We start from the raw sequence: 55,010 nt of genomic DNA, 5'->3' as shown, positions 1-55,010 counted from the left end.
CCTGGTTCGACGCCGAGCCGGTCTTCGTCGACGTGGACGAGAACACCTACAACATGGACCCGGCCGCGCTGGAGCGGGCCATCGCGGGGATCAAGGCCGAGGGGCGCCTGACCCCGCGCGTGGTCATCGCCGTGGACCTGTTCGGCCAGCCGGCCGACTATCCGGCCATCAAGGCCATCTGCGACAGGCACGGGCTGAAGCTGATCTCGGATTCGGCCCAAGGCTTCGGCTGCACGGTCGGCGGCGACCATCCGCTGAAATGGGCCGACGTCACCACCACCAGCTTCTTCCCGGCCAAGCCGCTGGGCTGCTACGGCGACGGCGGGGCGGTGCTGACCGACGACGACGAACTGGCGCAACTGATGGATTCCGTGCGGGTGCACGGCAAGGCGGTGGCGGTGGACCTGAAGGACCGCACCTTCGACCACGACCCCAAATACCTGAACATGCGGATCGGCCTGAACAGCCGTCTGGACACCATCCAGGCCGCCGTCCTGATCGAGAAGCTGAAGGTCTTCGGCCAGGAGATCGAATGGCGCAACCGCATCGCCGGCCGCTACAACGAGGCCCTGCGGCCCCACGTCGCCAAGGTCCCGGACGTGCCGGCCGGAAACATTTCCAACTGGGCGCAGTACACGATCGAGCATGCCGACCGCGACGGCCTGGCCGCGCATCTGAAGGCCGAGGGCGTGCCCACCGCCGTCTATTATCCGATCCCGCTGCATCTGCAGCCGGCCTATGAACACTATCCGCGCGGCGAAGGCGGCCTGCCCGTCACCGAACGGCTGAAGGACGTGGTCGTCAGCCTGCCCATGCACGCGGACCTGGACGAGACGACCCAGGACAAGGTCATCGCCGCCGTCGCTTCCTACAAGGGTTGATCCCATGCCGAGCTCCCTCCCCTTGAAGACTGGCCCCCTCAAGCTCGGCGTCGCCGGCGTCGGCGTCATGGGCCGCAACCATGCGCGGGTCGCCGCCGACATGCGCGAGTTCGACCTGACGACCCTGTTCGATCCCGACGCCGTGACGGCCGAGGGCGTGGCCGCCGCCTATGGGGCCGCGCCGGTCACGACGGCCCAGGCCTTCGTCGACGCCGGACTGGACGCGGCCGTGGTCGCCACACCCAACCGCTTCCACGCCGACATCGGCGTCGCCCTGCTGGAAAAGGGCGTCCACGTCCTGGTCGAAAAGCCCATCGCCGCGACCGTGGCAGACGCCCAGCGCATGATCGACGCGGCCAGGGCCAATGGCCGCGTCCTGATGGTCGGCCAGGTCGAACGGTTCAATCCGGCGGTCGAGACGGTCAAGCGCGCCGTTCAGGACGACGACATCATCTCCATCCAGATCACCCGCGTCGGCCCCTTCCCGCCGCGCATGGGCGAGGTCGGGGTGGTCATCGACCTGGCCGTGCACGACATCGACATCATCCGCCACCTGACGGCCTCCGAGATCGTCGAGGTCCAGCCGCAGCTGGCCCGCACCCGCGCCGAGCGCGAGGACACCGCCCTGCTGCAGTTCCGGCTGGACAACGGCGTGATCGCCCACATCACCACCAACTGGGTCACGCCCTACAAGACCCGCACCCTGCAGGTGGCGACCAAGTCCAAGTTCGTGGTCGCCGACCTGATCACCCGCCAGGTCACCGAATATTTCGGCCAGCAGCCCGACGGCTCCTATTCGACGCGGATGCTGAACAGCTGGCCGGCCGAGCCGCTGAGGAAGGAGCTGGAAGCCTTCGCCAGCGCGATCAACACCGGCGAGCCCCCGGCCGTCACCGGAGAGGACGGCCTGCGGAACCTGCAGGTCGCCCTGCGCTGCCTGGGCGAGGCCTGACCCAGGCGCTGCGACGCCGCGATCCTGACGCAAAGGTCCGGAAAAGACACACCATGCGCATCCCGACCGTCGTCTTGTCCGCCACGCTGGTTGTCGCCGCAGCCGCGCCCGCACGGGCGGATACGCGGTTTCTGGCCTACGACGCGGCGGACCGCGTCACCCAGGCGATGACGCGCGGCCTGACGCTGGAGGTCGAGCGCGGTCTGTTCGGGGCGGTGCGGCTGAACGGCCTGTATTCCACCACGAGCCGCGGCTCGGCGCGGCTGGAGCGCGGCGGGCCGGACGGGGTGCGGCGCGCCCTGGAGCCGGGCGCGTCCGAAAGCGACGTCTATGCGATCGCTCAGGAGGGCGACGGGCGGGGCCTGTCGCGCGCCCTGTGTCCCGGCGCCGATGCGGCCTGGCTGGTCGCGGGGCGGGTGCGCGCGGCGCGGCCGCTGACGATGCACGCCGTGGGCCGCTGGGCCGACGGGACCTTCCGTCACTGCGTGACGCTGAGCTACGCCTGGCGGGGCGAATGGGCCACGGCGCCGGCCCCGTCGCCGGTCGAATAGGCGCTCTCGCTTCTCTCGCCGCCGCGTTATGCTGGGGCGATGAGCACGGCTGTCCTCTCGTCCCGCGCGGCCCGACCCGGCCCGACCGCTCTGGCGGCGGCGGTCGTCTGCGCCCTGCTGTTCGCGGCCCTGGGAGCGCTTGTGGTGGAGCCGGCGCTGCATCGCCTGATGACCCTGACGTCCGCGCCGCGCCCCACGCCCGCGGCGTCGCGACGGCCGGCCCCGCCGCCCGTCAACGACCTGATCCTGTCCGGCGACTATGTCGGCGCGGACGGACTGGCGCTTCGCGTCGAGGGCGCGACCTTGGCGTTCGGGCAGGCGCGGATCGTCACCGCGCCGCACCGGCTGGCGGCCGCCTCCGAGCCGGTCGCCCAGGGGGTGTCCTACGCCACCGCCCTGAACACGCCGTCCAACGTCCAGATCGAGGTGCGGCGGGTGGCGTCGGGGGCGGCGCCGCTGTGCGCCGAGGGCGCGCCCGGCTGGCTGGCCCTGGCGGTGCGGGCCGACGGCGTCGACATCCTGCCGCTGCGGGCGGGCGACCCGCCGGGCGCGAACCGCTCGCCGACCGCCCTGTGCCCCGTGCGCGCGCTGGGCCGCCGCTGACCATGGGGGGCAAGGCCGGCCTGCTCGGCGCCCTGGCCGGCGCGGCGGCGGCCCTGCTGACCTGGCGGACGCCCGTGGCGGCCGATCTCGCGCCCCGCGGCGCGGAGGCGGGGATCGCGGTCCGCCTCCTGGACAACGGCTTTCACACCGACGTGGCCCTGCCGCGCCGGGCGCTGGAGGCGCGGGGCGGGCCCCTGGCCCAGGCCGTGCGGTCCCTGGGGCCGGGCGACTGGGTCCGCGTGGGCTGGGGCGACGCGAAATTCTATGTCGACCAGAGCCCGATCCGGGGCCGGCTGCCGGACGGCGCGCGCGCCTTCCTCAGGCCGGGCAATCCGTCGGTGGTGATGCTGGATCCCGAGACCGGCGATCCCGGACGCAGCGCGGAACCCGCGCGGGTCGCCGCCCTGACGGTCTCGCCGGCCGCCTTCTCGCGCATGGCCGGACGGATCGAGGCGTCGCTGGCTCTTTCGGACGGGGCGCCGCGCCTGGCGGCGGCGCGGCCGGGCGACGACGCGCGCTTCTTCGCCAGCCGCGAGACCTTCTCGCTGGTCCATCTGTGCAACCACTGGACGGCCCAGGTGCTGGCCGCCGGGGGCGTGGGCGTCCGGCCTGTGCGGTCGGCTCTTTCGGCCGAGGTGATGGACGCCGCGCGCGCCGCCGCGCTGGACACCGGCGGCCGCGGGGACTAGACCGCCCGCCTTTCGCTTTTCCAGCCGGGTCCGAGCCCCGGCGGGCGATGAACAGGAGTGAGGCCGATGGCCCGCAAGCAGCACACCCGCAACGCCTCGGGTCCGATGGGCCCCAGCCAGCGCCAGCTTCGCGCCGGCGAACTGATCCGCCACGCCCTGGTGGACATCCTGCGCGAGGAGGAAATCCACGACGAGGCGCTGGCCGGCGTGTCGATCACCGTGACCGAGGTGCGGATGAGCCCGGACCTGCGCCACGCCACCTGTTTCGTCGAGCCCCTGGGCGCCGGCGTGGACGCGGCCGAGACGACCGGCCACGAGAGCGAGATCATCAAGGCCCTGAACGCTCACGCCAAATTCCTGCGCGGGCGCCTGGGACCCAAGCTGGACATGAAGTTCACGCCGGACCTGAAGTTCCGCCACGACGAGAGCTTCGACACGGCCAGCCACATGGACCGCCTGTTCGCCGACCCCCGCGTCCGCGCCGACCTGGAGCGCGACGGGGACGACGATCAATGATCCTCCACCGCGCAGCGGGGGAGGGGGACCACGAAGTGGTGGAGGGGGCGACCGCCGCTCCGCAGTCGGTCCAACTCGCACGAATCCAATCGTCGAACGCCCGTGCGGCGTCCGCCCCCTCCACCACGCTGCGCGCGGTCCCCCTCCCCCGTGAAGCACGGGGGAGGATCTAGATGGCTCGGAAAAAGAAGGGCGACGTCGTCGACGGCTGGGTCTGCCTGGACAAGCCGTTCGAGATGGGATCGACCGAGGCGGTCAGCCGCATCCGCCGCCTGTTCAACGCCCAAAAGGCGGGGCACGCGGGCACCCTCGACCCCCTGGCCAGCGGCGTCCTGCCCATCGCGCTGGGCGAGGCGACCAAGACCGTGCCCTTCATGATGGAGGCGCGGAAGGTCTATCGCTTCACGATCAACTGGGGCGTCTCGACCGACAGCGTGGATCGCGAGGGCGAGATCGTCGCCCGCTCCGACGTGCGCCCGACGCCGGAGCAGGTGAGGGCGGCGCTGCCGGCCTTCGTCGGCGAGATCGACCAGGTTCCGCCGCGCTTCTCGGCCATCAAGGTGGACGGCCAGCGGGCCTACGACCTGGCCCGCGACGGGGAAGCCTTCGAACTGGCGGCCCGCCGGGTGACCATCCATTCGGCCGAGGTCAGCGCCGCGCCCGACGCCGACCATGTCGAACTGACCATCCTGACCGGCAAGGGCGTCTATGTCCGGTCCCTGGCGCGCGACCTGGCCCAGGCCCTGGGCGCGGAAGGCCATGTGTCGGACCTTCGTCGCGAGCGGGTGGGGCCTTTCAGCACGGAAAATGCGGTCACTCTGGATTCTCTGGAGGAAATGGTGCATAGGGGCGCCGCCTCGGAAGGCTTGCTTCCCGTCGCGACCGCCCTGGACGACATCCCGGAGCAGGCCGTGACGCCAGAAGACGCCTTCTCGCTTCGGCAGGGACGGCCGATCGTTCTGCTCCCCCGTCAGGTCGAAACCCTCAAGAGCCGCCTTTCGGGCGGGTCGCGAACGGTTTCCGCCTTTCAGGGCCAGACGCTGGTCGCCCTCTGTCAGTTGCGGGCCGGTCGCCTAGAACCCGACCGCGTTTTCAACCTCCAATGATGGAGCCTTACGATGTCGATTACTGCTGAACGCAAGCAGGAACTGATCGCCGACAACGCCCGCGGCACGGGCGACACCGGTTCGGCCGAAGTGCAGGTCGCGATCCTGTCGGAACGCATCGCCAACCTGACCGAGCACTTCAAGACCCACAAGAAGGACAACCACTCGCGCCGCGGCCTGCTCAAGATGGTCTCGCAGCGTCGTCGCCTTCTGGATCACCTGAACAAGGTCGACAGCGACCGCTATCAGGCGATCATCGCCAAGCTGGGCCTGCGCCGCTAAGACGGGGCGCGGGACGAGCGAAAGAACGCTTTCGAGGCGCGGGCGGTCACGTCCGCGCCTCGTTCCGTAACTAAAGCCTGCCCGCGCGCCGCGGGACTGACACGGCGCAGACGCGAGGGCCATGCCGGTCCTCATCGGGTCTTCCGCGATGGCGCGGCGGCCCATGGATCGAAGGACTGAACGCCCGACGCATCCGCCCCAATGATGGGACCCCGCGCGGAATACGCCGCCCGGGAGACGAAAGACGAGACATGTTCGACATCAAACGCAAGACGATCGAGTGGGCCGGACGCCCGCTGACCCTGGAGACGGGCCGCATCGCCCGCCAGGCCGACGGCGCCGTGCTGGCGACCTACGGCGAGACCGTGGTCCTGGCCACCGTCGTCTATGGCCGCGCGCCCAAGCCGGGCCTGGATTTCTTCCCCCTGACGGTCAACTACCAGGAAAAGACCTTCGCCGCCGGCAAGATCCCGGGCGGCTACTTCAAGCGTGAAGGCCGTCCGACCGAGAAGGAGACCCTGGTCTCCCGCCTGATCGACCGCCCGATCCGCCCGCTGTTCGTCAAGGGCTTCAAGAACGAGACCCAGGTCGTCGTCACCGTGCTGCAGCACGACCTGGAGAACGATCCGGACGTCGTCGGCATGGTCGCCGCCTCGGCCGCCCTGACCATCTCGGGCGTGCCCTTCATGGGCCCGATCGGCGCCGCGCGCGTCGGCGTGATCGACGGCGAGCTGGTGCTGAACCCGACCATCGACCAGATGCCGACCTCGGACCTGGACCTGGTGGTCGCCGGCACACAGGACGCCCTGATGATGGTCGAATCCGAAGCCAAGGAGCTGTCGGAAGACCTGATGCTGAAGGCGCTGATGTTCGCCCACGCCGGCATGCAGCCGGTGATCGACGCCATCGTCGACCTGGCCGAACACGCCGCCAAGGAGCCGTTCGACTTCCAGGCCGAGGATCACTCGGACGTGGTCGCCTCGATCAAGTCGCTGGTCGGCGAAGAGATCAAGACGGCCTACACCCACCCCGGCAAGTACGATCGTCGCTCGGGCGTCGACGCGGCCAAGAAGACCGCCGCCGCCGCCCTGGTGAAGACCGACGAGAACCCCGACGGCGTCGACGCCTCCAAGTTCTCGGCCGCCTTCAAGGAATGCGAGGCCGAGGTCCTGCGTCGCGACATCATCGAGAACAGCCACCGCGTCGACGGCCGCGCCCTGGACAAGGTCCGCGCCATCGTCTCGGAAGTCGGCGTCCTGCCGCGCACCCACGGTTCGGCCCTGTTCACCCGCGGCGAGACCCAGGCCCTGGTGGTCGCCACCCTGGGCACAGGCGAGGACGAGCAGTACATCGACAGCCTGACCGGCACCTACAAGGAATCCTTCCTGCTGCACTACAACTTCCCCCCCTATTCGGTGGGTGAAGCGGGCCGCATGGGTTCGCCCGGCCGTCGCGAGATCGGCCACGGCAAGCTGGCCTGGCGCGCGATCCGCCCGATGCTGCCGTCCAAGGAAGACTTCCCCTACACCATCCGCCTGGTGTCGGAGATCACCGAGTCGAACGGCTCGTCCTCGATGGCCACGGTGTGCGGATCGTCGCTGGCCCTGATGGACGCCGGCGTGCCGCTGGCCCGTCCGGTCTCGGGCATCGCCATGGGCCTGATCCTGGAGCCGTCGGGCGAGTTCGCCATCCTGTCGGACATCCTGGGCGACGAGGATCACCTGGGCGACATGGACTTCAAGGTCGCGGGCACCCGCGAAGGCATCACCTCGCTGCAGATGGACATCAAGGTCCCCGGCATCACCGAGGAGATCATGAAGCAGGCCATCGCCCAGGCCTCGGCCGGCCGCCTGCACATCCTGGACGAGATGGACAAGGCCATGGAGGCGCCGCGCGCCGAACTGGGCGAGTTCGCGCCCAAGATCGAATCCATCAAGATCGCGGTCGACAAGATCCGCGAAGTGATCGGTTCGGGCGGCAAGGTCATCCGCGAGATCGTGGAGAAGACCGGCGCCAAGATCGACATCGGCGACGACGGCACCATCAAGATCGCCGCCAACGAGCAGGAGAAGATCGAGGCCGCCAAGGCCTGGATCCAGTCCATCGCCTCGGAACCGGAAGTCGGGACCATCTACACCGGCAAGGTGGTGAAGGTCGTGGACTTCGGCGCCTTCGTGAACTTCTTCGGCGCCAAGGACGGCCTGGTCCACGTGTCCCAGATCGCCCTGGAACGCGTCGCCAATCCGGCCGACGTCCTGTCCGAAGGCCAGGAAGTGAAGGTCAAGTTCCTGGGCTTCGACGATCGCGGCAAGACCAAGCTGTCGATGAAGGTCGTCGATCAGGAAACCGGCGAGGACATCACCGACAAGATCAACGCCGAGCGCGCCGAGCGCGGCGAGGCCCCGCTGTCGGAAGACACCGGCGGTCGTCCGAAGCGTGAAGGCGGCGACCGGGGCGGCGATCGCGGCCGTCGCCGTCGCGACTGATCCGATCGGTTGATCTAGACTTGAGGGGCCCCGGCGGCGACGCCGGGGCCCTTCTCGTTTCCGGAGCGCCCGCATGGCCCGCCTGCCCGTCCGTCTCCAGCCCGGCGCCGCGCGCGAGGGGATCGACGGCTGGGATGTCGACGCCGACGGCCGGCCGGTGCTGAAGGTGCGGGTGCGCGCCCGCCCGGTGGAGGGCGAGGCCAACGCCGCCCTGGTCGCCCTGATCGCCCGGGTCCTGGGCGTGCCGCGTCGCGCCGTCGACCTGTCGCGGGGCGGCCAGTCGCGCCTGAAGATGCTGGAGATCGACGGGCTGGACGAGGCCCAGGTCCGCGCCCGGCTGGGCGGCGGCTGACGGCGCGCCGAAACCTTTTGACGGCCTCGGCCCCAGCGGCTTCTATGACCGCGTTCAGCGCGCCGCCTGTTCCGGCGCGTCAACGGGAAAAGGGGTATCGATGATCGGACATCGTCTGCGGGGCGCCAGCCTCGCGGTTCTCGCCTGCGCCGTGCTTGCGGCGTGTGCGACGACGGAGGGCGCGGACGGCGCCGATGCGGCGAACGCCAAGCCGCAGCGTGACCGGGCCCTGGCCCCGGGACTGGATTTCGCGGCCAATCCCGATCCCTTCCCCTCGACCTACCAGGGCCTGCCGCGCGAGAATTTCGCCATCGTCGGCGCCACGGTCCTGACCGGCACGGATCGCAGGATCGACAACGGCGTCGTCGTCGTGACCGACGGCAAGATCGCCGCCGTGGGCGACGCCTCCACCCCCGTTCCGGGCGGCTACAGGGTGATCGACGCGCGCGGCCGCTACGTCACCCCCGGCGTCATCGACGTGCACAGCCACCTGGGCGTCTATCCGTCCCCCGGCGTCATGGGCATGAGCGACGGCAACGAGGCGACCAGCCCGAACACCGCCCAGGTCTGGGCCGAACATTCGATCTGGCCCCAGGATCCCGGCTTCAACACCGCCCGCGCGGGCGGCGTGACGACGCTGCACATCCTGCCCGGCTCGGCCAACCTGTTCGGCGGGCGCGGCGTGACGGTCAGGAACGTGCCCTCCATCACCATGCAGGGCATGAAGATGCCGGGCGCTCCCTATTCGGTGAAGATGGCCTGCGGCGAGAATCCCTCGCGCGTCTATGGGTCGCGCAACCAGAGCCCGGCGACGGGCATGGGCAACGTCGCCGGCTACCGCGCCGCCTTCATCGCCGCGCGCGAATACAAGGCTAAGTGGGACAAGTGGCGCGAGGACGGCGAGGGCTCGCCCCCCACCCGCAACCTTCAAAACGAGACCCTGGCCGGCGTTCTGGACGGCTCCATCCTGGTCCAGAACCACTGCTACCGCGCCGACGAGATGGCCGTGATGATGGATATCGCCAAGGAGTTCGGCTACCGCATCACCACCTTCCACCACGCCACCGAGGCCTACAAGCTGGCGCCGCAACTGGCCCAGGCGGGCGTCTGCGCGGCCATGTGGACCGGCTGGTGGGGCTTCAAGATGGAGGCGCTGGACGCCATCGAGGAAAACGCCGCCCTGGTCGACGCGCAACAGGGCTCGTGCGCCGTCATCCACTCCGACGATCCGATCCTGACCCAGCGCCTGAACCAGGAGGCCGCCGCCGCCCTGTCGGCCGGTCGCCGCGCGGGGCTGAACATCTCGGAGGAACACGCCATCGGCTGGATCACCTCCAACGCCGCCAGGGCCATCGGCATCGCCGACCAGACCGGCTCGCTGGAGACCGGCAAGCGCGCCGACGTGGTGATCTGGAGCGCCGATCCGTTCTCCATTTACGCCCGCGCCGACCAGGTGTTCGTCGACGGCGCGCTCAGCTTCGACCGCATGGACCCCGCCTACCAGCCGACCAGCGATTTCGAGCTGGGCCAGCCGGGCTACGCCCTGACCGCCGCCAACGTCGCCGAAGGAGCCCGCTGATGCGCCTCTCGCACCTGATCGCCGGCGCCGTGGCGGCGCTGGCTGTTTCCGCTCCCGCCTTGGCGCAGGAGACGGTGGCCATCGTCGGCGGCCGCGTCCTGACCGGAACCTCGGTGATCGAGAACGGCACCGTCGTCATCCGCGACGGCAGGATCGCCTCGGTCGGAACCGGCGGCGCGCCCGCCGGCGCCCGCGTCATCGACGCGGCGGGCAAGGTCGTGGCCCCCGGCTTCGTCGCCGTGGATTCCGGCCTGGGCGGCTCGGAAGTCAGCTCGGTGCGCGGCACGAACGAGCTGCGCAACGCCTCCAACAGCCTGTCGGCGGCCTTCGACGTGTCCTACGGGCTCGATCCCTGGTCCTTCACCTTGCCGGTTGCCCGGCTAGGCGGCGTGACCCGCGCGGTGGTCGTGCCGCAGCACCCCGGCTCGTCGGGCGGCCACTACCATGAGGACGAGACCGCCGGCGTCGGCGACGGCGGCCTGCACGAGCCTGGCCTGTTCGCGGGCCAGGCGGCGATCATCCACCTCGGCCCCAACCTTCAGGCGGGGGGCCAGGACATCCTGGTCAAGCCGCGCGTGGCCATGGTCGCCCCCTTCGGCGAGGCCGGGGCCGGCGTCGCGGGCGGCGCGCGCGGGGCCGAGTTCGTCCTGTTCAAGGAGACGTTGGCCGAGGTGCGCCTCTACGCCCGCAACAGGTCGGCCTATGAGCGGGCGGGCTTGCGTGACCTGATGCTGTCGCGCGCCGACCTGGAGGCGCTGATCCCGGTCGCCGAAGGCTCCATGCCGCTGATCGTCACCGTCAGCCGCGCCTCGGACATCCTGCAGGTGCTGCGCCTGGCGCGCGAGGAGGGCGTCAAGGTCATCCTGGACGGCGCCGAGGAAGGCTGGCTGGTCGCCGACCAGATCGCGGCGGCCGGCGTGCCGGTGCTGCTGAACCCGACCGACAACCTGCCCAACGACTTCGAGATGCGGGCGGCGCGGATGGAGAATGCGGCGGCGCTGAACGCGGCGGGCGTGGTCATCGCCATCAAGGGCAACGAGGGTTCGACCCACCGCGCCCGCGAGGCCCGCTACAACGCCGGCAACGCCGTCTCGCACGGCCTGCCCTATGACGCGGCCATCGCCGCCCTGACGGTCAATCCGGCCCGCATTTTCGGCATGGCGGGCCAGTTCGGCCAGATCGCCCCGGGGGCCGCCGGCGACGTGGTGGTCTGGTCCGGCGATCCGCTGGAGCCGCTCAGCCAGCCGTCGGCGGTCTTCGTCGGCGGGGTGGAGCAGCCGCTGGAAAGCCGTCCGCTTCTGCTGCGCGACCGCTACCGCCAGCAGACGCCGATGCCGCCGGCCTATCGGAACTGACGCCGGCCATCGAAACGGCGAAGGGGCGGGACCGACGATTCCGCCCCTTTTGTTTCGCCCGGCCTCAGGCCTTGAGCTTGGCGGCGAACAGCGCGGTCAGGCGCGACCACCCGTCCTTGGCGTCCGCCTCGGCGTAGCTGGCGCGATAGTCGGCGTGAAAGCCGTGCGGGGCGTCGTCGTACACCACGATCTCGCTGCCCGTCTGGCCGGCGCGGGCCAGGGCCTGGCGCATCCGTTCGACGCTGGCCAGCGGTATGCCCTGGTCGCGGCCGCCGTAGAGGCCCAGCACCGGCGCCTTCAGGTCGGCGGCCAGGTCGACCGGCCACGGCTGGCCCGACGAGACCTGCTCCGGCGTCGCGTCGGCGGCGGGCGCCAGGCGGCCGTACCAGGCCACGCCCGCGTCGATGACGGCGAACCGCGCACAGGCCTGCCAGACGACCTTGCCGCCCCAGCAGAAGCCGGTGATCCCGACCTTGTCCGCATTGGCCCACAGCTGCTGGCTGGCCCAGTCCAGCGTCGCCGAGATGTCGCCCATCACCTGGTCGTAGCCGGCCGCCGAGACGATCTGCATGATCCGCTGCATGTCCGACAGGGGCGCCGGATCCTCGACCCGCACGAAGAAGGCGGGGGCGATGGCGGCGTAGCCCTGCTTGGCCAGGCGGCGGCAGACGTCGCGGATGTAGTCGTGCACGCCGAAGATCTCGGAGACCACGACCACGACCGGAAAGGGCCCGTCGCCCTCGGGCCGGGCGACATAGGCCGGCAGGTCGAAGCCGTCGGGCGCCGGATAGCTCACGGTCTCGGTCGTCAGGCCCGCGTCGTCGGTCGTGACCGGCTCGGCCTCCTTGGCCAGGGCGGCCACGGCGTAGCCCGAGAACATCAGCCCGCCCAGGGCGCCCACGGCGCGACGGCTCAGTTTCATGTCGTCGGGGGTCTGGCCTTCGGGTCGGATCAGGACGGTCATGGTCGGCTCCGGTCTTGGGGGAAGGGGCGACAGTGGTCCGGCCGCGCCGCCCCGTCCAGTCACGAAAGGGCGCGCCTTACAGCAGGTCGCGCAGCCAGGCGACCAGCGGATCGTCGGCGGGCGGCATCGGATAGTCGGCCAGCTTCTCGGGCCGCACCCAGGCCAGGGCCGAATGTTCGCGCGCCACGACCGTCCCCTCCCACCGACGACACAGATAGAGGGGCATCAGCAGGTGAAAGTCGTCATAGGCGTGGCTGGCGAAGACGAAGGGCGACAGGCACGAGGCGGACACCTCGATCCCCAGCTCCTCGCGCAGTTCCCGGATCAGCGCGGCTTCCGGCCGTTCGCCGGGCTCGACCTTGCCGCCGGGAAACTCCCACAGGCCGGCCAGTTGCTTGCCCTCGGGCCGCTTGGCGATCAGCACCCGCCCGTCCACGTCGATCAGGGCCACGGCGACCACCAGGACGGTGCGAAGGGACGGGTCGGCGGTCATGAAGGGTCTCCGGAGGCGGCCGCCTCTCCTTAAGCGCGACGACGACGCTCGGAAAGCGGCGCCGGCTTGGCTATGAGAGGCCATGACCCGCATCGCCGTCCTGACCCCCGATCCCGCCGACCCGTCCTACAGCGGCCAATGGCCGGGCGTGCTGGAGCGGCTGACCCGAGCGCTGACCCAGGCCGACGTCCAGGCCGAGCCGACCCCGTGGACCCAGCACGTGGAGGACGCCTCGGGCCTTGAGGCCTATCCGCTGATCCTGCCGGTTCTGGTCTGGGGCTACCACCGGGCGCACCCCCTTTGGCTGAGGGCCTGCGAGACCTGGCGCGCGGCCGATCTGCCGCTGGCCAATCCCGCCTCGGTGCTGGGCTGGAACTCGGACAAGCGATACCTGGCGCGGCTGGCCGAGCGCGGGGTTCCCCTGCCCGCGACCCGCTGGGTCGAGCGCGCCACCCCCGAGGTCGTGGCCGACGCCTTCGCCCGGACGGGCGCCGAACAGCTCGTGGTCAAGCCGACCGTCTCGGGCGGGGCGTGGAAGACGCTGCGTTTGTCGCCCGGCCAGGCGATGACCGACCCGCCGACCGGGGCGGCGATGATCCAGCCCTATCTGCCGTCCATCCAGACCGAGGGCGAGACCTCGCTGCTGTTCTTCGGCGGCCGGTTCAGCCACGCCGTCAACAAGCGGCCCGTCGGCGGCGACTTCCGCATCCAGGTTCAGTTCGGCGGCCAGTATGCGCCCGTCCAGCCGGACGCCGACGCCCTGGCGCTGGCCGACCGCGTCCTGGCCGCCATCGACGAGCCGCTGCTGTACGCGCGCGTCGACATGGCGCGCGACGGCGACGCGTGGAAGCTGATGGAGGCCGAGCTGATCGAGCCGGACTTCTACCTGGGCCACGACCCGGCCGCCGGCGCGGGCTTCGCCCGGGCGGTGCGCGAACGGCTGGACGCCTAGCGGTCCGGCGACGCCAGCGCCTTCAGGGCCGCTTCGGCCGCGCGCTGGCCCTCCATCCAGGCCCCGTGGGCGGTTCCGTAATAGGCCGGGGCCGTCGCCTCGCCGGCCAGGAACAGACGATCCTCGACCGCCTGGCGCAGCCGGGCGCGGTCGCCGGCCCGGCCCGGCAGGGCGTGCGAATAGGCCCCGCGCGAAAACGGATCGGCGCCCCAGCGGCTCACCGCGACCGCCTCCAGCCGCTTTCGCATGTCCGAACCCAGGGCCGCGACCAGTTCCGATAAGGCGAAGTCGAAGGCCGCGTCGGGACCTTCCGCTTCCAGCCCCCAGGCCAGGTCGGCGCCGAAATAGGCCTCGATCATCGGCCGGCCGAAGGGGCGCAGATGATAGCCCCCGGTCTGGGCGGTGTCGCTGCGGGTCCACAGCTGGCCGTCGGCGGGAAAGTCCTCGGCGCCCGCGACCGTCATGTGGACCTTGGAGGCCAGGCCCAGCGGCACGCCCGCAGCCGCGTCCAGCCAGGCGGCGACCGGCGGGTCGATGCGCACGGCCTCGGCGGCGATCAGGCTGTTGGGCACGGTCAGGATGGCGGCGTCCGCCGTCACGACGCCCCGCCCGGTCTCCAGCCGCAAGGTCGGGCCGGAACGATCGATGCGCCGCACCGGGCAGGCCGTGGCGATCCGTCCGGCGACGGGCCGCGCCAGTTCGGCGATCAGCCGGCCGTACCCCTGGCGCACCCGCCAGTTGACCCCCGTGTCGCCATAGGCGTCGTAGTCCAGCGTCGAGACCTGGGCGAAGCGTGCGCCGTTCAGGGCGCCGGAGATGGCGTCCATGCGCGCGTTCCAGCGGCTGTCGGGGTCGAACAGGTCGGCGGCGGGCCGGTCCTCGCCGCGGGTCGCCGCCTGATGGACGCGATCCTCGAAGGCGGCGAAGTCGGCGCGGAAATCCGCCTGCTCGGCCGGCGTCATCTCGTGGTTGAAGGCCTGGCGCTCCCACGGCGGCGGGGTCTTGTCCAGCGTCAGCCCCTCGGCCTCGACCTGCGCGGCCAGGACGTTGTCGTCGGCCGAGTGCAGCCAGCCGCATCCCATGTCCAGGCCCTCGCCGTGGAAGGGCTGGGTCCACGCCCGTCCGCCGATCCGCTCGCGGGCCTCCAGCACCAGAACGGACCGTCCGGCCCCGTCCAGCCGCCCGGCCGCCGCGATTCCGGCGGCGCCCGCGCCCACCACCGCGACGTCGACATGCGAGGGCAGGGAAGGGGCGTTCGAGACGGTCATGCGTGGCAGATAACACGCCGAAACGTCTCGTGTTCACGGCGCCGCACAATGATCTCTTGATTTTTGGACGGCCGCGTCCATTTTAGCCGCCGCTTCAAAAGGTCGCACCCTTCTTCCTCCCCCGGATCGCCCGCATGTCTCCTGAACTCCGCAAGCGCCTGCCGCTGTTCGTCGCCGCCGTGGTCGGCCTGCTGCTGATCGTCGGCGGCGTGGTCTGGTGGATCGACGGCCAGCGCTACGAGAAGACCGACAACGCCTTCGTCCAGGCCGACACCACTAATGTCGCGCCCCAGCTGTCGGGCCGCGTGGTCGAGGTGCTGGTCAGCGACAACCAGACCGTCCAGGCCGGCCAGCCCCTGGTCCGGCTGGACGACGCCGATCAGCGCGCCGAACTGGCCGAGGCCCAGGCGAACCTTCAGGCCGCGCTCGCCGCCGTCGGCAACGTCGACGCCCAGTCCGAGCAGGAACGGGCCGCCATCGACGCGCGCGCCGCCGCGGTGACCCAGGCCCGCGCCCAGGCCGACCTGGCCGACGCCGAGGTCGAACGCTACGGCAAGCTGGCCGCCCAGGGCTGGGTGTCCCAGCAACGCATCCAGACCCAGCAGGCCCAGGCCGAGACCGCCCGCGCCAGCGTCGCCCAGGCCCACGCCGCCTGGGTGGCCGAGCAGCGCGCGGTCGGCGTCCTGGGCTCGACCCGCGAACAGAGCGTCGCCGCCGTCGAACAGGCCCGCGCCCGCCTGGACCAGGCCAAGGTCGCCCTGGACCGCACCGTCATCCGCGCGCCGGTCGCCGGCGTGGTCGGCGCCCGCAGCGTGCGCGTGGGCCAGTACGTCAACGCCGGCGCCCAGCTGCTGTCGGTGGTGCCCATGCGCGACGCCTATGTCGTGGCCAACTTCAAGGAGACGCAGCTGGACAAGATGCGGATCGGCCAGGACGTGGAGATCACCGCCGACGCCTTCCCCGGCCGCAAGATCCACGGCCGCATCGCCAGCTTCGCCCCCGCCACCGGCTCCGAATTCGCCCTGATCCCGGTGGAGAACGCCACCGGCAACTTCACCAAGATCACCCAGCGCGTGCCCGTCCGCATCGCCGTGGCGCGCAACGACGGCGGGCTGGTCCTGCGCCCCGGCCTGTCGCTGGAAGTGCGCGTGGACCTCAAGAGCCAGGGCGGCCAGAGCTTCGCCGAAGCCTCCGGCGCGCAGACCGCCTCGACGGAGGCCGTGTCCCGGTGACGGCCGCCGAACCCGCCGCGCCCGGCTCCGGGTCGCCCCCGGCGGCCCGCCCGACCGGCGCGGGCCCGGTCGCGGGCCATCCCGAGATCAGCTGGACCATGCTGCTGCTCGGCTTCGCCGGCATGGTGGTGGGCCAGTTCATGGCCATTCTGGACATCCAGATCGTCGCCGCCTCCCTGCCGCAGATCCAGGCCGGGGTCGGCGCCTCGGCCGACGAGATCAGCTGGATCCAGACCGCCTATCTGATCCCCGAGGTGGTGATGATCCCGCTGTCGGGCTTCCTGTCGCGGCTGTGGGGAACGCAGCGTCTGTTCCTGGCTTCGTGCGCCGGCTTCGTGCTGATGAGCGTGGCGACCGGCCTGTCGAATTCGATCGACACCATGATCCTGTTCCGCGCCATCCAGGGCTTCGTCGGCGGGGCCATGATCCCCACCGTCTTCGCCGTGGCCTTCACCGCCTTTCCGCCCGAGCGGCGCGTGACGGCCAGCGTGGTCATGGGCCTGATCGTGACCCTTGCGCCGACCGTGGGCCCGACCCTGGGCGGCCACCTGACCGAGTGGCTGAGCTGGCGCTGGCTGTTCTTCATCAACGTCGGACCCGGCCTTCTGGTGATGTTCCTGGTCGGCCGCTACGGCGCCTTCGACCGGGGCGACGCATCGCTGGCCAAGGGCTTCGACTGGTGGGGGCTGGGGCTGATGGCCGCCTTCCTGATGTCGATGCAGTTCGTGCTGGAGGAGGGGGCCAAGAACGACTGGTTCGACGACACCCATATCCTGCTGCTGACGGTGGTGGCGGCGATCGCCGGGCCGTTCTTCATCTGGCGGTCGCTGAGCTATCGACAGCCGATCGTCGAGCTGCGCGCCTTCGCCAACCGCAACTTCCTGGTCGGCTTCGTCATGACCTTCATCGTCGGCTTCGCCCTGTTCGGCGGCACCTTCCTCTTGCCGCTGTTCCTGGGGCGGGTGCGGGAATATTCCTCGGCCGAGGTGGGCACGACCATGGTCGTCTCGGGCCTGGCCATGTTCGCCACGGGTCCGTTCGCCGGACGGCTGGTGCGGCTGCTGGACGCGCGGGTGTTGATGTTCTGCGGCTTCATGATGTGCGCCTGGGGCATGTGGGAGGCCCACACGGTCACCGAGGACTGGGGCTTCTGGCAGTTCGCCTCGGTCCAGGCCTTCCGCGGCGTCGGCGTCATGCTGGCCATGATCGCCTCCCAGCAGGTGACCATGTCCACCCTGCCGCCGCACATGGTCAAGAACGCCTCGGGCCTGGTGAACCTGGCGCGCAACGTCGGCGGCGCCTTCGGCCTGGCCATATTGAACACCAGCCTGACGACCAATACGGCCCTGCACATGGCCGAACTGACCAGTTCCATCGACCAGTCCAGCCAGGGCATGCGCCAGATGATGGCGGGCATGACCCAGCGCTTCGCCGAGTCCATCGACCCGGCCGGGGCGGCGATGAAGGCGCTGTACGGCATCCTGACCCGCCAGGCGACCACCCTGGCCTTCGGCGACGCCTTCGCCCTGCTGGGGATCATGTGCGCCGGCGCGGCCTTCATCACCCTGTTGTCGCGTCCGGTCCGCGCGCCCGCCGGCGCCCCGCCCTCGGACGCCCACTGATGGCCCGCCCCGTCGACGAGAAGAAGAGCGAGGCCATCCTGGACGCCGCGGCCGCCCTGTTCGCCGACAAGGGGCTGCAGGCCCGGATGGAGGAGATCGCCCAGCTGGCGGGGGTGTCCAAGCAGACCGTCTATAACCGCTTCGCCTCCAAGCTCGAGATCGCCGAGGCGCTGGCCAAGAAGCGGGTCGAGGACGTCACCGCGCCGTTGAAGGTCGACGGGCCGCCCGAGGCGGTGCTGGAGGCGCTGGCCTTCACCCTGCTGAACAGGGTGTGCGCCGCCGACAAGGTCGGCTCGATGCGCGGCGTCGCCCTGGTCTCGGTCGAGGCGCCCGAGATCGCGCGCGCCATCTACGCCGCCGGCCCGCGCCGCAGCCTGGAGGCGCTCTCGGCCTGGCTGGCGGAACAGACGCGTCAGGGCCGGCTGAACGTCCCCGATCCGGACGAGGCGGCCGAGATGTTCTCGGGCCTGGTCCTGGGCCACGGCCACCTGCGCGCCATGCTGGACGTGCCGCAGCTGGCGCCCGAGCGCCGCGCCGCCCGCGCCCGGGAGGCCGCCCGCGTCTTCGCCGCCGCCTATGCGCCCCGTCGCGCCTGACGGTTTCGCCGCCGTCGCCGCCGCGCTACTGAGGACCCTGCTCCGTAGCCTGAAGGTCCGCCCATGCTGATCCATCTGTCGTCCTGGCCCGAGATCGACGCCCGCCTGAACGCCGGCCAGCCGCTGTCCAGGACGGTGGTGGTCCCGATCGGCTCCAACGAGCAGCACGGCCCGACCGGCCTGCTGGGCACCGACTGGCTGTGCCCGGAGATCATCGCCCACGCCGCCGAGCAGGCGGACGAGACGCTGACCGTCGCCCCGACTTTCAACATCGGCATGGCCCAGCATCACCTGGCCTTCGCCGGCACCATTTCCCTGCGGCCGTCCACCTTCATGGCGGCGATCACCGACTGGGTGTCGTCGCTGAGCCGCCACGGCTTCGAGCGGATCTATTTCCTGAACGGCCACGGCGGCAACGTCGCCACCATCGAGGCGACCTTCTCCGAGATCTACGCCGAATGGAGCTTCGTCGAGGAACAGCCGCCGTTCGTTCTGAAGCTGAGGAACTGGTGGGACCTTCCGGGCGTCCACGGCCTGTGCAGTTCGATCTTCCCGACCGGGCACGGATCGCACGCCACCCCGTCCGAGATCGCCGTGACCCAGGCGGCCTATCCCGACCGGATCAAGACGGCCGATTATTCGCCGAGAATCGCGCCGAACGGGCCGATCCGCGACGCCCTGGACTATCGCGCCCGCTTTCCGGACGGGCGCATCGGCTCCGACCCCGCCCAGGCCAGCCCGGAGAAGGGCCAGCGCATCATCGATGCGGCGGTCCCGGCCCTGCTGAAGGACGTCGCCGACTTCGCCGGGGAGGTCCGGCCCTGAGCCGGCGTCGCTCGCCCGCCCGGGTCCAGGCCGAACTCCTGGCCGCTTCGGCCCAGGTCATCGCCGCGCGCACGACCATCCTGGCCGACGGCCTGGCCGATCCGCTGTCCGCGGACCTGGCGGAAATCTCGCTGATGGGGGCCGAAAAGGCCGAAGCCCTGGCCGCCTCGGCCGGGGCGCTGGCCGGGCACGCCGGCGCGGCGGGCGGTCGATTGGCCGAGGCGGCCCTGGCCGAGGGCCGTCACGCCGCCCGCGCCGCCGCCGACGTCCTGGCCGCGGCCACGCCCGCCGAGGCCGCCCGGGCCCAGATGCGCTACGCCCTGGGCTGGTGGGGCCGCGCCGGGGCCCAGTGGCTGGCCCTGGGGGCGGACCTGGAACGCGCGCAGTCCGCCGCCGTCGCCCCCATCCACGCCGCCGCCACCGCCAACGCCCGGCGCCTGGGCAAGCGTTGAGCCCTTTCCTCCGCGCCTTCGGGCGCCTAGATGAGCCGGCTTGAAAGGCCCCCTCATGCAAAAGACCCCCGTCACCGTCCTGACCGGCTATCTCGGCGCCGGCAAGACGACGCTGCTGAACCGCATCCTCACCGAGGACCACGGCAAGCGCTACGCCGTCATCGTCAACGAGTTCGGCGAGATCGGCATCGACAACGACCTGGTGGTCGGCGCCGACGAGGACGTGTTCGAGATGAACAACGGCTGCGTCTGCTGCACCGTGCGCGGCGACCTGATCCGCGTGGTCTCAGGGCTGATGAAGCGCCAGCGCCCTGGCAAGCCGGCCTTCGACGCCATCATCGTCGAGACCACGGGTCTCGCCGATCCCGGCCCGGTGGCCCAGACCTTCTTCGTCGACGAGGACGTCAAGGCCAAGACCCAGCTGGACAGCGTCACCGCCCTGGTCGACGCCAAGCACGTCATGGCCCGGCTGGATGATTCCAAGGAGGCGCGCGAGCAGGTCGCCTTCGCCGACCGCATCATCCTGAACAAGGTCGACCTGGCTTCGGCCGAGGACCTGGACGCCGTCGAGGCCCGCCTGCGCGCCCTGAACCCGCTGGCCCCCATCGTGCGGGCCGAACGGTCCAACGTGCCGCTGGACCAGGTGCTGGGCGTGCACGCCTTCGACCTGGACCGCATCCTGGAGGTCAAGCCGGACTGGGTGAATCCGCCCCACGGCGCCGACGGCCACGTCCACGACGAACACTGCGGCCACGACCACGATCACCACGACCACGATCACGCCCACCACAATCACGGTCATGACCACGCTCACGGCCCGCGCGGTCACGCTCATCAGGACGACGTCAAGGGCGTCGCCCTGTCGCTGGACCGGCCGATCGACGGCCAGAAGTTCACCGCCTGGCTGGACCGGCTGCTGGGCGAGCAGGGCCAGAACATCCTGCGCGCCAAGGGCATCATCGACGTGAAGGGCGAGGACCGTCGCCTGGTGTTCCAGGCCGTGCACATGATCCTGGAAGGCGACCTTCAGCGTGAATGGGGCGCCGCCGAGCGCCGCTGGAGCCGAGCCGTCTTCATCGGCCGCGATCTGGACGAGGCCGAGCTGCGCCGCGGCTTCGAGGCCTGCGCGGCCTGATCGGACCATCGGCGGTCGGGTCGCACCGTCGCGCTTGACGCGGCGATCACGGTCGCTTCTCCTGCGCGCGCTGTTCAGGAGAATCCCATGAAGCGTCAGTTGATGGCCGCCGCCGCGGTCTGCGCCCTCGCCTTCGGCGCCGGGTGCGCGACCACCGAGACCGCCGCCGAGGCCCCCGTCGAGGCTCCCGTCGAGACCGCCGCCGCCTCCGCCCTGCCGGACTATCCGATCACGGCCGACGGGGCGACGCGCTTCATCGCCGACGCCGAGGCCAAATACGCCGAGGTCAGCGAATACGTCGCCCGCATCCAGTGGGCGCGCGCCACCAACATCACCTTCGACACCATGTGGCTGGAGGCCAAGGCCAACGCCGAGGCGACCGAGCTGCAGGTCCAGTTCGCCAACCAGGCGGCCAGGTTCAACGACGTCGAGGTCGATCCGGTGGTGCGGCGCAAGCTGAACCTGCTGCGCCTGGGGCTGGTCCTGCCGGCGCCGAACCGGCCCGGCGCGGCCGAGGAGCTGGCGCAGCTGACCACGCGGCTGGATTCCACCTATTCGACCGGCAAGTTCGACTTCAAGGGTCGTCAGATCACCCTGGACGAGGCCTCCCTGATCCTGGCCGACAGCCGCGATCCGGCCGAGACCAAGGCGCTGTACGAGGGCTGGCGCACCGTCTCGCCGGTGATGAAGGCCGACTACGCCCGCATGGTCGAGATCGCCAACGAGGGCGCGCGCGAGCTGGGCTTCGCCGACACGGGCGCCCTGTGGCGTTCGGGCTACGACATGCCCGCCGACGACTTCGCCGCCGAGACCGACCGGCTGTGGGACCAGGTCAAGCCGTTCTACGAGAACCTGCACTGCTACGTCCGGGCGCGGCTGAACGCCAAATACGGCGACGCGGTCCAGCCGGACCACGGGCCGATCCGCGCCGACCTGCTGGGCAACATGTGGTCCCAGCAGTGGGGCAACATCTACGACGTGGTGGCGCCGACGACCGGCGGGGCGTCCAGCTACGACCTGACCGAACTGCTGAAGGCGGCCGACTACGACCCCGTGAAGATGGTCAAGACGGGCGAGGGCTTCTACACCTCGCTGGGCCTGGAAGCCCTGCCGCAGACCTTCTGGGAGCGGTCGATGATCACCCGGCCGCGCGACCGCGAGGTCGTCTGCCACGCCTCGGCCTGGGACCTGGACAACGCCGACGACATCCGCATCAAGATGTGCACCAACGTCAACGGCGACGACTTCTACACCGTGCACCACGAGCTGGGGCACAACTACTATCAGCGCGCCTACAAGAACCAGCCGATGCTGTTCCGCAACGGCGCCAACGACGGCTTCCACGAGGCCATCGGCGACTTCGTCGGCCTGTCGGCCCTGACGCCGACCTATCTGAACCAGATCGGCCTGCTGCAGACCACGCCGGGCGCCGAGGAAGACATTCCCTTCCTCCTGAAGATGGCGCTGGACAAGATCGCCTTCCTGCCGTTCGGCCTGATGGTGGATCGCTGGCGCTGGGACGTCTTTTCGGGCGCGACCACGCCGGACCAGTACAACGCCGCCTGGAGCGCGGACATGCTGAAGTATCAGGGGCTGGTCCCGCCGGGGCCGCGCCCGGCCGACGCCTTCGACCCCGGCGCCAAGTACCACGTGCCCGGAAACACCCCCTACACCCGCTACTTCCTGGCCCACATCTATCAGTTCCAGTTCCACCGCGCGGCCTGCAAGCAGGCGGGTTGGACCGGGCCGCTGCACCGCTGTTCGATCTATGGAAACACCGAGGTCGGCCAGCGCTTCAACGCCATGCTGGAGATGGGCCAGTCGCGGCCCTGGCCCGAGGCGATGCAGGCCTTCACCGGCGAGACGACCAACGACGCCTCGGCGGTCGCCGACTATTTCGCGCCTCTGAACGCTTGGCTGACCCAGCAGAACCGCGGCCATCAGTGCGGCTGGTCCGATACCTAACGGCGATTAACCGTCACGGTTGGGCCTTCCCTTAACCGCGCGGCGCCAGACTGTCGTCATGCCGGGCGGATCGCGCCCGACGGGGATCGACGATCTTGACGGTTCTGAACGCGCTTTCCGGGGCTCTGGCCCGCCTGTCGTCCGTGGCCGCCCGGCTGCGCGGCGACCGGCGGGGCAATGTCGCCATCCTGTTCGCCCTGGCCCTGCCGACGCTGGTCATGGTGGTGCTGGGCGGCATCGACATCCAGCGGGTGACGACGGTGCGCGCCAACCTTCAGGACGCCCTGGACGCCGCCACCCTGGCGGCGGCGCGCTCGCCCTATGTCGAGGACGAAGACCTGACCGAGGTCGGGCTGAACGTGCTCAAGGCCAATATGCAGGGCTTTCCGGGCGTCACGATCGACGACTCGGCCATTCAGTTCAAGCTGGAGAACGGCGAGATCGTGGTGGCCAACGCCACGGTCGATGTGAAGACCCTGGTCGCCAACATCGTCCTGCCGCCCTATGGCAAGATCCTGGACGACACCCTGCCGGTCGGCGCCCACTCCGAGGTCAACCGCTCGACCAAGGACGTGGAGGTGGCCCTGGTGCTCGACATCACCGGCTCGATGTCCGGATCGCGCATCCGCGACCTCAAGACGGCCGCCAACGACCTGGTCGACATCGTGGTCCAGGACGAGGCCCGCCAGGCCGTGACGCGCACCCGGATCGCCCTGGTGCCGTATTCGATGGGCGTGAACGCCGGCGACTACGCCGCCGCCGTGCGCGGCGAGATCCGCGGCCGGACCAACATCGACGCGGCGGACTGGGGCACGGGATCGACGAAATCGGTCAGCGGCGTGACCAAGGGCTCCCAGACCACGGTCAAGGCCAACGGCCACGGCTTTCAGAACAACGACTACGTCTGGCTGACGGGCGTCTCCAGTTCCGGCAGCGGCTCCAGCTTGGCTTCGCGCCTCAACAACAAGGCCTACCGGGTCCAGCGCGTCGACGCCAACAACGTGCGGCTGCAGACGTGGAACGGGTCTTCGTGGGTCGAATACAGCACCTCGGGATACACCAACTATTCGTCGGGCGGCACGCTGCGGAAATGCCTGGTCTCGACCTGCGAAGTGGTGGCGACCTCTCCAAACCACGGCCTGCAGACGGGCGAGGATATCCGCATCGACGACGTGCGCGGTCTGACGGTCCTGAACAGCGACGACCGTTCGGCCACACGGCTGGACAAGGACACCTTCGTCGTCAACGGCCTGCTGCCCAACACCGTGGGCTCCCAGACCTACAGCAGCGCCAGCACCGACTACGTCCAGTGCCTGGAGCTGGGCTGCCAGTTCTACAAATTCTCCAACTACTACGGCTCGACGCGCATCCAAGAGGTCTCCGACTGCGTCAGCGAGCGCATCGGGACGGGCATGTACACCGAAGCCGCCCCCGGCTCGGCGCCCGTCGGCCTGGCCTATCCGTCGTCGGACAACCGCTGCCTGGGCTCCACCATCCTGCCGCTCACCTACAAGAAGGACGAGCTGAAGTCCCAGATCAACGGCTACTCGGCCGTGGGATCGACCGCCGGCCAGATCGGGGTCGAATGGGGCTGGTACATGATCTCGCCCGTGTTCGGCGCCATCTTCCCCAGCGACAACCGGCCCGATCCCTATGATGCGCAGAAGCGGCTGAAGGTCGTGATCCTGATGACGGACGGGGAGTTCAACACCCCCTACTGCAACGGCGTGGTGGCCGGCGCCGTGTCGGGCAGCGGCGACGTCAACCAACACATCGGCTGTTCGCAGTACACGGGGGCCAACCTGCAGAACCAGCCCGTCGGCCAGTACAGCAATCCGTTCGCCCGCTCGGTGGAGATGTGCAAGCAGATGAAGGCGGCGGGCGTGATCGTCTATACCGTCGGCTTCGACATCAACACCGGCACCGGCGGCGCCGGCGTGGACACCGCCAAGGAGGTGATGCAGCAGTGCGCCACCAACAGCGACCACGTCTATCTGCCCGAGAACGGCGCCTCGCTGAAATCGGCGTTCGGCGCCATCGGCCGCAGCATCAGCCAGCTGCGCATCACCCGCTGAGGTCGCGCCTCCGCCCGCTCGGTCAGAGCAGGCGGATCTCGCGCAGGCGTTCGGTCAGATAGTCCTCGGCCAGGATGGTCTTGCCCGCATAGCGGTCGGGATTGTCCGGCGTGATCGCGCTGGGCAGGGTCTCGATCGGGAAGTCGGGGTTGAAGTGCAGGAAGAAGGGCGTCGAATAGCGCGCGAAGCCGCGCCGTTCGGGCGCCGGATTGACCACCCGGTGCGTCGTCGACGGCAGGACGTGGTTGGTCAGCCGCTGCAGCATGTCGCCGATGTTCACCACCAGGGCCCCGGGAGGCGGGGCGATGTCCAGCCAGCTGCCGTCCTTCTCCTTCAGCTGCAGGCCGGCCTCCTCGGCCCCCAGCAGCAGGGTGATGACGTTGATGTCCTCGTGCGCGCCGGCGCGCACGCCCGGCGCGTCGGCCGGAACCGGCGGATAATGCAGCATCCGCAGCACGCTGTTGCCCAGTTCGACCTTGTCGTCGAAATAGCCGTCGTCCAGCTTCAGATACCGCGCGATGGCCCGCAGGATCTTGCGGCCCAGGGCGTCCAGGTCTTCGAACATGCCATACAGGTGCTGGCGAAAGCCCTCGATCTCGGTCGGCCAGACGTTGTCGCGCATATACTGGCGATAGGGGTGGCCTTCGGGCAGTTCGCGGCCGACGTGCCAGAATTCCTTGAGGTCGACCGTCGCGGCGCCCTTGGCCGCCTCCACGCCAAAGGGCGTCAGGCCGCGCGCGCCGCCCGTGCCCGGCTGGTGGTAGCGGCGCTTGACGTCTTCCGGCAGGGCGAAAAAGGCCTTGGCGTCGTCGAGGGCGGCGGTGATCCGCGCCTCGTCCAGCCCATGGTCGGCGACGACCGCGAAGCCGTAGCGGGCGAACGAGGCGCCCAGCTGGTCGCTGAAGGCCTGGAAGTCGGTGTCATACAGACCCATCGACACGGGTTGGACGCCCCGGGGGGCGGTGTCGGAATGGGCGGTCGGGGTCGGGCTCACGGCGGCGTCCTCGGTGTCAGAAGCGGGGGCGTTCATAGCCCTATTCCGCGACCATGTCAGTTCGGCGGCGCGTTCAGGAACGGTACAGCTTGGAACCTGCACCATAAGCGCACGTTTTCGCGCCAGACCGCATACAAGGAAGGACATCATCCATGCGCGCCAAGATCATCGTCGCCGGCGTTTCCATCGCCGCCCTGCTGGGCGCCGCCGCCTGCACCACGACCGACCCCTATCGCTCGGGGCCGGTGCGCAACAACACCGGCACCGGCGCCATCGCCGGGGCGCTGGGCGGCGCCGTCCTGGGCTATCTGACGAACACCTCGAACGGCGAACAAGGCCGCAAGAACGCCCTGATCGGCGCCGGCATCGGCGCCCTGGGCGGCGCGGCCGTCGGCCAGTACATGGATCGTCAGCAACGCGCCATGGAGGCCGAGCTGTCGGGCAGCGGCGTCGGCGTCGCGCGCCAGGGCGACAATCTGGTGCTGCGCATGCCGTCGGACGTCACCTTCGCCACCAACCAGTCGTCGATCGATCCCCGCTTCCTGCCCGTGCTGGATGACGTGGCCCGCGTGCTGCAGGAGTACGACCGTTCGACCATCGACATCATCGGCCACACCGATTCGTCGGGCGGCGACGCCATCAACCAGCCGCTGTCCGAACGCCGCGCCAGCAGCGTCGCGTCCGAACTGGTCCGTCGCGGCGTCCTGGCCGAACGCCTCTATGTCGCCGGCAACAGCTCGCGCAACCCGGTCGCCTCCAATGCGACGCCGGAAGGCAAGGCGCAGAACCGTCGCGTCGAAATCCTGATCCGCCCGTTCACGGGCTGATCCATCTGGAACGCCGGATCGGAGGGCGGCGCCGCGCGGCGCCGCCCTTTTTCGTGCGCGCTCCTGCGGCGGCGCTTGCCGGGATTCGGCGAACGTGGTCCTCTGGCCGGGTAGGGGAGCCATCCGCGTGGACGCTGAGGACGAAGGCCTGTTCGAGGGGTTGAAGCTGGCGGCGGTCGCCGTGGCCTGCGCCCTCTTGACCGCCGCGGCGGTCATCGGCGCGGGCCAGACGATCCTGTCGCGCCAGCCTTCCGCCTCGCACGACGGCGCGGCGCCGTCGTCAATGCTGGTGCGCGCCAGCCGCTAGGCGGCGCCCCTCCTCAGACCGCACTCCGCCAAAAGAAAAACCGCCGCCCCCGAAAGGAGGCGGCGGTTCAATCGTCACATCGACCACTTCGTTTTCCGCCGGGTCGCGGTTCCTTTCGGGACCGCGACCCGTGATGCGGTTTTAGAAGTTGATGTCGATGGTGGCGCGACGGTTGAGCGGCTCACGCACGCCGTCGGCCGTGGCCTTGGCCAGCTGGGTCTCGCCCTTGCCGTCCAGGGCGATCACGCCGCCGTTGACGCCTTGAGCCACGAGGGCGTCGGCGACGGTGCGGGCGCGTCGGTTGGACAGGCCGATGTTATAGGCGGCCGAGCCGGAGGTGTCGGCGTGGCCGACGACCAGGACGCGGGTCGGACGGCCCGACTTGGCGTAGTTGGCGGCCTGGGTGACGACGGAGCGGGCTTCGGCGGTGAGGTCGGAGCGATCCCAGTCGAAATAGACCACGAACTGACGCGCCTGCGGGGTCGCCGGAGGCGGCGGCGGGGGCGGCGGCGGCGGGGGAGGCGGCGGCGGGGGCGGAGGCGGCGGCGGCGGGGGAGGCGGAGCCTCTTCGGCGCCGAAGCTGTAGCGCAGGCCCAGGGTCACGGTGTGCGACTGGTCGTAGTCGCCGTCGAACACTCCGTAATCCGTGCCGGACGAGAACGACTTGAACTCCGCGTCGCCCGTCAGATAGCGGTAGGTCAGGTCGACGTTGGCGCGGTCGCTGATAGCCCACGCCAGACCGGCGATGGCTTGCGCGGCGAAGTTCATGTTGCTGTCGTCGATCGACAACTGCTCTCCGGTCCCGGCCAGGATGCCGCGAGCTTGGGTGTCGACGTAGTTCACGCCAGCGCCCAGGCCCACAAACGGACGGATGCCCCAGTCGGACGAGCCGATGTCGTAGATGACATTGAACATGGCGGTCGTCGCGGCGATGTCGCCGGACGCGTCGTAGGACGCCAGGCCGCCCGTGGCCGGGCTGCTGTCGGTCAGCTCCGTCTTGCGGTAACCGCCTTCCAGTTCGACGCGCCAGTTCGGGTTGAACCGGTAGCCCAGGCGAGCAAAAGCCGCCCAGCCATCGTCCGTTTCCAACTTGATGTTGTCGGCGGTGGTGGCCGATTCGATGTTGACGTCGTCCAGAGTGGTCCAGCCGGCGTCGATAGCGCCGTACCAACCGTTCGGCTCAGCCGAAGCAGCGCCGGCGGACAGCGCCAGGGCGGCCGCTGCGCTGGAGGCCAAAACCAAAGTCTTCATACGCATAAGGGGAAGCCCTCCGCTTTTCAGGATTGTGCGGCGGAAACGACCGCCTGATTGCGCTCATAACAGCACCGCTGCCACAGGTCGAGGCGAAAACAGGCCGGCGAGGGCCTCATTCGTCGAGCGTGGCGTTGATGCTACACGGAAAATTCTGCCCAGAGACCCCCGCGACGCCATCTAAATGTGGCTGGGCGGCGCCGGTTCCACGACGATGTCAGAATTCGCTGACGGCCCCCGGGCGCCGCGCGCGCGACTTCAGCCACATCACGCCCGCCAGATCGGACACTGACGCGCGAAGCCGTCCCCAGTTGGTGTATTTCGACCGCCCCGTCTCACGATGCCGATGGCCGACGTCCAGATACTGGTTGCGATAGCCCTCGCGGATCATCAGCGCCGGCAGATAGCGGTGGACGTGATCGAAATAGGGCAGCCGCAGAAAGGCCTCGCGGCGAAACGCCTTCAGGCCGCAGCCGGTGTCGTCGGCGTCGTCGCCCAGCAGGCGCCGGCGGATGCGATTGGCCCACAGCGACGCCTGGCGCTTGGAGGCGCTGTCCTGCCGGCGCGCGCGGCGGCCGCCGACCAGGGCCACGTCCGGCGAAGCGGCGGCCAGGGCGTCGACCAGGCGCGGCGCGTCCGCGGGCGGGTTCTGGCCGTCGCCGTCCATCGTCACCACGATCGGCGCGCGGGCCGCCAGCACGCCCGTTCGCACGGCGCGGCTCTGGCCGGCGTTGGTCGAGTGCGCCAGCACCCGCAGCGTGGGCAAGTCGGTCATCGCCGTCCTGAGTTCGCCCAGGGTGTCGTCGCGACTGGCGTCATCGACGAAGATCATCTCGTAGGACCGCCCGGCGAAGGCCTCGGCGATCTCGCGCGCCAGGGCGACGGCGGCGCCGGCTTCGTCGTGGACCGGGACGACGACCGAGATGTCGGGAAGCGGTTGCGCGTTCATGGCGCCTCTTAGCGCACGTCGGGCCGCAGGGGGAGATGGCTGACGTCCCCGCACGCGCCGTGTAAGACGGACGCATGAACCGTATCGACCTTGATCGCCTCGTCGCCGGCTGGCGGGGCCCGCTTCTGGCGGCGCTGCTGGCGCTGGTCGCCGGCCTGCCCGGCCTGCTGCTGCTGCCGCCGCTGGACCGCGACGAGAGCCGCTTCGCCCAGGCCACGGCCCAGATGCTGGAAAGCGGCGACTATGTCGACATTCGCTTCCAGGACGATCCGCGGTGGAAGAAGCCGGTCGGCATCTACTGGCTTCAGGCGGCGGCGGTGTCCCTGACGTCGGACGTCGAGGATCGCCAGATCGCGCCTTACCGGATCCCGTCGCTTCTGGGCGCGATGCTGGCGGCCTGGGCGACGGCGTGGGCGGGCGCGGCCCTGTTCGGATCGCGCGTCGGCTTCTTCGGCGGGGCGATCCTGGGGGCCACCTTCCTGTTGTCGACCGAGGCGGGGATCGCCAAAACCGACGCCATGCTGTGCGGGGCCACCACCCTGGCCATGGCGGCCCTGGCGCGCATCTACATGGCCTCGCGCGCGGGGGAACGGCCCGCCCGGCCGCACAAGCTGCTGTTCTGGCTGGGCCTGGGCCTGTCGATCCTGATCAAGGGGCCGATCGGCCTGATGGTCGTGGCCCTGGCGATCCTGGCCGTGTCGATCTGGGATCGGGACTTCAGGTGGCTGTATCGCCTCGGGTGGGGGTGGGGGCTGCCCCTGGTGGCGCTGATGGTCGGTCCCTGGGCCATCGCCATCACCATCGCCACCGACGGCGGCTTCTGGCGCGAGGCCATCGGCGGCGACCTGGCGCCCAAGATCGCCGGCGCCCACGAAAGCCATTCGGGCTTCCCCGGCATGTATCTGGTGCTTGCGCCGCTGCTGTTCTTCCCCGCCACCCTGCTGTTGCCGGCGGCGGTCGCGACCGGCTGGACCCGGCGGGCCGAGCCGGCGATCCGCTTTCTGGTGTGCTGGCTGGTCCCGGCCTGGCTGGTGTTCGAACTGGCCCCGACCAAGCTGTGGCACTACACCCTGCCGACCTTCGGCGCCCTGGCCCTTCTGGCCGCCGCCGCCCTGGCCCGGCCCGTCGGCAAGGCGTCGCGCATCGTCGGCGCGGTCCTGGTCGTCGTCGCAGCCCTGCTGGTCGTGGCCATCACCGTCTATGGCCTGACCGTCTATGGCACCTCGACGGCCCAGACCTGGGCGGCGATCACCGTCGTCTCGGCCTTGGCGGCCGCGGCCGTGGGGGCGTTCCTGCTGCTGAACAGGGCGGCCGGGGCGGCGCTGATCGCGTCGCTGGCCTTCGGCGTGGTCGCCCACGCGGCCCTTTCGGGAACGATCCGGCAGCTGCGCCCCCTGGCCATCGCGCCCCAGCTTGAGCGCGCGCTGGAGGCGGCGGACCTGCATCCGCGCCAGGGGCGCACGCCCGGCCCCGTCGCGATCACCGGCTTCCATGAACCCAGCTTCGTCTTCCTGACCGGTCGCGACACCCAACTGACCGACGCCGAAGGCGCGGCGCGCGCCCTGGCCGAGGGGCGGCCGGCCATCGTCGAGGCGCGCGACGCCGACGCCTTCCGCGCGGCCTCGTCCCGATTGGGCGTGTCGGGGCGCGCGGCCGGCGTGGTCACGGGCCACAACTATTCCCAGGGCGACGACGTCAGCCTGACCCTCTACGCGCCGCCCCCTCGCGCTCCGGCCACGCCCGTCGCGACGCGGAGGAGCGGTTCATGAGCCGGCCCATCCAGATCGTGGAGGTGGGCCCGCGCGACGGGCTCCAGAACGAAAAGGCGGTGCTGGCGCCGCCCGTGCGGGCCGAACTGGTGCGTCGGCTGGAGGCCGCCGGCGCGCGTCGCATCGAGGCCGTCTCCTTCGTCCATCCCAAGTACGTGCCGCAGATGGCGGGGGCGGAAGAGGTGATGGACGGCCTGCCGCGCGAGCCGGGGCGAAGCCGCATCGGCCTTGTGCTGAACGGTCGGGGGTACGACCGGGCCCTGGCGACCCCGGTGGACGAGGTCAACGTCGCCCTGTCCGCCACCGACGGCTTCGGCCTGAAGAACCAGGGGCTGACGGTTCAGGGCCAGCTGGCGATGCTGGGCGAGATCGTCGCGCGCCGTCACAACGCCGCGGCCTCGGACGGCGCGCCGTCCCTGTCGGCGATGATCTCCTGCGTCTGGGGTTGCCCGTTCGACGGCGAGGTCTCGACGCAGCGGGTCGCCGATGTCGTCGGCGCCGTCGCGGCGATGGGCGTGGGCGAAATCGGCCTGGCCGACACCATCGGCGCAGGCGATCCCTGGGCGGTGACCCGAAAGGTCGAGGCGGCGCGCCGCGCGGCGCCCGAGGCGACGCTGAGGCTGCATTTCCACGACACGCGCAACACCGGCCTGGCCAACGCCTATGCAGGCGTGGAGGCGGGGATCGACGTGCTGGACGCCTCGGTCGGCGGCGTCGGCGGCTGTCCCTTCGCGCCGGGCGCCACCGGCAACATCGCCACCGAGGACCTGGTCTATATGCTGGAACGCGCGGGGTTCGACACCGGCTACGACCTGGACGCGCTGATCGTTGCGGCGAAATGGATCGGCCAGGCGATCGGCCGGCCCGCGCCGTCGGCCCTCAGCCGCGCCGGGGGCTTTCCAAAAGCCTGAGAGGCGCGGCTTTGCGAGGGGGCCGCATCGGCGCTATCGTCGATCCGGGTCAACCGCAGGGGGCGGCGCGCCCGTCCCGGACCGACCCATGCTGATCGCCATCCCGCTGCTGCTGATTCCCGTCGTTCTCTATAACGTCGTGGTGCTGTTCGGCGCGGGCGGCGGGGGACGGGTCGACGCCGACGCCCTGCTGCGCGATCCGGTCTTTTCGGTCACCATGACGTCCGGCGCGCAATGGACCATCGGCGCGGGGGACATGATCCTGTTCGTCGGGCTGATCCTGCTGTTCTTCGAACTGGTGAAGTCGACGTCCAGCCAGCGCGCGGCCATCATCAATCACGCCCTGTCGATGGTCCTGTTCATCGCCGTGCTGATCGAATTCCTGCTGCTGCCGGGCTTCGCCACCTCGACCTTCTTCCTGATCGTGACGATGGTGCTGCTGGACGTGCTGGCCGGCTTCATCGTCACCATCATCGCCAGCCGCAAGGACTTCGACCTGGCCTGACCCGCCGACGCGCGGCAGGCCGAACCCAAAAAAGCCTCAAGCAGCGCGAAGCGCGGCAGGCCCTAAGAAAAGGCCGTGAAGATCAGGGCCACGATGCAGACGTCGAACAGCTTGGACAGGGCGCCGAGAAGGGGCACGGGGGGCTCCGGGAAACGGGTCGGTTCGTCCCGTCACAGCAAGCCCCGTGCCGTTCCTCAGATGTCGGTGTCGGTGGTCTTTCCGACGGGCGGACGACGCTCTTCCGGGCCCGAATATTCGGTCTCCAGATAGGCGGCGCGGGCCGCGCCCAGCACGGGCGGGCCGCCGCGGAGGCCCCGCTTCTGACCGGTCTGGCCCATCTGCTGGGCCAGGAAGGCGGCCGCGCCGGGTTCGACCGGCGGCCGCGCGGCAGCTCTTGCCGGGGACGGGGCGGGCTCGAAGGGGGCCGGTTCGTCGGTGGGAACCAGGGCGCGAACGTCCCGCCGCTGACGCTGGCGGCGCTCGCCCGTCCGGCGTTCGCCCGCCGGATCGATCGCGCCCGGTCCGACGATGGGGCGGATCTCGTCGGTCATTGCGCCGCCTTGCCGCCCCGCGCCAGGCGATCCAGCTGCGCGCGCATCTCGTCCATCTGGCGGCGCATCTCGTCAAGCGCCGCGTCCGACGAGGTCGCGGGCGGCGCCTCGCTCTCGGCCGCGGTCGGCGCCGGTTCCGCGCGCGGATAGGCGAAGCCGGGGAACATCTGCAGGGCGCGCTCGAACATGGCCATGTTGGCGCGCGCGGCCTCCTCGATCAGGGTCGCGCCCGAGCCGGAGCCGAAGGCGCGGCTCATCTGGCTGGCGAACTGCTCCTGCTGACGGCTGAAGTTGGCCAGCGACATTTCCAGATAGGAGGGCAGGACGCCCTGCATCTGGCCGCCGTAGAAGCCGATCAGCTGGCGCAGGAACTGGACCGGCAGCAGGGCTTCGCCCCGGCTTTCCTCCTCGAAGATGATCTGGGTCAGGATCTGGCGCGTCAGGTCCTCGTTGGACTTGGCGTCATAGACCACGAACTCCACGCCCTCGCGCACCATGGTCGCCAGGTCCTCCAGCGTGACGTAGGCGCTGGTGCGCGTGTTGTAGAGCCTGCGGTTCGCATACTTCTTGATGACGATCACCGCCGTGTCGTCGCCTTTTCCGCCCTTGATCTTGTCTTCAGCCACGCTTGTTCTCGCGATGTTGCAACGCCGCACTATCGTCCGTTGCGACGCGAAGCGCCAGAGGGCGCCCCCGCAGGGCGCCAAAGCCGCCTCAGTGGCTCATGGCCGGGGCCAGGACCACGCCGACCAGGACCGCCGTCCAGTGGACCGTCGCGCCGGTGACGACGAAGCCATGCCAGATGGCGCGACGGAACCGCACCTTGGGGCTGATGAAGACGAACACGCCGGCCGTGTAGATCAGCCCGCCCAGCACCAGCAGGCCCAGGGCCACCGGGTGCACCGTCTCGACCATCGGCTTCAGGGCGGCCACGGCCAGCCAGCCGAAAAGGACATAGACCGCGCTCCAGAACCGGTCCGAGATGCGCGGGGCGAACAGCTTCACCCCCGCCCCGGCGAACGCCAGCGTCCAGATCAGGGCGGTGAAGCCGATCGACCACGCCCCCTCGAAGCGCTGGGTGGTGAAGGGGGTGTAGCTGCCCGCGATCATCAGGAAGATGGCGGCCTCGTCCAGCCGGCGCAGCACCGGCCGCGCGGCGCAGGGGTTGGCCTGGTTGTAGAGGGTGGAGGCCGTCAGCATGCCGACCAGGCAAAGGGCGTAGATCGCCGTCGCCATGACCCCGCCGATCCCCGCATAGACGCCCGCCAACCCGGCCAGGATGATGCCGCCAACGGCCGCCAACATCAGGCCCACGACATGAACCCACAGGTCCGCCAGCTTCTCGGCGCGCGACTGGTAGTGCTCGATCATGTCCAGCTCGTCCGGGGTGCAGACGTGGGTGACGAGACGTTTCAGCGTGCCAAGCATGGCCTTTCCAATCCTGGACCGCGACGATCGTTCCGCCACAATGGGCCGACAGGATGACGATTGGCTGAACAGGCGCCTGGATGGGTGACGAAGCCGGCCGGATGCGGCAAAAGCGCAACGCAGCAATTTCAGCAGCGAGTGAAATCCCATGACCGACGTCGTCATCGTCTCCGCCGCCCGCACGCCCGTCGGCGCCTTCCTGGGCGGCCTGTCGCCGCTCCCGGCCGCCAAGCTGGGCGAGATCGCCATCAAGGCGGCGCTGGAACGGGCCGGCGTGTCCGGCGATGAGGTGGACGAGGTGATCCTGGGCCATGTGCTGCAGGCCGCCGCCGGCCAGGGTCCGGCCCGCCAGGCCGCGGTCGGCGCCGGCGTCAGGAAGGAGGCGCCGGCCTGGAGCCTGAACCAGATCTGCGGCTCGGGCCTGCGCGCCGTCGCCGTCGCGGCCCAGCAGATCGCCCTGGGCGACGCCAGGATCGTCGTCGCGGGCGGCCAGGAAAGCATGAGCCAGGCGCCTCACGCCCAGCAGCTTCGCACCGGCCACAAGATGGGCGACGTCGCCCTGGTCGACACCATGATCAAGGACGGCCTGTGGGACGCCTTCAACGGCTATCACATGGGCCAGACGGCCGAGAACATCGCCGAGAGGTGGGCGATCAGCCGCGAGGCCCAAGACGAATTCGCTTTGGCCAGCCAACACAAGGCCGAGGCGGCGCAGACCGCCGGCCGCTTCGACGAGGAGATCGTCCCGGTCGTCATCCCCGGCAAGAAGGCCGACGTCGTCGTCGACAAGGACGAATACATCCGCCACGGCGCGACGCTGGACCTGATGCAGAAGCTGCGTCCCGCCTTCATGAAGGACGGTACGGTGACGGCGGCCAACGCCTCGGGCCTGAACGACGGCGCCGCGGCCCTGGTGCTGATGAGCGCCGAGGAGGCCGAGGCCCGGGGGCTGGAGCCGCTGGCCCGCATCGCCTCCGCCGCCACCGCCGGCGTCGATCCAGCGGTGATGGGCACGGGGCCGATCCCGGCCTCGAAGAAGGCGCTGGACAAGGCCGGCTGGACCGTCGCCGACCTGGACCTGGTGGAATCCAACGAGGCCTTCGCCGCCCAGAGCCTGTGCGTGGTCAAGGAACTGGGCCTCGATCCGGCCAAGGTCAACGTCAACGGCGGCGCCATCGCCATCGGCCACCCGATCGGCGCCTCGGGCGCGCGCATCCTGACCACCCTGCTGTTCGAGATGAAGCGCTCGGGCGCGAAGAAGGGCCTGGCCACCCTGTGCATCGGCGGCGGCATGGGCGTGGCCATGTGCGTCGAGCGCGTGTGACGCAATGAAAAAGGGGCGACGTTTCCGTCGCCCCTCGTGCTGGCCCGGCCTTCCGGCTCAGTCCTGCGGATATTCGAACGGATCGCTGGGCGTCGGCTGGGTGGGCAGCGGCATGCGCGGCAGCGGTTCGTCGCGATTGGCGGCGTTCAGCAGGAAGCTGGCCAGGATGATGGCCGCCTGGCGCATGTCTTCCGGCTTCAGGTGGTCGTAGCTGTCGATGCTGGTGTGGTGGATGCGCGCGGAGTAGTCGAGCGGGTCCTGGATGAACTGATAGCCGGGAATGCCCACCGCCTGCATATAGACGTGGTCGGTGCCGCCGGAGTTGCGCAAGGACACGGTGGTCGCCCCCATGCTGGCGAAGGGCGCCAGCCACTCCTGGAAGATCGGGGCGGCGGCGACATTGCCCTCGGCGTTGATGCCCCGGATCCTGCCCGAGCCGTTGTCGATGTTGAAATAGGCGACCAGGTCGCGATAGCCGGGCCGCGGCTCGATCGGCCAGCGGTTGCGCCAGGTGCGGTTGTTCGGCAGGTCCGCCCAGGCGGGGTCCGTCGCCGGGGCCCGGGTCGCCAGGTAACGGTCGACATAGGCCAGGGAGCCCAGCAGCCCCTGTTCCTCGCCGTTCCACAGGGCGAAGCGGATGGTGCGCTTGGGCCGCACGTTCAGCGCCTTCAGGATGCGCGCGGCCTCCATGACCACGGCGCTGCCGGCCGCATTGTCCTGCGCCCCGTCCGAGGCGACCCAGCTGTCCAGGTGGGCGCCGGCCATGACGTATTCGGACCCGCGCGCCGTGCCGGGAATGTCGGCCAGGATGTTGTAGGCGTTGACGTCCTCGTCGTGGAACCGGACCTCGCTGTTCAGCTCCAGCGTCGGCGGGGCGTCGGTCAGGGCCAGGCGCGCCAGGCGGCGGTAGTCCTCGGCCGCCAGCTCCATGCCCGCCAGCTTCGGCGTCGCGCCGACCTGATAGGTGTAGCCCGTGCCGTGCAGCAGGCCGCCGTCGCGCTGAGAAATCCGGACCCAGGCCAGGGCCCCTTCCTCGACCAGGAAGGCGTCCATGCGGGCGGCGAAATCGGCCGTCTTCAGCTGGCGCTCGATGGCGGCCGGCGAATATTGCGGCTGGTTGTAGGTGTTGCGCTCGGCCAGCTCGGCGCTGGTCCAGCGGCGGAAGGCGGGCTCGGTCGGCTCGGACCCCGCGCCGGGCTGGGAGATCATGACGATCTTGCCCGCCAGCTTGCCGCGCCACTTGTCGAAGTCCTCGACCTTGGAGATCGGGGCCACGACGACGCCGGCGCTGATCGGTCCGTTGGTGCCCGGCGTCCAGGCCACCGGAATGGCGCGCAGGTCCAGCGGTCGCGGCGCGGTCATCCGCGCGCTGGAGCGGACGACCTCCCAGCCGCGCCCGAACTCGAAGCCCTCGGCGCGGACGTTGGACAGGCCCCAGTCGCGGAACTGCTGCTGGGCCCAGCGCTCGGCCTGGCGCATCTGGGGCGAATTGGTCATCCGCCCGCCGATCCGGTCGGTCAGCCAGGCCGCGGTCTGCATCACCTGGCTGTGGTTCAGCCCCTGGTCGATGATGCCGTTGACGGCGACGCGGTCCACCGACTGGGCGGCGACCGGCGTGGCCAGCAGGGCGGCGGCGGAAACGAAGGCGAGAAGACGCGACATGGAAGGCAACCCCCTGAATCGGACAGGGGCGCATCTGAAGCGATCCGGCCGTTCAGCGCAAATCCGGGCGCGGATGTCTGGCGCGGCGATCAGCCCCAGGGGCCGCGCGGCCTGTCCGGCGTGGTCGGCACGCCGGTGGTGGTCGGCGCCGCGGACGGCCGGGACGGGATCGGTTCGGCGACGGCGCGGGGCCGCATTCCCATCTTCGTCCCCAGCTCCATCAGCGCGCGCACGCGGTTGCCGGTGGCGGGGTGGGTCGAGAACAGGTTGTCGGCGCCCTTGCCGGCCAGCGGATTGATGATGAACAGCTGGCCCGAGGCCGGATTGCGCTCGGCCGTCGGATTGTGGATGCGCCTGGCGTAGGTCTCGATCTTCTGCAGCGCGCTGGCCAGGGCGTGGGGATCGCCGGCGATCTCGGCGCCGACGCGGTCGGCTTCGTATTCGCGGGCGCGGCTGATGGCCATCTGCACCAGGCCGGCGGCCATCGGCGCCAGGATCATCAGCGCCAGGGTCCCGACCAGGCCGCCGGGCCGCTCGCGGTCGTCGCCGCCGCCGAAGAACAGGGCGAAGTTGGCCAGGGCGGCGATGGCGCCGGCGATGGTGGCCGTCACCGTCATGGTCAGGGTGTCGCGGTTCTTCACATGGGCCAGTTCGTGGGCCATCACGCCGCGCACCTCTTCGCGCGTCAGCATGTCCAGCAGGCCGGTGGTGGCGCAGACGGCGGCGTTCTCGGGATTGCGGCCGGTGGCGAAGGCGTTGGGCTGGTCGTTGGGGATGATGGCGACCTGCGGCTGGGGCATGCCGGCGTCGGCGGCCATCTGGCGCACGTCGGCGACATAGTTCCGGACCACGGCGTTCGGATGGTTCTCGTCCACCGGCTGGGCGCGGTACATGCGCAGCACGATCTTGTCGGCGTTCCAGTAGCTGAAGACGTTCATGCCGCCCGCGACCAGCAGGGCGATCAGCATGCCGGGCACGCGACCGATCATGTAGCCGATCCCCATGAACAGGGCGGTCAGGACGGCCAGGAGAATGAAGGTCTTCAGATGGTTCATCGCACCGCCTATTTGAGGCCGGACGCCATGCCTCTCAAGTGAGCCGCCCTGTGACCGAACATCCCACCCCCGCCCCGGCCTTTAACGCCGACGTGCCGCACGCCACGACCGAGCGCCCGCTGAGCGAGACGGCGCGCCAGGCGCTGCTGGAGGCTGCGGAACGCCGCGCCGCGCAGGCGCCGACGCCGGCCGAGGTCGAGCATGGCGGACCGCGGGGGCCCGAACCCACCCGCTACGGCGACTGGGAGAAGAAGGGGCTGGCGATCGACTTCTGACCCGGCCAGAGGGCGGTCAGGCCTGGGACTTGCCTAAGGATTCGTGAATCAGCGGAGCCTGTCCCATGTCGATACAATCCACCCTTTCGGCCGCTGCGGCGGTCCTCCTCCTGTCGGCGGCGCCCGCGCTGGCCGGCGGACCCGGTCACGGCGGCGGCGGGGGCTGCGGCGGGGGTTGCGGCGGCGGCGGCCACCCCGGCGGCAATCGCAACATCAACGTGAACGTCAACGGCGGCGCCTACGCCAATGCCAACGCCAGCGCGCGGTCCTACGCCGGCGGCTATGTCAACGCCCGCTCCTATTCGTCCTCCTACAGCTCGGGCTGGTCGCGCGGCGGCGGTCACGGCGGCGTGGCCGTCTATGGCAGCGGCTACGGCGACGCCGGCCACTACGGCGGCGGCTACTACGGCGGGGGCGCTTCCTCGATCCAGTTCACCGGGCCGGCGCCGATCTCGGCGCCGATGGGCTATCCGGTCTCGGGGTTCGGCCGCGACTACATCGGCTGGCGGCGTCCGGCGCCCTATCCGGCGTCCGGCTACGGCGGCTGCAACTGCTACGCCCCGGCCCCGGCGCCGGCCTATGCGCCCCCGCCGGCCTATGTTCAGGCCCCGCCCGTCCAGATCGCGCCGCAGCGGGTCTATGTGGCTCCGCCCCAGGTGAACTACGCCCCGCCTGAAATCATCTCGGCCCCGCCGGTCTATATCGAGCAGCCGCCGATCTATGTGCAGTCGCCGCCGGTCAACGTCGGCCCGCAGCGGGTCTATGTCGATGCGCCCGCGGTCAACATCGCGCCTCCGGAAGTCGTCTCGGCCCCGCCGGTCTATGTCGAACAGGCCCCGATCCGCGTGCAGTCGCCCCCGGTCAACGTCGGTCCCGCCCGCGTCATGGTCGATGCGCCCGACGTCCGCGTCGCCCCGGCCGAGGTCCAGGTCGCGCCGCCCGCCTATATCGAGCAGGCCCCCGTCCAGGTGCGCCCGGCGCCGGTCGAGGTCGGTCCGGCTCGCGTGATGGTCGACGCGCCCGAGGTCCGGGTGGCCCCGGCCGACGTGCAGTATGCGCCTCCGGCCTATGTCGAACAGGCGCCGATGCGGGTGCAGGCGCCGCCGGTGCATGTCGCCCCGGCCCAGGTCTACGTCGAACCTTCGCAGGTCCAGGTCGCGCCGCCGACCTACTATGGCGACCTGCCGCCGCCGGAGAACGTCGCCCCGCAGGCGCCGCCGCGCCACAACTATCGCCAGGAGCCCGGCGAGCGCGGCTAGGCTTCAGATCGCGGCGATCGTCTCGGCGATCGCCCGCGCCGCCTGGCGCGGATCGGCCGCCGCCGTGATCGGCCGGCCGATCACCAGGTGGCTGGCCCCGGCCCTCAGCGCCGCCTCGGGCGTCGCCGCCCGCGCCTGGTCGTCCAGGGCGGCGCCCGCCGGCCGCACCCCCGGCGTCACGATCAGGAAGTCGTCGCGGCCCGCCTGGGTCGCGATCTCGCGCGCGCGGGCCGCCTCGTGCGGGCTGGAGACGACGCCATCGATCCCCGCGTCCAGCGCCTGGCGCACCCGGCGCTCCACCAGTTCGGCGGGCGACAGGGCGTGGTCGTCGGCGATCAGGTCCTCGGCGGTCAGGCTGGTCAGGACGGTGACGCCCAGCACCTTCAGCCCCGATCCGGCGACCCCCCGGGCCGCCGCCGCCATCACTTGGGGCCGCGCATGGACCGTCAGTAGATCGCAGCCCGACCCGGCCAGGTTCGCCGCCGCCTTCTCCACCGTCGCGCCGATGTCGTGCAGCTTCCAGTCTAGGAAGACCTTGCGCCCGTCCGCCTTCAGCGCGCGCGCCAGGTCCATGCCTCCCGCCGCGAACAGCTGCAGGCCGATCTTGTAGAAGCCGACGGCGTCCCCGATCGTCTCCACCAGACGGGCGGCCTCGGCGGTGGTCGGCACGTCCAGGGCGCAGACGATGCGGTCGTCGGGCAGGCGGTCGGGCTGGGTCATCGACGGGCTCGCGCTGACCGGCTATGGCTGACGCGAGGGACGTCGGCGGCCGGCGATTCGTGAATTTGGGCGAGGCAAGGCGATGAACGCCGTCGATCTGGGTGTCAACCTGTTCGTGACCCTGTTCGCCCTGCTGGACCCGATCGGGAATCTGCCGATCTTCGCCGCCGCCACCGCCGGCGCGACCCTGCGCCAGCGCATTTCGGTCTCGGCCCTGATCTGCGTCTTCGCGGCGGTCTTTCTGGCCTTCTTCCTGTTCACCGGCCTGGCCCTGCTGCAGTTCTTCGGCATCTCCCTGGCGGCGTTCCGCATCGCCGGGGGCATTCTACTGCTGTTCCTGGGCCTGGACATGGCGCGCGGCGACTTCCTGGCCATGTTCGCCGACAAGGACGCCCTGGCCGACAGCCAGGACGTGCGCGGTTATGCGCGGCGGCGGTTCCAGCGGCTGGTCGTGCCCTTCGCCATTCCCCTGATGATCGGGCCGGGCGCCATCTCGGCGGTCATCATCCAGGCGGGCGAGGCGGCCAAGCTGGGCTATGCCGGGACCATCGGCTCGGTCGTCGCCATCGCCGCCGCCTGCGCCGTCTCCTTCGTCTGTTTCGCCCTGACGGGCTCGCTGAGCCGGCTGCTGGGCGAGGTCGGCATGGCGATCATCGTCAAGGTTCTGGGCCTGATCCTGTGCGCCCTGGCCATCCAGTTCATCCTGCTGGGCCTGGGCGAGGCGGTGCCGGGCATGATCTCGGGCGCGGTGACGACGCCCTATCCCGCCGTCGGCCGCTGAGGCCGCAGATCAGATGCGCGCCAGCCGCCGGGCGTGACCGGCGGCCATCTTCAGGGCCAGGCCCTCGGGCAGATGGCGCGCCAGGGCGACCAGCACCGTGTTCATGGGGCCGGGCGTGACCTGGGGCCGGTTCGCCTCGCAGGCCGCGAAACCGATCCGCGCCACGCGGTCGGCCGTCATCCACATCCAGGCCGGATAGGCCTTGGACACCTCGGCGCGCGAGCCGTTGACGTCGTGGAATTCGGTCAGGGTGTAGCCGGGATTGATCACGGTGACGTGGACGCCCGTCCCCTGCGTCTCCAGGTGCAGGCCCTGGCTGGCCTTGATCAGGAAGCTCTTGATCGGCCCGTACAGGGTGTCGCCGCCCGTGGCGGGCAGGTGGCCGGCGACCGAGGCCACGTTCAGCACCCGACCAAAGCCCCGCTCGACCATGCCCGGCAGAAGCAGGCGCGACAGTTCGGCCGGCGCGATCAGCATGACCTGCAGCATGGCCCGATGGTCGGCCAAGGACGTCTGCAGAAAACCCGTCACCCGGCTGAAGCCGGCGTTGTTGACCAGGCCGTCGATCGTCAGCCCCCGGGAGGCCAGGGTCGCGACCAGCCGCTCCGGCGCGGCGGGATCGGCCAGGTCCTCGGTCACGACCGCGGCCGTCACGCCGTGCGCGGCCTCGATCTGGTCGGCCAGGGCGCGCAGGGGCGGCTCGCGCCGCGCGGTCAGGACGACGTTCCAGCCCTCGGACGCATAGACGCGGGCCAGGGCCGCGCCGATTCCGGCCGAGGCCCCGGTGACCAGGATGGTGCGCCGGCTCACCTCAGGCCGCGACAGGGCAGGCGCCGTGGGGCGCGAACCCGGCCAGGGAGGCGGGGTCCTTGTCCAGCAGATCGGCGATGGTGATCTTACCCAGGGCGGCGGTGGCGGCCTCGTCGGCGGCGGTCAGGGCCTTGGCCACCTGACGCGGAATATGCTCGCCGACCGGGCAGCCCTTGGCCCCGGCGGGGGGCGAGCCCAGGTGGGCGCAGCCGTTCACCGCCTTCAGAACCTCGTCCAGCGTGATCGACTCGGGCTGGCGCAGCAGCCACGACCCGCCGGTCGCGCCTGGCCGGGTGGCGATCAGTCCCGCCTTGGCCAGCAGGGCCGTGACGCGGCGCACGACCACGGGATTGGTCGGAATGGAGGACGCCAGCAGGGCGCTGGGCGCCGCCTGGGCAGGGCCGAAGGCGCCCTTGTGGGCCATATAGGCCAGGGCGTGGGCGGCGACGGGAAAGCGCTGGCTGTCTGACATGATCGTGTTCCGTCAGGGAAAATAGGCCTTCATCCGCCGAATCACAAATCCGTCCCCGGCGTCGGGAAACCGAATCCCGCCGCCCGCGATTGAAGACGGCGCGGAATGGGCCTAAAGGCTCGCCGCTTTGAAGGGACCGACGCCCTGTCGGAGACCCGGAGGATACGCATGGCCGGGGATACTCCCCACGACGCGGGCGCTTCCCCGCCAGCGTCGAACACGCCGAAGACATCCACCAACGCCACGGGACCGGAGTCCCATGCGCCCGGCGGCCAGGCGACGTCGCACGGCGGCTTCTGGGCCCTGACCCTGGGCGCGATCGGCGTGGTGTTCGGCGACATCGGCACCAGCCCCCTCTATGCGCTGCGCGAGGCGATCGACCACGCCCGCGACGGCGTGGGCGGCGATCTGGCCGTGGTCGGCGTGGTGTCGCTGGCCTTCTGGGCGCTGATGGTCGTGGTGACGTTCAAGTACGTCTTTTTCCTGATGCGCGCCGACAACAAGGGCGAAGGCGGCACCCTGTCGCTGATGGCCCTGGCCCAGTTCGCGGTCGGCCGGCGCAGCGCCTGGATCTTCATCCTGGGCGTCTGCGGCGCGGCCCTGTTCTACGGCGACGGCATCATCACGCCCGCCATTTCGGTGCTGTCGGCGGTCGAGGGCCTGCAGGACGCGCCGGGCATAGGCGGCGGGCTGGACCCGTTCATCGTGCCGATCTCGGCCGGCATCCTGATCGCCCTGTTCCTGGTGCAGTCGCGGGGCACGGCGGGCCTGGCCAAATTCTTCGGACCGATCACCGCCGTCTGGTTCCTGTCCCTGGGCGCGCTGGGCCTGGTGCACATCTTCGACGACATCTCGATCCTGCGCGCCCTGTCGCCCCACTACGGCGTCCAGCTGCTGCTCAACGACGGCTTCCTGGGCTTCGTCATCCTGGGCAGCGTCTTCCTGGCCGTCACCGGGGCCGAGGCGCTGTACGCCGACATGGGCCATTTCGGAAAGGCGCCGATCCGCATGGGCTGGCTGGCCTTCGTCCTGCCGTGCCTGACGCTGAACTACCTGGGCCAGGGCGCCCTGATCCTGGACAATCCGGGCGCCTCGGAAAACCCGTTCTGGAACATGGTGCCGCAGGTCGCCTACTGGCCGATGCTGATCCTGGCCACGGCCGCGACCGTGATCGCCTCCCAGGCCGTCATCACCGGCGCCTTCTCGGTGACGCAACAGGCGGTGCAGCTGGGCCTTCTGCCGCGCATCGACATCCGCAACACGTCCGAGACCCAGGCCGGCCAGATCTTCGTGCCGGCGGTCAACAGCTTCCTGATGATCGGGGTGCTGGTGCTGCTGGTGGTGTTCCAGAGCTCGCACAACCTCACCGCCGCCTATGGCGTGGCGGTGACCGGCACCATGCTGGTCAACACCCTGATGGCCTATTTCGTCATCACCAAGGGCTGGAAGTGGCCGATGTGGGCGGTGGCGGGCACGCTGATCCCGTTCGCCTTCATCGACAGCGTCTTCCTGACGTCCAACCTGCTGAAGATCCCGGACGGCGCCTGGATGCCGCTGGTGCTGGGCGCGGCCCTGGTGGTGATCATGTGGACCTGGGTGCGCGGCACCCAGATCCTGACGGCCAAGACCCGCAAGGACAGCCTGCCGCTGACCGATCTGATCGAGATGCTCCAGGCCCGGCCGCCGCACCGCGCGCCCGGCACGGCCATCTTCCTGACCTCCGACCCCGAGGTCGCCCCGGTCGCCCTGATGCACAATCTCAAGCACAACAAGGTGCTGCACGAGAAGAACGTCATCCTGACCGTACGCACCGCCGAGCGGCCGCGCGTGCCGGAAAGGGAGCGCGTGCGGATGGAGCCGATCAACGACGACTTCAAGAAGCTGACCATCTCCTACGGCTTCATGGAGACGCCCAACGTCCCGCGCGCGCTGGGTCTGTGCCGCAAGCAGGGTCTGAAGTTCGACATCATGTCGACCAGCTTCTTCCTGGGGCGGCGTTCGCTGATCCCGTCGGCGCGCCAGGGCATGCCGTTGTGGCAGGACAAGCTGTTCATCTTCCTGATGCGCAACGCCGCCAATCCGACCGACTTCTTCCACATCCCGCCCGGCCGCGTGGTCGAGCTGGGCGCGCAGGTGGCGGTTTGAACGGCGGCGGAAGAAACTCCGACGCGCGCGGGCGGCGCATCGCGACCAAGGGCAGGCCGCGTCCGGCCTCGACCCAGGCCGCCGCCCCGTCGCAGGACGACATCGGGGTCGAGGCCCGCGTCGTCGCCGGCCTGCTGCTGAACGCCGCGCTGGAAAGGCGCAACGGCCTGGACGAGGCCCTGTCGCAACCGCCGGCGCGCGCGCTGGCGCCCGTCGACCGGGCCTTCGCCCGCGCCGTGGCCATGGCGGCCCTGCGCCGCCTGGGCGAGATCGACCAGATCCTGGACCGCCGCCTGGACAAGGCCCCGCCCGAGGCGGTCCGCACATTGCTGCGCATCGCCCTGGCCCAGACGCTGGTGCTGGAGACGCCCGCCTTCGCCGCCGTCTCGACGGCCGTGAAACTGGCCGAGCGCGACCCCAAGACCCGGCCCTACAAGAACCTGGTCAACGCCGTGCTGCGCGGCGTCGGCCGCGACGGCCCCGGCCTGACCACGGCCGAAAGCAACCTGCCCGACTGGATCGCCGCCCGCTGGAAGGCCGCCTACGGCGAGGCGACCCTGGCCGCCCTGGCCCTGGCGGGACGCGACGAGCCGCCCACCGACCTCAGCCTGAAGCCCGGCGTCGATCCGGCCGCCGTGGCCGAGGCCGTTGAGGGCGAGACCCTCTATTCGGGCGGGACGGGCGGCACGGTCCGCACCGGACGTCGCGGCGACGTGGCGACCTGGCCCGGTTTCGAGGACGGCGACTGGTGGGTGCAGGACGCCGCCGCCGCCGCGCCCGCCCGCCTCTTGGACGTCAAGGCCGGCGAGACGGCGCTGGACATGTGCGCCGCGCCCGGCGGCAAGACGCTGCAACTGGCCGCCGCCGGCGCCGACGTCGTCGCGCTGGACCGGTCGGCGCCGCGGCTGAAACGCCTGGCCCAGAACCTGGAGCGCACCGGCCTGACAGCCGAGGTGATCGCCGTCCCGGCCGAGGATTGGGACGATCCCCGCGCCTTCGACGCCGTCCTGCTGGACGCGCCGTGCACCGCCACCGGCACCTTCCGCCGGAATCCCGAGGTCCTGCGCGCCACCCGCCCCGCCGACGTGGCCAAGCTGGCCGACGTCCAGCACCGGCTGCTGGACGCCGCGGCCCAGCGGGTCAAGCCGGGCGGCCGCCTGGTCTATTGCACCTGCTCGCTGGAGCGCGAGGAGGGCGAGACCCAGGTGATCGCCTTCCTGCGCCGCAACCCGGCCTTCCGCACCGCTCCGGCCGACCCCGCCGCCGTGGGCGCCCCGCCCGAGGCCCTGACCCCCGAAGGCTGGCTTCGCATCCTGCCCTCGATGCAGGCCGAACGCGGCGGCCTGGACGGCTTCTTCGCCGCCAAGCTGGAACGGATCGGCTAGAGTCCTGGCGGGGCCGCCTTGCCCCCGCCTTCGTCCCGTCCTATCCGGGGGCATGGCCGCATCCCCCCTGATCTGTCCGTCCATTCTCGCCAGCGACTTCTCGCGCCTGGGCGACGAGGTCCGCGCCCTGGACGCCGCCGGCGCCGACTGGATCCACATCGACGTCATGGACGGCCATTTCGTGCCGAACCTGACGATGGGCCCGGACATCGTGAAGGCGATCCGGCCCTGCACGACCCGTCCCTTCGACGTTCACCTGATGGTGGCGCCGGTCGACAACTGGCTCGAGGCCTATCGCGACGCGGGGGCCGACATCCTGAGCGTCCATCCCGAGAGCGGCCCGCACCTGCACCGCACCCTGGGCCGCATCCGGCAGCTGGGCGCCAAGGCCGGGATCGTCTTCAACCCGGCCACCCCCCTGTCGATCCTGGAAGAGGTCGTCGACCTAGTGGACCTGGTGCTGATCATGTCGGTCAATCCCGGTTTCGGCGGGCAGAAGTTCATCGACGCCTCCCTGGCCAAGATCCAGCGCGCCCGCGCCATCCTGGACCGCGCCGGATCGGCCGCGCATCTCCAGGTCGACGGCGGCGTCACCGCCGCGAACGCCGCGGCCTGCGTCGACGCCGGGGCCGACGCCCTCGTGGCCGGCTCGTTCGTGTTCAAGGGCGACTATGCGACAAACATCGCCGCCCTGAAGGCCGTGCCGGAAGCGGCGTGAGCCCCCTCGGCCCCTTCGCCCCGCGCGGCTCGGACGGCGGCCCCGAGGTCGCCCCCGGCCATATTCCCGGCCTGGCCGGCGCCCCTGTCCGGACGCCGGTGCGCGCCGGCGACGTCCGGGCCGGTCCCGGCCTGTGGCCCGCCCTGGCCGGCCGGCTGGCGACCCGCCAGCTGTGGATCGAACTGTATGGCCTTCCCGGCTACAGCCTGACGCTGGGCGGGCGCAGGGCGACCGGCTTCGCGGCCACGCCGCGCGACTTCCGGCCGCTGGACCCGGAGATGGCGGCGACCCAGGCCAAGGCGATCCTGGGCGGCCGTTTCGTCCTGGGCGGGGCGGCGATGGAGGTCGACGCGCCCGCCGATCCCTGGAACCGGCCCAGCCCGTCGCGCGCCTTCGCCGTGGAGCTTCACGCCTTCGAATGGCTGCCGCCCCTGATGTCCCAGGGCGAGCGCGGCGCCCGGGAGGCGCTGCGGCTGGCGCTGGGATGGCAGGACGCCTTCGCCCGCTGGTCGCCGTTCGCCTGGGGGCCGGACATCCTGGCCCGGCGCGTCATCCGCCTGTCCTGCGCGGCGCGCAAGCTGGGCGCGGCGGCGACCGAGGCCGAGCGCCTGCGTCTGGCGGACAGTCTGGCGCGTCAGGGACGGCAACTGCTGCGTCCGCCCGGCGGCCTGGCCGAGCGGGCGAACAAGCTGACCGCCGCCGCCATCGCCGGCTGCGCCCTGGCCGGGCCGGTCGGCGCGGGCCTGCGCCGCCGCGCCCTGGGCGGACTGGAAAGCGCGCTGAAGGCCACGGTGCTGGAGGACGGGGGGCACGCGACCCGCAGTCCCGAGGCCGGCCTTGAGCTGCTGCTGGACCTGCTGACCCTGGACGACGCCCTGGCCCAGCTGTCGGAGCCGACGCCGGCGGCCGTGTCCGGCGCGGTCGCCCGGTTGACCGAGGGGCTTCATGTCCTGGTTCTGCCCGACGGGCGTCTGGCCGCCTTCCAGGGCGGCGGCCCTTCGACGACGGCGCGCGTCGCGGCGGCCCGCGCCCACGACGACACCGCCGATCCGCGACGCGAGGCCGAAAGCGGCGGCGCCGTGGGCGGCATGATCCGCATCGCCAGCCCCCTGCTGACCATCATGGCCGACGCCGCCAGCCCGGCGCGCGGCGCCTGGGGCGCCGGCGCCTGCGCCCAGCCGCTGGCGCTGGAGGTCTGTTGCGGCCGCGACCGGTTGTTCACCGGCTCGGGCTGGACCCCGGCGGCGGTCGACCGGCAGGCGCTGCGGCTGACGCCGGGCCATTCGACCCTGACCCTGGGCGAACGCTCGCTGAACGATCCGCTGGGCGGCTGGAAGGGCGAGCTGCTGGGGCCGCGCCTGGTCGGCCCGCCGATCCACGTCAACGCCGACCACCGCCAGGGGGACGGCGCGGTCTGGCTGGACCTGGAACACGACGGCTGGGCCGAGCTGTTCGGCCTGAACCATCAGCGCCGGCTGTATCTGGACCAGCGCCTGGACGAGCTTCGGGCCGAGGAACGGCTGTTCCCCACGCCGGGCCGCAAGGACGAGGTGCGCCAGATCGCGGCTCCCTACGCCATCCGCTTCCATCTGGAGCCGGGGGTGCAGGCCTCGCTGGCGCGCGACCGGCGCTCGATCCTGGTGCGCGGCGCCTCGGGCCGGGGCTGGTGGTTCCGGACGGACGGCCCCGACGTGGCCATCGAGCCCAGCGTGCACATCGACGCCGGGCTGACGCGCCGCTCGCTCCAGATTGTCGTGCGCGGCTCGGCCCGCACCGACAGCGAGAGCAAGATCCGCTGGAAACTGAGCCCGGCGGGCGCCAGCGAGCCGTCGTAACGCCCAGGTAGTGGCTATTGGGGTGCGGGCGCGCCGCCTGGAGCCAATCGAAACTGGATCGTCGTCTCGAAACGAGCGGGCGCAGTCCTGGCTTTCAGCTTCCCTTGCGACATCGCTTCAATGGCGGCCTCTCCGAAGCCGTATCCTTCGGGTTGTTCGGACACCACCCGGCAATCCGAGACCGATCCGTCGGCCTCGGCCAGACAGTTGATCCGTGCGTAGCCGCGCTCTCCCGTCGTCGCACAACCGACAAGGACGAAGCAGGTTGCCAGGGTCGCGATCATCCCGATCCGCATCTTTTCCTCCGTCACCCAAGGGTTGCGTTGGGGAATTAGGAGCCAGACAGGCCGTGGCGTCAATATGGAGCAGCCCGCCCCGCGGAGCCTGACATTTGGCGGGGGAGGGTGACGTGAGGACCGTTTGGCGTTAGACGCCCCGCCATCCTCCCCCCAGCCTTTACGGACGCCGCCATGCCCGCCGCTCCCGACTTCCCGCCCGCCCCGGACGCGATCAAGCCCGTCCGCGCCCTGATCTCGCTTTCGGACAAGGCGGGACTGGAGGATGCGGCCCGAACCCTGGCCGGCCTGGGCGTCGAACTGGTCTCGACCGGCGGCACCAAGGCGGCCATCGAGAAACTGGGCCTGCCGGTCAAGGACGTGGCCGACCTGACGGGTTTCCCCGAGATGATGGACGGGCGGGTCAAGACGCTGCACCCGGTCGTGCACGGCGGCCTGCTGGGCGTGCGCAACGCCCCGACCCACGCCGAGGCGATGACCCAGCACGGCATCGGCCCCATCGACATCGTCTGGATCGACCTCTACCCGTTCGAGAAGACCGTCGAGGACGGCGGCGGCTTCGAGGCGGCCATCGAGAACATCGACATCGGCGGCCCGGCCATGATCCGTTCCGGCTCCAAGAACCACGGCCACGTCGCCGTGGCGGTGGACGGCGAGAGCATCGGCCTGATCCTTCAGGCGCTGAAGACCGACGGCGCGACGACCCTGGCCTTGCGCAAACGCCTGGCCGCCCGCGCCTTCGCCCGCACCGCCGCCTATGACGCCGCCGTCTCGACCTGGTTCGCCGGCCAGCTGGAAGACGCCGCCCCGGCCCGCAAGTCCATCGCCGGAACCCTGGCCCAGACCCTGCGCTACGGCGAGAACCCGCACCAGACCGGCGCCTTCTACCGCACCGGCGAGCGCCGTCCCGGCGTGGCCTACGCCGAACAGGTCCAGGGCAAGGAGCTGGGCTACAACAACATCGCCGACGCCGACGCCGCCTATGAGCTGGTGGCCGAGTTCGAGGCCCCCGCCTGCGTCATCGTCAAACACGCCAACCCCTGCGGCGTCGCGGTCGGGAACACCCTGTCGGAAGCCTATGCCCGCGCGCTGGAATGCGACGCCGTGTCGGCCTTCGGCGGCGTGATCGCGGTCAACCGGCCGCTGAACGGCGACGACGCGCGCGCCATCACCGGCATCTTCACCGAGGTCGTCATCGCCCCCGGCGCCGACGACGAGGCCAAGGCCGTCTTCGCCGCCAAGAAGAACCTGCGCCTGCTGATCACCGATGGCCTGCCCGACCCGCACGGCGCGGGCGAAGTGTTCCGTTCGGTCGCCGGCGGCTTCCTGGTTCAGTCGCGCGACCGTTCGCTGATCAAGCCCGAAGACCTGAAGATCGTCACCCGGCGCCAGCCGACGCCGACCGAGATCCAGGACATGCTGTTCGCCTTCACCGTGGCCAAGCACGTGAAGTCCAACGCCATCGTCTACGCCAAGGACGGCCAGACGGCGGGCATCGGCGCCGGCCAGATGAACCGCCGCGACAGCGCCCGCATCGCCGCAATCCGCGCCAAGGAGGCGGGCGAGGCCAAGGGCCTGGCCCATTCGCTGGCGGAAGGTTCGGCCTGCGCGTCCGAAGCCTTCTTCCCCTTCGCCGACGGCCTGCTGGAAGCGGTCGCGGCCGGCGCCACGGCGGTGATCCAGCCCGGCGGCTCGATCCGCGACGAAGAGGTCATCGCCGCCGCCGACGAGCGGAACATCGCCATGGCCTTCACCGGCGTGCGGGTCTTCCGGCACTAGGGACCGCCACGCGCCGGCTTCAGTCCTCGATGACGACCTTTTCCGCCGTGCCGCCTTCGCGCCAATAGCCGGCGGCCTTCATCGCCCTGGGGTCGAACCCCAGGGCCACGACCCGGGCGCGCAGCGTCCGCGCCACCTGGGCCTCGGCCGCGATCCAGACGTAGGCGTCGCGGCGATCGACGTCCGTCAGGGCCTGCTCCACCGCCTGGGCCAGGGGCGTCGCGTCGCTGCGCGCGGCCTCGCCGCGGTCGACCCAGGCCACCGACAGGGCGGCGGGACTGGTCAAGGCCAGGCGCTCGGACGGGTCCTTCACGGCGACGACCACCGTGGCGCGGGCCTCGGCGGGCAGTTCCTCCAGCCGCCGCGCGATGGCGGGCAGGGCGGTTTCGTCGCCGATCAGCACATGGTCGGCGAAGGCCGTCGGAACCAGGGTGGAGCCGCGCGGTCCGCCGACGCCCAGCTGGACGCCGGGCGCGGCCGTCATGGCCCACTCGGTGGCCGGGCCGCCGTGGCCGGTCACGAAGTCGAGCGTCAGACGCCGCGTCGCCGGGTCGTAGGCGCGCGGGGTGTAGTCCCGCGCCGCCGGCCTCGGCTCGGGAAAGACCGGACCGTCCGGCCCCAAGGTCGGCATGACCGGCGCCTCGCCCGGCCGGGGCGGAAAGACCTTCACATGGTCGTCGAAGCCGGGCGAGACGAAGCCCTCCAGGTCGTCGCCGGTCAGGACGATGCGGCGGTAGGTCGGGGTCAGGTCCTCGACCGACACGACGCTCAGGGTGCGGAACTTCAGTTCGTGCCGCACCCGGCGGGGAATGCGAAGGCTCTCGCTCATGCCTTTTCCACCCCGTCGGCCGCCGCGTTCAGGATGTCGGCGACCGCCTTCACCTGCGCCTCGGTCAGAGCCGTTTCGCCGGTCAGCCGGGCGTGGACGGTCGCGCGCAACCGGCCGATGGCGTCCTGGATCGCTTCCGGCCGCCGGACGTGGGCGGCGAACTTGTCCATCCGCGCCTGGACGGCGGCCACGGCCTCGGCGTTCTCGGCCAGAAGGGCGCGGCCGGTCTCGGTGATCGCATACAGCTTCTTTCCGCCTTGGGCCGACGCCTCCAGCGCGCCCATCTCCTCCAGCAGGGTCAGGGTCGGATAGATGACGCCGGGGCTGGGAGAATAGGCGCCGCCCAGCCGGGTCTCCACGGCCTTGATCAGTTCATAGCCGTGGCTGGGTTCGTGGTCGGGCTTTTCCGCGATCAGCGACAGCAGCAGCCAGCGCAGGCTGCCGTGATCGAACAGCCGTCCGCCGCCGCGCCGGCCGTGGCCGCGGCCCATGCCCTCGCCGCGGTCCAGGCCCCGTCCGGGGCCGCCGCGCATTCCGCGCCCGCGACCGAAGACGCCGTGTTTGTCGCCGCATCCCTCGCGACGATGATGGTGATGGAAGATCCCCTTGGATCGCATTCCGATTTCCTTTTCGATATATCTATTCACGAGCGCTTAGATATATCGAATTGAGGAAGTGTCAAGAGCGCTGGCGTTCAGGCGCCAAGGCGGGCGACAGTGGCGGCATGGATGATCTGAACCAGCGCTGGGCCCGGCTTGAGCCGCACATGGTCGTGACGGGGCCGGACGACGACCGCCCGCGCCCGGCGGTGCTGTTGTTCCACGGCTGCGGCGGGCTTCGCGACCATCTGCCCCGCTACGCCCAGGCGGCGGCCGAGGCGGGTTGGCGGGCCTTCGTCGTCGATTCCTACGCCCCGCGCGGCTGGGGCCGGGCCTTCACCCTGACCGCCGTCTGCACCGGCCTGGCCCTGCGGGGGTACGAGCGGGCGGGCGATGTCCTGGCCGCGATCCGGGGCGTTTCCGCCCGGCCGGACGTGGACGCGGATCGCCTGGCCCTGGCGGGCTGGAGCCACGGCGGCTGGTCGATCATGGAGATGATGAGCGCCGATCCCGCGCCGAACGCCCTGGGCGTCAGCGACCCCGGCGCGGCCGATCTGTCGGGGGTGAAGGCGGTCTGGCTGGCCTATCCCTATGTCGGGCCCTTCGCCTTCAACAAGCTGAAGCCGTGGCGGCGTTGTCCCAAGGTCCTGGCCGTCACCTGCCGCCGCGATCACCTGACCACCGTCCGCAACGCCGAACAGGTCAACGCCATGATCCGCAACTGCGGCGCCGAGGTCGAAAGCTGGATCGCCGAGGGCACCCACGCCTTCGACGAACCCACCAACAACGGCCCGATGCGCCACGACCCGGCCCTGGCCGAGGAGGCCCTGCGCCGCTTCCGCGCCTTCCTGGAGGACGCCGCGCCCCACGGCTGAAAAGATTTCCGACCTTCCGTCTTGACGCGCGGCCCATCACGTAACAATTGCAGTTACATGAAGCGCGACTCCCGCCTGTCCAACATCCTGCACGCCCTGCTGCACATGGCCGAGCATCAGGCGCGGACGGGCTCGCCCATGACCTCGGACCAGCTGGCGGTCTGCCTGTCCACCAATCCGGTGGTGGTGCGCCGGACCATGGCGGGCCTGCGGGACCAGGGGCTGGTCGCCTCGGAAAAGGGACACGGCGGCGGCTGGCGTCTGGCCCGGCCGCTGGACCAGGTCACCCTGGGCCAGGTGCACGCGGCCCTGGGGGGAACCGGCCTGATCCCCGACGCCCCGCCGGTCGAGGCCCAGGGCTGCCTGGTCGAAGCCGCGGTCAACGAGGCCCTGTCCGACACCTACGCCGCCGCCCGCGCCCTGCTGGTCGCGCGGCTGGACTCCATCACCCTGGCCGATCTGGCGGCGGACTTCTCGCGCCGGATGGCGGCGCATCCTGCCAAGGACCCCCTTCATGCCCACCTTCGAAAATCCCATGCCTCATGACGCCGTGATCATCGGCGGCTCCTATGCGGGCCTGTCCGCCGCCATGCAGCTGGTCCGCGCGCGCCGCCGGGTGCTGCTCATCGACGACGGCCGGCCGCGCAACCGCTTCGCCGCCCGCGCCCACGGCGTCCTGGCCAACGACGGCCGGCCGGGAGCCGAGATCGCGGCGGCCGCCCGCGCCCAGGTCGCCGCCTATCCCACCGCCGCCTTCCGCATGGCCGAGGCGGTGGCGGTCGATCGGATCGAGGGCGGCTTCTCGGTCGCCTTCGCCGACGGAACGCGGACCCAGGGCCGGCGCCTGCTGCTGTCGCATGGCGTTGAGGACGTCCTGGCCGACATCCCCGGCGTCCGGGAACGCTGGGGCCGCACCGCCCTCCACTGCCCCTGGTGCCACGGCTATGAGATCGGCGGCGGCCCCATCGGCGTGCTGGGACGGGGCGAACACGCGGTCCAGTATGCGGCGACGGTGGCCGAATGGGGGGACGTCACCCTGTTCATGGGCCTGGACCAGGGCCTGTCGCCCGAGGACGCCCACCTGCTGTATCGCCGGGGCGTGACGATCGAACCGACGCCGATCGAACGGCTGGAGGGCGAGGCCCCGACCCTGACCGGCGCGCGTCTGGCGGACGGGCGCTTCATCCCGCTGAAGGCCATCTTCGTCGGCGCCAGCGTGCGCGTCGCCAGCCCCTTCGCCGACAGCCTGGGCTGCGAGATGGTCGACACGCCGATGGGCCGCGTCGTCAAGGTGGACGCCATGCAGCAGACGACCCAGCCGGGCGTCTTCGCCGCCGGCGACCTGGCCCGCGCCGCCTCCAACATCACCCTGGCGACCTCGGACGGCATGACGGCCGCCCACGCCCTGTTCCGCTCGCTGGTGGAGGAGGAGACGGCGCCCGCCGCCTAACCCAGCGTCGCCTGGACCGTGATCGTCGCCCGGACCGAATGGGCCATTTCGCAATGCTCGTGCGCCGCGTGATGCAGGGCGTCCAGCTCGGCCTGGTCGGGCTGGCGGCCGGTGAAGGTGGTGACGGGGCGCAGGGTCACGCGGGCCAGATAGCGCCTGCCCGCCTCGTCCTTGTCCAGCTCGCCGGACGCCTCGTCGCGATAGGAATCCAGCGTCAGCCGGGCGTTGGCGGCGAGGCCAGGAACCACAGCATGTGGCAGCTGGACAGGGAGGCGATCATCGCCTCCTCCGGATCGACCGCCGTGGCGTCGGACATCG

At 70.7% G+C, this 55,010-nt stretch carries 57 protein-coding genes (2 of these 57 only partly in view); 38 read left to right on the top strand and 19 right to left on the bottom strand.

Annotated features, from left to right (window positions below; translation table 11 throughout):
* The 12 genes from M8231_RS13635 to M8231_RS13580 form a co-directional block, all read left to right on the top strand.
* Positions 1–881: the 3' portion of a DegT/DnrJ/EryC1/StrS family aminotransferase gene (locus M8231_RS13635; RefSeq protein ID WP_249749505.1), read on the top strand. It extends 277 nt beyond the left edge of the window; 881 of the gene's 1,158 nt are visible here — the last part of the coding sequence; its start codon lies beyond the left edge, outside the window; its stop codon occupies positions 879–881.
* A 4-nt stretch (positions 882–885) separates the two neighbouring features.
* Positions 886–1,833: a Gfo/Idh/MocA family protein gene (locus M8231_RS13630; protein ID WP_250201712.1), complete on the top strand. Its 948-nt coding sequence runs from the start codon at positions 886–888 to the stop codon at positions 1,831–1,833.
* A gap of 53 nt (positions 1,834–1,886) precedes the next feature.
* On the top strand, positions 1,887–2,384 hold the full coding sequence (locus M8231_RS13625) for a hypothetical protein (RefSeq protein WP_249749507.1): 498 nt from the start codon (positions 1,887–1,889) through the stop codon (positions 2,382–2,384).
* Positions 2,385–2,423: 39 nt separating this feature from the next.
* Positions 2,424–2,987, top strand: a complete 564-nt coding sequence (locus M8231_RS13620) for a hypothetical protein (protein WP_249749508.1) — start codon at positions 2,424–2,426, stop codon at positions 2,985–2,987.
* 2 nt (positions 2,988–2,989) lie between these two features.
* Positions 2,990–3,676, top strand: coding sequence for a DUF2459 domain-containing protein (locus M8231_RS13615; protein WP_249749509.1), 687 nt, complete (start codon positions 2,990–2,992; stop codon positions 3,674–3,676).
* A 66-nt stretch (positions 3,677–3,742) separates the two neighbouring features.
* The gene (gene rbfA, locus M8231_RS13610) at positions 3,743–4,192 is read left to right on the top strand and encodes a 30S ribosome-binding factor RbfA (protein WP_249749510.1); all 450 of its coding nucleotides are present in this window, start codon (positions 3,743–3,745) and stop codon (positions 4,190–4,192) included.
* Between the two features lie 173 nt (positions 4,193–4,365).
* The gene (gene truB / locus M8231_RS13605) at positions 4,366–5,298 is read left to right on the top strand and encodes a tRNA pseudouridine(55) synthase TruB (RefSeq protein WP_250201711.1); all 933 of its coding nucleotides are present in this window, start codon (positions 4,366–4,368) and stop codon (positions 5,296–5,298) included.
* A 12-nt stretch (positions 5,299–5,310) separates the two neighbouring features.
* Positions 5,311–5,580, top strand: coding sequence for a 30S ribosomal protein S15 (rpsO, locus tag M8231_RS13600; protein WP_249749512.1), 270 nt, complete (start codon positions 5,311–5,313; stop codon positions 5,578–5,580).
* Positions 5,581–5,831: 251 nt separating this feature from the next.
* Positions 5,832–8,066, top strand: a complete 2,235-nt coding sequence (gene pnp, locus M8231_RS13595) for a polyribonucleotide nucleotidyltransferase (protein ID WP_250201710.1) — start codon at positions 5,832–5,834, stop codon at positions 8,064–8,066.
* A 73-nt stretch (positions 8,067–8,139) separates the two neighbouring features.
* Positions 8,140–8,418, top strand: a complete 279-nt coding sequence (locus tag M8231_RS13590; protein WP_249749513.1) for a DUF167 domain-containing protein — start codon at positions 8,140–8,142, stop codon at positions 8,416–8,418.
* A gap of 100 nt (positions 8,419–8,518) precedes the next feature.
* A complete protein-coding gene (locus M8231_RS13585) occupies positions 8,519–9,997 on the top strand; it encodes an amidohydrolase (RefSeq protein WP_250201709.1) in 1,479 nt (492 codons plus the stop codon).
* Positions 9,997–11,352, top strand: coding sequence for an amidohydrolase family protein (locus M8231_RS13580; RefSeq protein WP_249749514.1), 1,356 nt, complete (start codon positions 9,997–9,999; stop codon positions 11,350–11,352). Before M8231_RS13585 ends, M8231_RS13580 begins: the two co-directional genes overlap by 1 nt.
* A gap of 64 nt (positions 11,353–11,416) precedes the next feature.
* On the opposite strand, the gene M8231_RS13575 is transcribed toward M8231_RS13580, so the two are convergent.
* A complete protein-coding gene (locus tag M8231_RS13575; protein ID WP_249749515.1) occupies positions 11,417–12,316 on the bottom strand; it encodes a dienelactone hydrolase family protein in 900 nt (299 codons plus the stop codon).
* A gap of 76 nt (positions 12,317–12,392) precedes the next feature.
* On the bottom strand, positions 12,393–12,809 hold the full coding sequence (locus tag M8231_RS13570; protein ID WP_249749516.1) for a (deoxy)nucleoside triphosphate pyrophosphohydrolase: 417 nt from the start codon (positions 12,807–12,809) through the stop codon (positions 12,393–12,395).
* An 82-nt stretch (positions 12,810–12,891) separates the two neighbouring features.
* Between M8231_RS13570 and M8231_RS13565 the strand changes: the two genes are divergently transcribed.
* Entirely contained in the window at positions 12,892–13,761 is an 870-nt protein-coding gene (locus M8231_RS13565; RefSeq protein ID WP_249749517.1) for an ATP-grasp domain-containing protein, read from the top strand.
* On the opposite strand, the gene M8231_RS13560 is transcribed toward M8231_RS13565, so the two are convergent.
* Positions 13,758–15,029, bottom strand: a complete 1,272-nt coding sequence (locus tag M8231_RS13560) for a flavin monoamine oxidase family protein (RefSeq protein WP_249749518.1) — start codon at positions 15,027–15,029, stop codon at positions 13,758–13,760. The two genes, M8231_RS13565 and M8231_RS13560, sit on opposite strands and share 4 nt — an antisense overlap.
* Before the next feature lie 134 nt (positions 15,030–15,163).
* Between M8231_RS13560 and M8231_RS13555 the strand changes: the two genes are divergently transcribed.
* The 8 genes from M8231_RS13555 (at position 15,164) to M8231_RS13520 (ending at position 24,931) form a co-directional block, all read left to right on the top strand.
* Positions 15,164–16,261, top strand: coding sequence for an HlyD family secretion protein (locus tag M8231_RS13555; protein WP_249749519.1), 1,098 nt, complete (start codon positions 15,164–15,166; stop codon positions 16,259–16,261).
* Entirely contained in the window at positions 16,258–17,883 is a 1,626-nt protein-coding gene (locus M8231_RS13550) for a DHA2 family efflux MFS transporter permease subunit (protein WP_430641135.1), read from the top strand. The genes M8231_RS13555 and M8231_RS13550 overlap by 4 nt, the downstream gene beginning before the upstream one ends.
* Positions 17,883–18,479 carry a TetR/AcrR family transcriptional regulator C-terminal domain-containing protein gene (locus M8231_RS13545; protein ID WP_250201708.1) on the top strand — a complete coding sequence of 199 codons (597 nt, stop codon included), beginning with the start codon at positions 17,883–17,885 and terminating at the stop codon, positions 18,477–18,479. Before M8231_RS13550 ends, M8231_RS13545 begins: the two co-directional genes overlap by 1 nt.
* A gap of 63 nt (positions 18,480–18,542) precedes the next feature.
* A complete protein-coding gene (locus M8231_RS13540; RefSeq protein ID WP_249749521.1) occupies positions 18,543–19,304 on the top strand; it encodes a creatininase family protein in 762 nt (253 codons plus the stop codon).
* A 134-nt stretch (positions 19,305–19,438) separates the two neighbouring features.
* Positions 19,439–19,756, top strand: coding sequence for a phasin (locus tag M8231_RS16945; protein ID WP_283843590.1), 318 nt, complete (start codon positions 19,439–19,441; stop codon positions 19,754–19,756).
* A gap of 55 nt (positions 19,757–19,811) precedes the next feature.
* Complete coding sequence (locus tag M8231_RS13530) at positions 19,812–20,891, top strand: CobW family GTP-binding protein (RefSeq protein ID WP_250201707.1); 1,080 nt, start codon at positions 19,812–19,814, stop codon at positions 20,889–20,891.
* A gap of 87 nt (positions 20,892–20,978) precedes the next feature.
* Positions 20,979–22,856 (top strand): M2 family metallopeptidase, encoded by a 1,878-nt coding sequence (locus M8231_RS13525; RefSeq protein WP_249749522.1) that lies wholly within the window; start codon positions 20,979–20,981, stop codon positions 22,854–22,856.
* A gap of 95 nt (positions 22,857–22,951) precedes the next feature.
* Positions 22,952–24,931, top strand: a complete 1,980-nt coding sequence (locus tag M8231_RS13520; protein WP_249749523.1) for a TadE/TadG family type IV pilus assembly protein — start codon at positions 22,952–22,954, stop codon at positions 24,929–24,931.
* 22 nt (positions 24,932–24,953) lie between these two features.
* Here M8231_RS13520 and M8231_RS13515 read toward each other — a convergent pair whose 3' ends face one another.
* Positions 24,954–25,865 carry an isopenicillin N synthase family dioxygenase gene (locus tag M8231_RS13515; protein ID WP_250202620.1) on the bottom strand — a complete coding sequence of 304 codons (912 nt, stop codon included), beginning with the start codon at positions 25,863–25,865 and terminating at the stop codon, positions 24,954–24,956.
* A 212-nt stretch (positions 25,866–26,077) separates the two neighbouring features.
* Between M8231_RS13515 and M8231_RS13510 the strand changes: the two genes are divergently transcribed.
* Together M8231_RS13510 and M8231_RS13505 are read left to right on the top strand one after the other, a co-directional pair.
* Positions 26,078–26,752, top strand: coding sequence for a YiaD family glycine zipper/OmpA-like lipoprotein (locus M8231_RS13510; RefSeq protein ID WP_249749524.1), 675 nt, complete (start codon positions 26,078–26,080; stop codon positions 26,750–26,752).
* A 127-nt stretch (positions 26,753–26,879) separates the two neighbouring features.
* Positions 26,880–27,059: a hypothetical protein gene (locus tag M8231_RS13505; RefSeq protein ID WP_249749525.1), complete on the top strand. Its 180-nt coding sequence runs from the start codon at positions 26,880–26,882 to the stop codon at positions 27,057–27,059.
* A gap of 141 nt (positions 27,060–27,200) precedes the next feature.
* Here M8231_RS13505 and M8231_RS13500 read toward each other — a convergent pair whose 3' ends face one another.
* A complete protein-coding gene (locus tag M8231_RS13500) occupies positions 27,201–28,310 on the bottom strand; it encodes an OmpA family protein (RefSeq protein WP_250201706.1) in 1,110 nt (369 codons plus the stop codon).
* 217 nt (positions 28,311–28,527) lie between these two features.
* Positions 28,528–29,259, bottom strand: coding sequence for a glycosyltransferase family 2 protein (locus M8231_RS13495; RefSeq protein WP_250201705.1), 732 nt, complete (start codon positions 29,257–29,259; stop codon positions 28,528–28,530).
* Positions 29,260–29,333: 74 nt separating this feature from the next.
* Here M8231_RS13495 and M8231_RS13490 point away from each other — a divergent pair, with 74 nt between their 5' ends.
* The 3 genes from M8231_RS13490 (at position 29,334) to M8231_RS13480 (ending at position 32,444) form a co-directional block, all read left to right on the top strand.
* Positions 29,334–31,028 (top strand): ArnT family glycosyltransferase, encoded by a 1,695-nt coding sequence (locus M8231_RS13490; RefSeq protein ID WP_250201704.1) that lies wholly within the window; start codon positions 29,334–29,336, stop codon positions 31,026–31,028.
* Positions 31,025–31,939 (top strand): hydroxymethylglutaryl-CoA lyase, encoded by a 915-nt coding sequence (locus M8231_RS13485; RefSeq protein ID WP_250201703.1) that lies wholly within the window; start codon positions 31,025–31,027, stop codon positions 31,937–31,939. Before M8231_RS13490 ends, M8231_RS13485 begins: the two co-directional genes overlap by 4 nt.
* 88 nt (positions 31,940–32,027) lie before the next feature.
* Positions 32,028–32,444 (top strand): hypothetical protein, encoded by a 417-nt coding sequence (locus M8231_RS13480; protein WP_249749528.1) that lies wholly within the window; start codon positions 32,028–32,030, stop codon positions 32,442–32,444.
* A gap of 194 nt (positions 32,445–32,638) precedes the next feature.
* On the opposite strand, the gene M8231_RS13475 is transcribed toward M8231_RS13480, so the two are convergent.
* The 3 genes from M8231_RS13475 to trhA all read right to left on the bottom strand — a co-directional run bounded on the left by M8231_RS13475 (position 32,639) and on the right by trhA (position 34,423).
* Complete coding sequence (locus M8231_RS13475) at positions 32,639–32,995, bottom strand: hypothetical protein (protein WP_249749529.1); 357 nt, start codon at positions 32,993–32,995, stop codon at positions 32,639–32,641.
* Positions 32,992–33,621: a polyhydroxyalkanoate synthesis repressor PhaR gene (gene phaR, locus M8231_RS13470; protein WP_249749530.1), complete on the bottom strand. Its 630-nt coding sequence runs from the start codon at positions 33,619–33,621 to the stop codon at positions 32,992–32,994. The genes M8231_RS13475 and phaR overlap by 4 nt, the downstream gene beginning before the upstream one ends.
* An 88-nt stretch (positions 33,622–33,709) precedes the next feature.
* Positions 33,710–34,423: a PAQR family membrane homeostasis protein TrhA gene (trhA, locus tag M8231_RS13465; protein WP_250201702.1), complete on the bottom strand. Its 714-nt coding sequence runs from the start codon at positions 34,421–34,423 to the stop codon at positions 33,710–33,712.
* A gap of 148 nt (positions 34,424–34,571) precedes the next feature.
* Between trhA and M8231_RS13460 the strand changes: the two genes are divergently transcribed.
* Positions 34,572–35,747, top strand: coding sequence for an acetyl-CoA C-acetyltransferase (locus M8231_RS13460; protein WP_250201701.1), 1,176 nt, complete (start codon positions 34,572–34,574; stop codon positions 35,745–35,747).
* 57 nt (positions 35,748–35,804) lie between these two features.
* On the opposite strand, the gene M8231_RS13455 is transcribed toward M8231_RS13460, so the two are convergent.
* Together M8231_RS13455 and htpX are read right to left on the bottom strand one after the other, a co-directional pair.
* A complete protein-coding gene (locus tag M8231_RS13455; RefSeq protein WP_250201700.1) occupies positions 35,805–37,409 on the bottom strand; it encodes a M20/M25/M40 family metallo-hydrolase in 1,605 nt (534 codons plus the stop codon).
* A gap of 89 nt (positions 37,410–37,498) precedes the next feature.
* On the bottom strand, positions 37,499–38,464 hold the full coding sequence (gene htpX, locus M8231_RS13450) for a zinc metalloprotease HtpX (protein ID WP_249749533.1): 966 nt from the start codon (positions 38,462–38,464) through the stop codon (positions 37,499–37,501).
* A 50-nt stretch (positions 38,465–38,514) separates the two neighbouring features.
* On the opposite strand from htpX, the gene M8231_RS13445 reads away from it, so the two are divergent.
* Together M8231_RS13445 and M8231_RS13440 are read left to right on the top strand one after the other, a co-directional pair.
* Positions 38,515–38,739, top strand: coding sequence for a DUF1674 domain-containing protein (locus M8231_RS13445; RefSeq protein ID WP_249749534.1), 225 nt, complete (start codon positions 38,515–38,517; stop codon positions 38,737–38,739).
* Positions 38,740–38,804: 65 nt separating this feature from the next.
* Positions 38,805–39,998: a hypothetical protein gene (locus M8231_RS13440; RefSeq protein WP_250201699.1), complete on the top strand. Its 1,194-nt coding sequence runs from the start codon at positions 38,805–38,807 to the stop codon at positions 39,996–39,998.
* A gap of 3 nt (positions 39,999–40,001) precedes the next feature.
* On the opposite strand, the gene pyrF is transcribed toward M8231_RS13440, so the two are convergent.
* Positions 40,002–40,718, bottom strand: coding sequence for an orotidine-5'-phosphate decarboxylase (pyrF, locus tag M8231_RS13435; RefSeq protein WP_250201698.1), 717 nt, complete (start codon positions 40,716–40,718; stop codon positions 40,002–40,004).
* 82 nt (positions 40,719–40,800) lie between these two features.
* On the opposite strand from pyrF, the gene M8231_RS13430 reads away from it, so the two are divergent.
* On the top strand, positions 40,801–41,499 hold the full coding sequence (locus M8231_RS13430; protein WP_249749537.1) for a MarC family protein: 699 nt from the start codon (positions 40,801–40,803) through the stop codon (positions 41,497–41,499).
* A gap of 9 nt (positions 41,500–41,508) precedes the next feature.
* Here the strand turns inward: M8231_RS13430 and M8231_RS13425 are convergent, their stop codons facing one another.
* The gene (locus tag M8231_RS13425; RefSeq protein ID WP_250201697.1) at positions 41,509–42,309 is read right to left on the bottom strand and encodes an SDR family NAD(P)-dependent oxidoreductase; all 801 of its coding nucleotides are present in this window, start codon (positions 42,307–42,309) and stop codon (positions 41,509–41,511) included.
* A 1-nt stretch (position 42,310) separates the two neighbouring features.
* On the bottom strand, positions 42,311–42,781 hold the full coding sequence (locus M8231_RS13420; RefSeq protein ID WP_250201696.1) for an Rrf2 family transcriptional regulator: 471 nt from the start codon (positions 42,779–42,781) through the stop codon (positions 42,311–42,313).
* A 168-nt stretch (positions 42,782–42,949) separates the two neighbouring features.
* On the opposite strand from M8231_RS13420, the gene M8231_RS13415 reads away from it, so the two are divergent.
* Genes M8231_RS13415 through M8231_RS13400 form a run of 4 tightly spaced genes read left to right on the top strand, consistent with a single transcriptional unit; the run spans position 42,950 to position 48,864 of the window.
* Entirely contained in the window at positions 42,950–44,926 is a 1,977-nt protein-coding gene (locus M8231_RS13415; protein ID WP_250201695.1) for a potassium transporter Kup, read from the top strand.
* Positions 44,923–46,311, top strand: a complete 1,389-nt coding sequence (locus M8231_RS13410) for an RsmB/NOP family class I SAM-dependent RNA methyltransferase (protein ID WP_249749538.1) — start codon at positions 44,923–44,925, stop codon at positions 46,309–46,311. The genes M8231_RS13415 and M8231_RS13410 overlap by 4 nt, the downstream gene beginning before the upstream one ends.
* Before the next feature lie 52 nt (positions 46,312–46,363).
* The gene (rpe, locus tag M8231_RS13405; RefSeq protein WP_249749539.1) at positions 46,364–47,029 is read left to right on the top strand and encodes a ribulose-phosphate 3-epimerase; all 666 of its coding nucleotides are present in this window, start codon (positions 46,364–46,366) and stop codon (positions 47,027–47,029) included.
* Positions 47,026–48,864: a heparinase II/III family protein gene (locus M8231_RS13400; RefSeq protein WP_249749540.1), complete on the top strand. Its 1,839-nt coding sequence runs from the start codon at positions 47,026–47,028 to the stop codon at positions 48,862–48,864. The genes rpe and M8231_RS13400 overlap by 4 nt, the downstream gene beginning before the upstream one ends.
* 14 nt (positions 48,865–48,878) lie before the next feature.
* Here M8231_RS13400 and M8231_RS13395 read toward each other — a convergent pair whose 3' ends face one another.
* Positions 48,879–49,160, bottom strand: a complete 282-nt coding sequence (locus tag M8231_RS13395; protein WP_249749541.1) for an energy transducer TonB family protein — start codon at positions 49,158–49,160, stop codon at positions 48,879–48,881.
* Positions 49,161–49,334: 174 nt separating this feature from the next.
* Here M8231_RS13395 and purH point away from each other — a divergent pair, with 174 nt between their 5' ends.
* Entirely contained in the window at positions 49,335–50,939 is a 1,605-nt protein-coding gene (gene purH, locus M8231_RS13390) for a bifunctional phosphoribosylaminoimidazolecarboxamide formyltransferase/IMP cyclohydrolase (RefSeq protein WP_249749542.1), read from the top strand.
* Positions 50,940–50,958: 19 nt separating this feature from the next.
* On the opposite strand, the gene M8231_RS13385 is transcribed toward purH, so the two are convergent.
* The gene (locus tag M8231_RS13385) at positions 50,959–51,768 is read right to left on the bottom strand and encodes a siderophore-interacting protein (RefSeq protein ID WP_250201694.1); all 810 of its coding nucleotides are present in this window, start codon (positions 51,766–51,768) and stop codon (positions 50,959–50,961) included.
* On the bottom strand, positions 51,765–52,385 hold the full coding sequence (locus tag M8231_RS13380; RefSeq protein WP_249749545.1) for a PadR family transcriptional regulator: 621 nt from the start codon (positions 52,383–52,385) through the stop codon (positions 51,765–51,767). Before M8231_RS13380 ends, M8231_RS13385 begins: the two co-directional genes overlap by 4 nt.
* A gap of 107 nt (positions 52,386–52,492) precedes the next feature.
* Between M8231_RS13380 and M8231_RS13375 the strand changes: the two genes are divergently transcribed.
* From M8231_RS13375 to M8231_RS13365, 3 genes are read left to right on the top strand one after another with little or no spacing between them, the layout of a single operon-like run.
* A complete protein-coding gene (locus tag M8231_RS13375) occupies positions 52,493–53,242 on the top strand; it encodes a dienelactone hydrolase family protein (RefSeq protein WP_249749546.1) in 750 nt (249 codons plus the stop codon).
* Positions 53,243–53,299: 57 nt separating this feature from the next.
* Positions 53,300–53,788, top strand: a complete 489-nt coding sequence (locus M8231_RS13370) for an Rrf2 family transcriptional regulator (RefSeq protein ID WP_249749547.1) — start codon at positions 53,300–53,302, stop codon at positions 53,786–53,788.
* Entirely contained in the window at positions 53,757–54,692 is a 936-nt protein-coding gene (locus tag M8231_RS13365; RefSeq protein WP_250201693.1) for an NAD(P)/FAD-dependent oxidoreductase, read from the top strand. Before M8231_RS13370 ends, M8231_RS13365 begins: the two co-directional genes overlap by 32 nt.
* Here M8231_RS13365 and M8231_RS13360 read toward each other — a convergent pair.
* Together M8231_RS13360 and M8231_RS13355 are read right to left on the bottom strand one after the other, a co-directional pair.
* Positions 54,689–54,940: an OsmC family protein gene (locus tag M8231_RS13360; protein WP_249749549.1), complete on the bottom strand. Its 252-nt coding sequence runs from the start codon at positions 54,938–54,940 to the stop codon at positions 54,689–54,691. The genes M8231_RS13365 and M8231_RS13360 overlap by 4 nt on opposite strands.
* A protein-coding gene (locus M8231_RS13355; protein ID WP_249749550.1) for a hypothetical protein crosses the window boundary here: on the bottom strand, positions 54,907–55,010 show its final stretch. Its footprint extends 142 nt past the window's final position; only the last 104 of its 246 coding nucleotides appear in the window; the start codon falls outside the window, past its right edge; its stop codon occupies positions 54,907–54,909. The genes M8231_RS13360 and M8231_RS13355 overlap by 34 nt, the downstream gene beginning before the upstream one ends.

Origin of the sequence: Brevundimonas albigilva (assembly GCF_023573565.1) — a bacterium.
GTDB classification, from domain to species: Bacteria; Pseudomonadota; Alphaproteobacteria; order Caulobacterales; family Caulobacteraceae; genus Brevundimonas; species Brevundimonas albigilva.
This window is presented reverse-complemented; position numbering and strand designations above follow the sequence as displayed.

Bases quoted from the DNA above. Each gene is read 5' to 3' on its own strand.
- M8231_RS13570 (WP_249749516.1), bottom strand. From the start codon at position 12,809: ATGACCGCCGACCCGTCCCTTCGCACCGTCCTGGTGGTCGCCGTGGCC.
- M8231_RS13575 (WP_249749515.1), bottom strand. From the start codon at position 12,316: ATGACCGTCCTGATCCGACCCGAAGGCCAGACCCCCGACGACATGAAA.
- M8231_RS13630 (WP_250201712.1), top strand. From the start codon at position 886: ATGCCGAGCTCCCTCCCCTTGAAGACTGGCCCCCTCAAGCTCGGCGTC.
- M8231_RS13460 (WP_250201701.1), top strand. From the start codon at position 34,572: ATGACCGACGTCGTCATCGTCTCCGCCGCCCGCACGCCCGTCGGCGCC.
- M8231_RS13490 (WP_250201704.1), top strand. From the start codon at position 29,334: ATGAACCGTATCGACCTTGATCGCCTCGTCGCCGGCTGGCGGGGCCCG.
- M8231_RS13590 (WP_249749513.1), top strand. From the start codon at position 8,140: ATGGCCCGCCTGCCCGTCCGTCTCCAGCCCGGCGCCGCGCGCGAGGGG.
- M8231_RS13525 (WP_249749522.1), top strand. From the start codon at position 20,979: ATGAAGCGTCAGTTGATGGCCGCCGCCGCGGTCTGCGCCCTCGCCTTC.
- M8231_RS13545 (WP_250201708.1), top strand. From the start codon at position 17,883: ATGGCCCGCCCCGTCGACGAGAAGAAGAGCGAGGCCATCCTGGACGCC.
- pnp (WP_250201710.1), top strand. From the start codon at position 5,832: ATGTTCGACATCAAACGCAAGACGATCGAGTGGGCCGGACGCCCGCTG.
- M8231_RS13540 (WP_249749521.1), top strand. From the start codon at position 18,543: ATGCTGATCCATCTGTCGTCCTGGCCCGAGATCGACGCCCGCCTGAAC.
- M8231_RS13415 (WP_250201695.1), top strand. From the start codon at position 42,950: ATGGCCGGGGATACTCCCCACGACGCGGGCGCTTCCCCGCCAGCGTCG.
- htpX (WP_249749533.1), bottom strand. From the start codon at position 38,464: ATGAACCATCTGAAGACCTTCATTCTCCTGGCCGTCCTGACCGCCCTG.
- M8231_RS13455 (WP_250201700.1), bottom strand. From the start codon at position 37,409: ATGTCGCGTCTTCTCGCCTTCGTTTCCGCCGCCGCCCTGCTGGCCACG.
- M8231_RS13480 (WP_249749528.1), top strand. From the start codon at position 32,028: ATGCTGATCGCCATCCCGCTGCTGCTGATTCCCGTCGTTCTCTATAAC.
- truB (WP_250201711.1), top strand. From the start codon at position 4,366: ATGGCTCGGAAAAAGAAGGGCGACGTCGTCGACGGCTGGGTCTGCCTG.
- M8231_RS13375 (WP_249749546.1), top strand. From the start codon at position 52,493: ATGGATGATCTGAACCAGCGCTGGGCCCGGCTTGAGCCGCACATGGTC.
- M8231_RS13485 (WP_250201703.1), top strand. From the start codon at position 31,025: ATGAGCCGGCCCATCCAGATCGTGGAGGTGGGCCCGCGCGACGGGCTC.
- M8231_RS13620 (WP_249749508.1), top strand. From the start codon at position 2,424: ATGAGCACGGCTGTCCTCTCGTCCCGCGCGGCCCGACCCGGCCCGACC.
- M8231_RS13530 (WP_250201707.1), top strand. From the start codon at position 19,812: ATGCAAAAGACCCCCGTCACCGTCCTGACCGGCTATCTCGGCGCCGGC.
- M8231_RS13555 (WP_249749519.1), top strand. From the start codon at position 15,164: ATGTCTCCTGAACTCCGCAAGCGCCTGCCGCTGTTCGTCGCCGCCGTG.
- rbfA (WP_249749510.1), top strand. From the start codon at position 3,743: ATGGCCCGCAAGCAGCACACCCGCAACGCCTCGGGTCCGATGGGCCCC.
- M8231_RS13385 (WP_250201694.1), bottom strand. From the start codon at position 51,768: ATGAGCGAGAGCCTTCGCATTCCCCGCCGGGTGCGGCACGAACTGAAG.
- M8231_RS13510 (WP_249749524.1), top strand. From the start codon at position 26,078: ATGCGCGCCAAGATCATCGTCGCCGGCGTTTCCATCGCCGCCCTGCTG.
- M8231_RS13560 (WP_249749518.1), bottom strand. From the start codon at position 15,029: ATGACCGTCTCGAACGCCCCTTCCCTGCCCTCGCATGTCGACGTCGCG.
- M8231_RS13565 (WP_249749517.1), top strand. From the start codon at position 12,892: ATGACCCGCATCGCCGTCCTGACCCCCGATCCCGCCGACCCGTCCTAC.
- M8231_RS13380 (WP_249749545.1), bottom strand. From the start codon at position 52,385: ATGCGATCCAAGGGGATCTTCCATCACCATCATCGTCGCGAGGGATGC.
- rpsO (WP_249749512.1), top strand. From the start codon at position 5,311: ATGTCGATTACTGCTGAACGCAAGCAGGAACTGATCGCCGACAACGCC.
- pyrF (WP_250201698.1), bottom strand. From the start codon at position 40,718: ATGACCCAGCCCGACCGCCTGCCCGACGACCGCATCGTCTGCGCCCTG.
- trhA (WP_250201702.1), bottom strand. From the start codon at position 34,423: ATGCTTGGCACGCTGAAACGTCTCGTCACCCACGTCTGCACCCCGGAC.
- M8231_RS13420 (WP_250201696.1), bottom strand. From the start codon at position 42,781: ATGTCAGACAGCCAGCGCTTTCCCGTCGCCGCCCACGCCCTGGCCTAT.
- M8231_RS13440 (WP_250201699.1), top strand. From the start codon at position 38,805: ATGTCGATACAATCCACCCTTTCGGCCGCTGCGGCGGTCCTCCTCCTG.
- M8231_RS13475 (WP_249749529.1), bottom strand. From the start codon at position 32,995: ATGACCGACGAGATCCGCCCCATCGTCGGACCGGGCGCGATCGATCCG.
- M8231_RS13580 (WP_249749514.1), top strand. From the start codon at position 9,997: ATGCGCCTCTCGCACCTGATCGCCGGCGCCGTGGCGGCGCTGGCTGTT.
- M8231_RS13515 (WP_250202620.1), bottom strand. From the start codon at position 25,865: ATGGGTCTGTATGACACCGACTTCCAGGCCTTCAGCGACCAGCTGGGC.
- M8231_RS13495 (WP_250201705.1), bottom strand. From the start codon at position 29,259: ATGAACGCGCAACCGCTTCCCGACATCTCGGTCGTCGTCCCGGTCCAC.
- M8231_RS13585 (WP_250201709.1), top strand. From the start codon at position 8,519: ATGATCGGACATCGTCTGCGGGGCGCCAGCCTCGCGGTTCTCGCCTGC.
- M8231_RS13365 (WP_250201693.1), top strand. From the start codon at position 53,757: ATGCCCACCTTCGAAAATCCCATGCCTCATGACGCCGTGATCATCGGC.
- M8231_RS13500 (WP_250201706.1), bottom strand. From the start codon at position 28,310: ATGAAGACTTTGGTTTTGGCCTCCAGCGCAGCGGCCGCCCTGGCGCTG.
- M8231_RS13395 (WP_249749541.1), bottom strand. From the start codon at position 49,160: ATGCGGATCGGGATGATCGCGACCCTGGCAACCTGCTTCGTCCTTGTC.
- rpe (WP_249749539.1), top strand. From the start codon at position 46,364: ATGGCCGCATCCCCCCTGATCTGTCCGTCCATTCTCGCCAGCGACTTC.
- M8231_RS13615 (WP_249749509.1), top strand. From the start codon at position 2,990: ATGGGGGGCAAGGCCGGCCTGCTCGGCGCCCTGGCCGGCGCGGCGGCG.
- M8231_RS13370 (WP_249749547.1), top strand. From the start codon at position 53,300: ATGAAGCGCGACTCCCGCCTGTCCAACATCCTGCACGCCCTGCTGCAC.
- M8231_RS13625 (WP_249749507.1), top strand. From the start codon at position 1,887: ATGCGCATCCCGACCGTCGTCTTGTCCGCCACGCTGGTTGTCGCCGCA.
- purH (WP_249749542.1), top strand. From the start codon at position 49,335: ATGCCCGCCGCTCCCGACTTCCCGCCCGCCCCGGACGCGATCAAGCCC.
- M8231_RS13430 (WP_249749537.1), top strand. From the start codon at position 40,801: ATGAACGCCGTCGATCTGGGTGTCAACCTGTTCGTGACCCTGTTCGCC.
- M8231_RS16945 (WP_283843590.1), top strand. From the start codon at position 19,439: ATGGGGGCCGAAAAGGCCGAAGCCCTGGCCGCCTCGGCCGGGGCGCTG.